Source organism: Sphingomonas sp. GC_Shp_3, from assembly GCF_026540945.1.
GTDB lineage: Bacteria > Pseudomonadota > Alphaproteobacteria > Sphingomonadales > Sphingomonadaceae > Sphingomonas.
Genome location: NZ_JALNUT010000004.1, coordinates 171,366 through 229,036, shown reverse-complemented (window position 1 = coordinate 229,036; position 57,671 = coordinate 171,366). Strand labels below are relative to the sequence as shown.

Below are 57,671 nucleotides of genomic sequence, written 5' to 3'. Positions count from 1 at the left end.
GACGTCACCGCGACGCGCACGTTCGGCACCGACTGGATCGTCACCGGCGGCCTGAAGCCCGGCGACAAGGTGATCGTCCAGGGCGTCGGCAAGACCAAGCCGAACATGAAGGTCAAGGCGGTTCCGGCGAGTGCGCCGCAGAAGATCGAGGTGCCGAAGAAATCCGGCGCGGACGGCGCCAACGGCGCCAAGGGCTGACGCGCCCGTGATCTCCCGCATCTTCATCGACCGGCCGATCTTCGCCTGGGTCATTGCCATCATCATCATGCTGGCGGGTGTCGGCGCGATCTACACGCTGCCGATCGAGCAATATCCCGACGTCGCCCCACCCACCGTCAACATCCGCGCGAGCTACCCCGGCGCGTCAGCCGGTACACTCGAAAACAGCGTGACGCAGGTGATCGAGCAACAGCTCACCGGGCTCGACGGGCTGCTGTATTTCTCGTCCAGCTCCACCTCGCGCGGGCAGGTGACGATCACCGCCACCTTCCAGAAGGGCACCGATCCCGACATCGCGCAGGTGCAGGTGCAGAACAAGGTGCAGCAGTCGGTCTCCCGCCTGCCGCAACAGGTGCAACAGCAGGGCCTGACCGTCACCAAGTCGAACCCCGACTTCCTGATCGTGGCGGCGATCTACGACACATCCAACCGCGTCACCAACGAGGATGTGTCCGATTATCTCGTCTCCAAGATGCAGGAGCCGATCGGCCGGCTGAAGGGCGTCGGCGACACCAACGTGTTCGGCTCGCAATATGCGATGCGGGTGTGGCTCAACCCAGACAAGCTCGCCAGCTTCAGCCTGATGCCGAGTGACGTCATCACCGCGATCCAGGGGCAGAACGCGGAGGTCGCCGCGGGCGAAGTCGGCGGCGCGCCCAATCCGCCGACCCAGGTGCTCGACGCGACCGTCACCGCGCAGTCGCGCCTGCAAACGCCCGAACAGTTCCGCGACATCGTCGTCAAGACGCAGCCGGACGGTTCGGCGGTGCGGATCAGCGACGTCGGCACGGTTCAGCTTGGCGCGGAGAGCTACGGCATCGTCAGCCGCTATAACGGCCATCCCGGCGCCGGCATGGCGGTCAGCCTCGCCCCCGGCGCGGACGCCATGTCCACCGCAGAACTGGTCCGCGCCGAGTTCCAGCGGCAGGCCAAGAGTTTCCCGCACGGCTTCGCCTATTCGTTCCCGCAGGATTCGACCGAGTTCATCAAACTGTCCGTCGACGAAGTGGTCATCACGCTGATCGAGGCGATCATCCTCGTCGTGATCGTCATGTTCGTGTTTCTGCAAAGCTGGCGCGCGACGTTGATCCCGACCATCGCGGTGCCGGTGGTGTTGCTCGGCACGTTCGGCATCTTCGCGATCGCCGGTTTCTCGATCAACACGCTGACGCTGTTCGGGCTGGTGCTGGCGATCGGCCTGCTCGTCGACGATGCGATTGTGGTGGTCGAAAACGTCGAGCGTCTGATGGACGAGGACCCGTCGCTCTCGCCGCGCGACGCGACGATCCGATCGATGGATGAGATCACCGTCGCGCTGGTGGCGATCGCGCTGGTGCTGTCGGCGGTGTTCCTGCCGATGGCGTTCTTCGGGGGCTCGACCGGCGTGATCTACAAGCAATTCTCCGTCACGATCGTGTCGGCGATGGTGCTGTCGGTGATCGTCGCGCTGGTGCTCACCCCCGCCCTCACCGCCACCTTGCTGAAGCGCAAGGACGAGGAGAAGCATGACGGCTGGATCGCGCGGCATACACAGGGCGCGAAGGACTGGTTCAACACCAATTTCGACAAGATGATCGAACGCTACGGCAACGCCGTCACCCGCGTGATCGATCGCAAGTGGCTGTTCCTGCTGATCTATGCGGGCGTAATCGTGATCCTCGCGCTGATGTTCGTGCGCCTGCCGACCGGCTTCCTGCCGACCGAGGATCAGGGGATCGCCTCGCTCCAGTACAATCTCGCCCCAGGTGCGACGATCAACAAGACCCAGGTAGCGCAGCGCGAGATCGAGAAATATTTCCTCACGCAGGAAAAGGCCAACGTCGAAGGCGTGCTGACCGTCGCCGGTGTCGGCGGCAACTCCGGCGGTGGTCAGAACTCCGGACGCGGCTTCGTCGCGTTCAAGGAATGGTCGGACCGCAAAGGCACAGCCAACGCCGCGCCCGCCATCACCCAGCGCGCGACGGCGGCACTCGGCGCGTTGCGCGACGTGGAGTTCTACGCGATCCAGCCGAGCGCGGTGCGTGGTCTCGGCCAGAGCAACGGCTTCACGCTCGAACTGCAGAACTCCAGCGGCATGAGTCGAGTCGACTTCAAGGCGGCACGCGACAAGCTGCTCGCCGCCGCCCGCGCCGACGACCGGCTGGCGGCGGTACGCCCGACCGATCTTGACGACCAGCCGACGCTGAAGGTTGATGTTGATCCGCTCAAGCTCAGCACGCTCGGCCTCAGTCAGGCGCAGGTCAACGCCACCCTGTCGACCGCCTGGGGCGGCAGCTACGTCAACGACTTCAACGATCGCGGCCGCGTGAAGCGGGTCTATGTCCAGGGCGAGGCGGAATACCGTTCGCGTCCCGAGGATATCGCGCGCTGGTACGTGCGCGGTACGAGCGGGGCGATGGCGCCGTTCTCGTCGTTCGCGACGACGAGCTGGAACACCGCGCCGAACTCGCTGGCGCGGTTCCAGGGCATCTCCTCCTACGAGATACAGGGTCAGGCGGCGCCGGGGCAGAGCTCGGGCGATGCGATGAAGGTAATGACCGATCTCGCCGCGAAGATCCCCGGCACCAGTGTGGCATGGAGCGGCCTCTCCTATCAGGAACGGCTGTCGACCGGCCAGGCGCCGTTCCTCTACGGCATTTCGCTGCTGGTGGTGTTCCTGTGCCTTGCCGCCCTGTACGAAAGCTGGACGGTTCCTATCGCGGTGCTGCTGGTCATTCCGCTGGGGCTGGTCGGCGCGATCTTCGCGGTGACGCTGCGTGGGCTGCAGAACGACGTGTATCTCCAGATCGGCCTGCTGACGACGATGGGCCTCGCCTCCAAGAACGCCATTCTGATGATCGAATTCGCCGAACAGGCCGAGAAGGAGGGCAAGCGCGTGATCGAGGCGGCGCTGGAGGCGGCGCGGATCCGTTTGCGGCCGATCCTGATGACCAGCTTCGCGTTCATCTTCGGCGTGCTGCCGCTGGCGATCTCGACCGGCGCGGGCGCGAACAGCCGCGTGGCGATCGGCACGGCGGTGATCGGCGGGATGCTGACCGCGACGATCCTGGCGATCTTCTACATTCCGTTGTTCTTCGTGCTGGTGCGGCGCGGCGCGCGCGACGGATTGAAGGCGGTGCGGAGCCGGCTCCACCATGAACCGCACCCGGAGGAGACGGCATGAACCGCACGGTCGTGAGCGCGTTCGCGCTTGCAGCGCTTGGTGGTTGCTCGCTGGCGCCGAAATACGTTCGCCCGGAGCCGCCGGTGCCGATGTCGTGGCCGACCGGCGACGCGTATCTGCGCACCAGCGAGGCGACGCTGCCAAGCGTCAGCTACCGCGACATCTTTCGCGACGCGCGGCTCCAGAAGATCATCGAACAGGCGCTCATCAACAATCGCGATCTGCGCATCGCGGCGGGGAATATCGCCACAGCGCGCGCGCAATACCATATTCAGCGCGCCGAATTGTTGCCGCAGATCGGCGCGACGGGCGGTTATTCGCGACGTCAGACGAGTTCGGCTGGCGGCAATACCACCACCGGGATCGGCGGGATCGGCACTGGCGGCACCGGCACCGGCACCGGTACGGGCACCGGCGGTACGGGCGCTGGCGGAGTCGGCAACGGCGGCACGGGTACAGGCACCGGAACGGGTGGCACGGGTACGGTCGTCTCCGGCACGTCGAACACGTTCGGCGGGACCACCAGTAGCTTCTCCGCCAATGTCGGCATTACCGCGTTTGAGCTCGATCTGTTCGGGCGCGTCCGTTCGCTGACGCAGGCTGCGCAGAACCGCTATTTCGAAACCGAGGCGACCGCCCGGGCGACCCGCCTCACCTTGATCGGCGACATCGCTACCGGCTGGCTGACCTATGCCTCCGACAAAAGCCTGCTGCGCATCGCCGAACAGACCGCCGCCATCGCGCAGAAGAGCGTCGCGCTGACCACGCAGCGGCTGAACGGCGGGATCGCGCCGCGTACCGATCTCGCGCAGGCGCAGATCACCTTGCAGACCGCGCTGTCCGACCTGGCCGAGCAGAAAACCGCGCTGGCGCAGGACGTGAACGCGTTGCAGTTGCTGGTCGGCGCACCGGTCGATCCGGCGTTGTTGCCGGACGGGATCGAGCAGGCCGGGCAAACCGTCGCCGAACTCCCTGCTGGGCTGGACTCCCGCGTGCTGCTGCGCCGCCCCGATGTCGTGGAGGCGGAGTACGAATTGCGCGCGGCCAATGCCGAGATCGGTGCCGCGCGCGCCGAACTGTTCCCGACCATCTCGCTCACCGCGCTGACCGGCTTTGCGTCGAGCGCCTTATCCAACCTGTTCACCGGCGGCGCGTTCACCTATTCGGTGGCGCCGAGCGTAAACTATTCCATCTTCCGTGCCGGCGCCGGCAAGGCAACCGTCGCACAGTCGCGCGCGCAGCGCGATGTCGCGCTCGCCACCTATGAACGCGCGATCCAGACCGCGTTCCGTGAGGTGTCCGACGCACTGGCGCGACGCGGCACGATCGCGGAGCAGAGCCGCGCGCAACAGGCGCTCACCGCCGCCTCGCGCGAGAATTTCGAATTGTCCAACGCCCGCTATCGCGGCGGCATCGACACGTATCTGCAGAGCCTGACCGCGCAGCAGTCCTTCTATTCGTCGCAGCGGTCGCTGGTCGATACGCAACTGACCGCGGCGGCCAATCTGGTGACGCTGTACCGCACGCTCGGCGGCGATGCGACGCTCGACGTCGCACCGGACGATACACGCCCCGTACCCGCTACAAAGCAGCAGTGATCAACGCCGGATAACCGATCGCGGTCCCGAAGCTTCGCACCAGCCTACGCGCGCTCCGTGACCGCGCCATGCCCCCGCGTGCGGATGAGGCCGCGAAGACTATTCGCTTTTCTCGGGTGAGACCACGTCACGGCCAAATTTCATGATGAGTTCGCCGATCTCGCGCGCCTGCGTCACGGAACGGTTGCTCTGTTCGCGAATGAAGTCGCCCTGGATCTTCATCACCTGCGACAGATCCTTCGCCTCGGCCACCTGACGCATTGCGGCGAACGCCTCACGCGTGTTCGACTCGGCTTGATCGAGCATGCGCAGGCCCAGGTTCGAGCCGCCCTCCACGAACTTCATGCCCGCTTTGCGCGCCGGATCGGCGAACGTCTCGTCAAAGCTTCCCTTGGCCTTGTTAGCGAACTCATTGATATCGACCACCTGACGGCTCCTTCTCTCGATTGCCGGATCGCCCCGGCCGGTTCGGCTCTGCGGCCGGAAAACGCGTGGGCTGGCCCCACGTCGCTCCTCGCGACCGATCATAGGAACGCCCGACCGCACAGGCAACGCCCACCACGTTTTTACCGCCCGCTAACCACGGACGTGCGATGGGTCCGATCGCTCCGATCGGAAACCCTCTCCTTGTCCGCCACACGCATCACGCCCCCTCCTGTCCTGCTCTCGTTCGTTGCGGCGGCGGTGCTGTACGCGCTGCTGGCGCGACCGGACTCGACGATGCTGGTGCCGCTCGTCGGTGCGCTTGCACTGACCGGCGCGGTGTGGCGGTTGCTGCGGACGCTGAACGTGCCGCATGCCGCGCGGTGGGCGGCGGTGACGCTGGCGCTGCCCGCCACGGCGCTCAACGCAGGTCTGCTCGGGCGGAGCGATGCGATGTGGGCCGTGCCCTGCCTGCTGGCGCTCGATGCAGCGATTCAGCGCCGCCACGGTATGATGCTGCTGTGGTGCGGGCTAGGTCTCGTGTGCGGACCGCAGGCGCTGCTGTTCGCGCCGTTCGTGGTGGCGCTGCTCATCAACCGGCGCGTGCCGATCGCGACGTGGCTGCCGGGGCTGGCGTTCACAATGGCGGTTCTGTTGCTTGACCTATCATCGCATGATCTCAAGGTGCTTTGGCGGCAACCATTCCTTCGCACGGGGCACGTCTGGTCCGTTCTCGCTGCGGTGCTTCCGCTCGATCGCGCGCAGCTGGCCGGTCTCGCCATCGTCGGGACGGCCGGCGCAATCGCATGGTATGTTGCGCGCTTCTCCGCGCAACCACCGATCTCGCCGGTGCGGCTGTTGCCGGTGGCGCTGCTTGCCACTCTGGTCACCACCGCGCTTTCGACGGGAGGCTTCGTCCTCGCCGGGGTGATCGCGGCGGCCTGGGCCATCTCCGTGCAGGATCGGCGGGCGTGGCGTGTCGCCGTGTTGATCCAGACGGCATCGGCCCTGTCGATCGCCGGCGACCTTACCGGGCAAAACACGCTTGGCGCGGTCGCTTTCGTGGCGGTCGCGTTGGCGACGTGGCTGATGGTGAAGCCGCTCGCCGGCCCGGCCGCAAACGACAACGCGCCGATGACCGGCGCATGGCGGCGCCGACCGTTGCCACCAATGCCTTCGATATAACCGGCCGCCTCACCTCGCAGCGCTGCAAAGGTGAGGCGGCAGTAGGCTTACTTGACCCGTTCACCGCCCTTGATGACCGCTGCCGGATGCTCCAGCACGCGCACATCGGCGAGCGGATCGCTGTCCACCGCGACGATGTCGCCGTAATGACCCACCGCGATCTGCCCGACGTCGTCGCTCTTGTCGAGCGCCTCGGCCGCGCTCAGCGTGGCGGCGCGGATCGCCTGTAGCGGCGTCATTCCCCATTTCACCATTACCGCGAACTGCCGGGCGTTGTCGCCATGCGGATAGACGCCAGCGTCGGTGCCGAACAGCAACGGCACGCCCGCCTTCACCGCGCGGCTGAACGTCTGGCGCTGTTTGAGGCCGATCGCGCGCTCCTTGTCGAGGCTCTGCTGCTCGGTGCCGTTCTTGGTGCCGGTGGCGAGGATGTAATCATCGTTGTAGATATCCATGTCGAACCAGGTGTGATGCTGGATCGCCAGTTTGATCGCCTCGTCCGAGGCGAGGCTGCAATGCTCGATCGTGTCGATGCCGGCGAGGATCGCCGCCTTGATGCCCTCGTCACCGTGCGCGTGCGCAGCGACGCGGAGGTGGAGCATGTGCGCCTCGTCGGCGATCGCCTTCATCTCCTCGAACGACAACTGCTGCCCGCCGACGCTGTCGCCGAGCGAGAACACGCCGCCGGTCGCGCAGATCTTGATGACGGTCGCACCGTATTTGTGCAGCCAGCGCACCTTGGCGCGCGCTTGCTCCGGCGAGTTGATGACCGAGGGCTGCTGCTTGTCGAGGCTGGGTGGCAGCGCATTGTCGTCACAGTGGCCGCCGGTCGCACCGATCGCGTAGGTTGCGGTGGTCATGCGGGGCCCCGGAATCCAGCCGCCGTCGATCGCCTGCCGCAAGCCGACATCGTCAAAATCCGCCGAGCCGACGTTGCGCACCGAGGTGAAGCCCGCCTCCAGCGTCTTTTTCGCGTTGGCAGTGCCTACCGCCTGCCAGAAACTGTCGGTGTATTTCAGCCCGGTATAGCCGCCGATCTCCGCCAGTGACGTGAGGTGGACGTGCATGTCGATCAGGCCGGGCAGAATGGTCTTGCCGGGCAGGTCGATCCGCGCTGCGCCCGCTGGAATGATCGGCCGCGCGTTCTGGCCGGTCACCACCGATGCGATGCGCCCATCGGTGATGACCACCACCGGATCGTCGAGCGTGCGGCCAGATGCGACGTCGAGCATGTGTGCGGCGGTGACGACGACGCTCTCCGCCATTGCCGGCGTTGCGGCGCACGCGAGCAGCGCCGCCGCAAGAAGTCTGCGAACCATGTAAAGCCCCCTTGGTTTATGTCCCGGGGGTTTGTCGCGCGCCTGTGCCCGCCTGTCCAGCGCGGCCATCCCAGTCGAGCATCGCGGTGTAGCCGGGCGGCGGCGCCGGCAGCACCGTACGAGCAATCAGCCCGGTGGCGACCACCGCCAGCAGTGCCAAGCCGCTCCCACGCGCAAGACGGCGCGGCACGCCTTCGCTGGCGAGCAGGATCGCGGCAAGCGCACTTGCGAGCATTGGCCACAGATGGTAGCGCAGGTCCGAAGCGATGCTAACCACCGCGAAGCTCGCCTCCAGCGCAAGCGCGGAGACGGCGAGCGCCAGCGCAAGATCGCGGATCGTCGTACGCGGCGTCGCACAGGCGATAGACACCACACAGGCCGCAACGACGACCCACGCGATCGGCCAGCCGAGCGGCGTTGCCGTCATCCACGCCGCCGCCACGACAACCGGCGCCACCACCTTGCCGGGCGTGCCGAGCCCGATCGTGTTGACCTCCGACAACGCCGGCGGCACCGCGCTGGTCCAACCCACCGGCACCAGCCAGCGCGTGGTGGAGTTGAGATGCGCAAGCCGGTGCCGCGCATAGCCGAGTGGGTGCCGCAGGATCGCGCCCGCCCAGCCGCGCTGCAGCACGCCAGCCGGCGCTGCCGCGAACCGCTCGGAGATCGCCCCGCAGTGGCCGGCGCTGCCGATCGGATCCCAGAAGAACGGCTGGTAACAGTGTCGCGTTACGATCAGCGCGCGCTCGCCTGGGGTCAGCACGCCGTCATCGCCCGCGAAATGCGCGATGCCGGCCAGATCGAACAGCGGCAGCGTATTGCCGACGCTGGTCGGCTGCGCGTCGAACAGCCGGTGGTTGATGATCGGCGACACCGCCAACACGGCCAGCGTCAGCCCGGCAATGGCGCCTGCCCGCGCGACCCAGCGCCGCCGCCCCGGCACCAGCATGACCACCAGCGGCACCACCGCGAACACCGCATTGGTGCGCACCAGCACAGCATAGCCGAGCAATACGCCAACCGCGATCAGCGCCGGCAGCGACAGCGCCCGCCCGCCCAGCCGCGCGCGCGCGACGATGCCGACCGCCGCCAACATCGCGCCGAGCATCTGCGCGTCCTTTAGAATCACCGACTGCCATGCCACGAACAGCGGCAGCGTCCCCACGACGATCACCGCCCAGCCGCTACGTACGCTGCCGTCCCGCGCTAGCGCCGCCGCGATCAGGCCAAGTCCGAGCCAATACGTCGCCGCCTGGCCTGCGAACATCGCCGCGCCACCCGCCCCGAGTGGGTGCAGCACCGCCCACAGCCGCGCCATGATCGGCGGGTGCCAGTCGTCATACGCACCGCTCAGCACCTGCGCATATTGACCGATCGTGTCGAACATCGCGACGCCCGGCCACCACAGGCCAAGCTGAAGCAGCAAAAGCACCGCCGCCGCAAACGCGATGCTACGCGTGGCCGTCATCGGCATGCGGAGGCCGGGCGCGGCACGAAGCTTTCGCGCGGGGTGCCATCCACCGTGTACAGCCGCTCAGCCGGGAACTTGACGACGAGCCCGCTCGACGGCAGCGGGAAATCGTAGACCGCACCGCGCAAGCCCGCCATGCGCGTGCCGCACACCGGCTTGCCGAACGCGGCGAAACCGATCGCCAGCCCCTCGCCCATGCTACCCGTCCAGCGGCCGACCAGCACCCTCACCGGACCAGGATGATATTTGCCCGAACGCGGCAGGACCTGTTCGATCCACTGGCGCGCTATGCCGGTTTCGCGCTCCTCGGCGGGAAGATTGTGGATCTGGTAGGCGCTCGGCCTGGTCACGAACCAGCCCATCAACGCGCGCGCGACGCTGGTGTTGCCGCCGCTCGGCGTGTCGGTCAGGTCGAGCGTTACGGGCGCGTCGGCGGGTAGTCCTGCCATTGCTGAGTCGAACGCCGCAATCGTCGCGGAGTCTCCGAGCGAGTTGTTGAAGCGGATCGTCGTGCCGGTGACCGTCAGCGGCGGCTGACCGGGTTGCGCGTCGTACAGGCTCAGCAAGGTGACCGTCCGCGCGACACCGCCATGCGACACCGTCAGCACGCGCGGCCGGTCGCGCCGCCCAGCCGCCAGCACGCGCGCGGCATAAGCGCTGCGTTCGCCCGCGGCGTCTAGCGCGAGCGGCGACCAGAACCCCGCCACCGCCTCAGCGATCGGCACGCCGCCGACCGCAACCAGACGGTCGCCCGCCACGATGCCCGCCCGCGAGGCCGGCGTGTCATGGCGAACGGCATCGACGAAGTAACCGCTTCCCGCCGCCACGATCCAGATATCGGCATAGCTCGGCACGACCGCCCAATCGTCCTTGAATGACGCACCGGTGATCGCATGATGGTCGGCCAGCGCGGTCAGCGCATCCTCGGCGTAACGAAGCAGGCTGTCGCCGTCATGCACAGCGTCCCGCTCGGCGGCGAGCTTCGCCGATGCCGGTGCCGCGCCACCGGGGAAGCGATCGAGATAGGCGTAATTGGCGACGATCAGCGCATCGAGCGCCTTGGCATCGCCCGCATAATCCACCGGCGCAGGTGCGGCCGCGCCAAGCAGGGCCGGCGCGGCGACCAGCACAAGAGCCGCCGCGCCACGTCGCATCAGATGTGGATCGCGCGGCCGTAGGCGCCGAGCACGCTCTCGTGCATCATTTCCGAGAGGGTCGGGTGCGCGAACACCGTCTCCATCAGCTCGGCCTCGGTGGTTTCGAGCTGACGGGCGATGACATAGCCCTGGATCAGCTCGGTCACTTCCGCGCCGACCATGTGCGCGCCGAGCAGCTCGCCGGTCTTAGCGTCAAACACCGTCTTGACGAAGCCCTCCGCCTCGCCGAGCGCGATCGCCTTGCCGTTGCCGATGAACGGGAACTTGCCGACCTTGACCTCGTGGCCGGCGTCCTTGGCCTTGGCCTCGGTCAGCCCCACGCTCGCGACTTGCGGGCGCGAATAGGTGCAGCCCGGGATGTTCCACGTCTCGAACGCGTGCGGCTTCAACCCCGCGATCGCCTCGACACAGACGATGCCTTCATGGCTCGCCTTGTGCGCCAGCCACGGCGGGCCGGTCACGTCGCCAATCGCGTACACGCCCTCGACATTGGTGCGCGCATAGCCGTCGACCTTGATGTGGCCGCGATCGGTTTCGATGCCAAGCGCTTCCAGACCGATGTTCTCGGTGTTGGGCACGATGCCGATCGCGACGATGACGTGGCTGAACTCGGCCGAGGTGACCTGCCCGTCCTTGCCCTTGATCTTGGCTGTCACACCGCTGTCGGTCACGTCGAGCGCGTCCAGGCCGGTGTTGGTGAGCAGCTTGATGCCCTGCTTGGTTAGCGCCTTGTCCATGAACGCGGAGACTTCCTCGTCCTCGACCGGCAGGATGCGCGGCAGCATCTCGACGATGGTCACGTCCGCGCCCATGTCGTTGTAGAAGCTGGCGAATTCGACGCCGATCGCGCCCGATCCGATCACCAGCAGCTTGGTCGGCATCTCGGGCGGCACCATCGCGTGGCGGTACGTCCAGATGCGCTTGCCGTCGGCCTTGGCGAACGGCAGGTCTCTCGCGCGCGCGCCGGTGGCGACGATGATGTGCTTGGCCTTCAGTTCGGTCTTCTGGTCACCCTGCGTGACGACGATCGTATCCTTGGCGGTAAGCGCACCGAGGCCCTCGACCACGGTGACCTTGTTCTTCTTCATCAGGCCTTTGACGCCGGCGTTCAATTGCCCCGCCACCTTGCGGCTGCGCTGCGTTACCGCCTCGAGGTCAAAGCCGATGTTGTCCGCCTTCAGCCCGTAATCCTTGGCGTGGCTCATGTAGTGATAGATTTCGGAGGTGCGCAGCAGCGCCTTGGTCGGGATGCAACCCCAGTTGAGGCAGATGCCGCCAAGCCGCTCGCGCTCGACGATGGCGGTCTTGAGGCCGAGCTGGGCCGCGCGGATCGCCGCGACATAGCCGCCGGGGCCGGAACCGAGGATGACGAGATCGTAGGTGTCAGACACTTGGGTTTCCTTCAAGAAGCGGCTTGATATCGGAAGTTTGAACGTCGCTGTTAAGGGCCTTGGGGCCGTCCTCGGCCATCGCCACCAGCACGAAGCGCCCCTGCGCGGCGCGCTCGGTATGCTCGCCGTGGCGGTCGCGCCGGACGATCTCGACCGCCACCGTCATCGAGGTGCGCCCGGTGGCGACGATCGCGGCATGGACCGACACCTCGTCCCCCACCTGCACGGGCGCGGTGAAGGTGAAGCCGTCCGCCGCCACCACCGGCGCGCGCGCGCCGCTGTGTCGCGAGGCGACCGAGCCGGCGGCGAGCGCCATTTGCCCCATCAGCCAGCCGACGAAGATCGTGCCGTACGGATTGGCGTCCGCCGCCATCGCGGTGAGGCGCAGCACCGGTTCGCCTGCAGGCATGAGGCGCTCAGCCGTCGCCATGCGGCACCCCCTGCCGGGCGGCGCGGTCGCGTACCCAGGCGCGGCGGATCGGCATGATTCGCAGCAGCACGTCGATCGCCATGACGACATAGGCGATCATCCAGATCGTGCGGCCGATCCCCGGCACCGCCCAGGACGCCAGCGACGCGATAAGCGCCGCCACGCCCAGGCCGATGGCCAGAAAGATCAGTTCGACGATCGTCCGGCGCATCGCGTGGTTACGCGAGCATCGCCAGCGGCGATTCGACCAGCGTCTTGAACGCCGCCATCAACTGCGCGCCGTCCGCCCCGTCGATCGCACGGTGATCGAAGCTGCCGGTCGCCGACATGACGGTGGCAATGCCGAGCTGACCGTCGATCACGTACGGGCGCTGGTCGCCCGCGCCGATCGCCATGATCATGCCCTGCGGCGGATTGATGACCGCCTCGAAATGCTTGATGCCCATCATGCCCATGTTCGACAGCGATGCGGTGCCGCCCTGGAACTCCTCGGGCTTGAGCTTGCCTTCCTTTGCGCGGCCGGCGAGATCCTTCATCTCGGTCGAGATCGCCGCTACGCCCTTGGTGTCGGCTCCCTTGATGATCGGCGTGATGAGGCCGGCCGGCACGCTCACCGCCACCGACACGTCGGCGCGGCTGAAGCTGATGAGCTGGTCGGGCGTGTACATCACGTTGCACTTGGGCACCTGCATCAGGCTGACGCCGAGCGCCTTGATGAGCAGATCGTTGACCGACAGCTTGACGCCGCGCGCGGCGAGCCCGGCGTTGAGTTCGCCACGCAGCTTGAGCAGCGCGTCGAGCCGGATGTCCACCGTCAGGTAGATGTGCGGCACCTGCTGCTTCGATTCGGTCAGGCGGCGCGCGATCACCTTGCGCACGTTCGACAGCTTGTCGGCGGTGTGCGGAATGTCGGGCACGCCGTAGACCGGCGCGGCGGGAGCCGATGCCGGCGCGGCGCTCGGTGTCGGTGCGGCTGCGGCCTGCGGTGCGGCCTTGGCGGCGGCAGTACCCGATTTGGCACCGTCGAGATCGGCCTTGACGATGCGACCACGCGGTCCGCTGCCGGTCACGCCGGCAAGGTCGATGTTCTTCTCGGCGGCGAGACGGCGCGCGAGCGGGCTGGCGCGCAGGCGATCGCCCTCGGCCTTGGGTGCGGGCGCGGCGGGCGTCGGCGCGGGTGCAGGCGCAGCCTCGGCCTTCGGCGCGGCGGCGGCAGGCGCTTCGGCCTTGGGCGCGGCGGGGGCAGCGCTGGCATCCTCGCCGTCGCTGGCCATCACCGCGATCACGGTGCCGACCTTCACGCCTTCGGTGCCTTCGGCGACGGTGAGCTTGCCGATCGTGCCTTCGTCGACCGCCTCGAACTCCATCGTCGCCTTGTCGGTCTCGATCTCGGCGAGCAGATCGCCCGACTTTACGGTGTCGCCTTCCTTGACCAGCCACTTTGCGAGCGTGCCCTCCTCCATCGTCGGGGAGAGAGCGGGCATCTTGATCTCGATCGGCATGAAGTCGTCCTTGAAATCGAATCCTGGGGCTGACGTGTCTCTCGCGCCCGATCCGCGCCCGGTCAAGACCATGATCGACACGGGCATCCGCGCACACGCACTTGCACGCAGCGGCCGCGAGGGGCAATCAACGGTGTATTCAGCGCCGTTCGGGGGCAAACATGCGCATCTATCTGGTTGTGATCGACAATAATCCCGAAAGCGGGATCGCGTTGCGCTTCGCGGCGCGCCGCGCGGTGAAGACCGGCGGCGGCGTCGAGATCCTCGCGCTGATCGAGCCGCAAGAGTTCATTCCCTTCGGCGGCGTGCAGGCGACGATCGAGGAGGAGGCGCGCCTTCACGCCGAGGGGCTGGTGGCGGGTGCGGCCGGTACGCTGCTGGAGGAATCCGGCCTGCGTCCGTCGATCACGGTGCGGCAGGGCGATGGCCCGAAGATCATCCGCGAGATGATCGCGGACAGCCCCGACATCGCCGCCCTCGTGCTGGGTGCCGCCGCGCACGGTGCGCCCGGCCCACTGATCGCGCACTTCTCCAGCGATTCGGGTTCGCTGCCGGTTCCGCTGATGATCGTTCCGGGCTCGCTGACCCGCGAGGCGATCGACCGCCTGAGTTGATCGCGCCTGCTTGACCCTCATCCTGTTCAACAAGCCGTATGACGTGCTCAGCCAGTTCACTGATCGTGGCAGCGAGGCGACACGTGCGACGCTGTCCACGTTCATCGACGTGCCCGGCGTGTATCCGGCCGGTCGGCTCGACCGCGACAGCGAGGGGCTGTTGCTGCTCACCGACGATGGTCGCTTGCAGGCACGTATTGCCGATCCGAAGTTCAAGCTGCCCAAGACGTATCTGGTGCAGGTCGAGGGCGAACCCGATGAGGCCGCGCTGAACGCCTTGCGCACCGGGGTTCGCCTCAAGGACGGGATGACGCGCCCTGCGGAGACCGAACGCATCGATCCGCCCGCGCTGTGGCCGCGCGATCCGCCGATCCGCTACCGTGCGAGCGTGCCGGATCGCTGGCTGCGCCTCACCATCCGCGAAGGCCGCAACCGGCAGGTGCGGCGGATGACGGCGGCGGTCGGCCACCCCACGCTGCGGCTGGTGCGGTGGAGCATCGGTGACTGGACGGTGGGAGATCTTGAGCCGGGGGCGTGGCGCACGGCTTGAAGCGCCGCGCGGATCGCGGCACGATGCCGCTTATGCGCTACCTTTCCCCCCTCGTTACCTCGGCCTCCGCCCTGCTCCTCGTCACCCCCGCCTTCGCGGCGGACGAAGCGCCCGACCCCGCCCGGCTGAGGGCGACGGTCGACAAGCTCGTCAGTTTCGGCACGCGCCACACGCTGTCCTCGCCCGACGACCCGAAGCGCGGCATCGGCGCGGCGCGAGCATGGGTCGGCGCGGAGTTCAGCCACCTTGCCGATGCGTGCGGCGGCTGCATCACCGTCGCCAATATCGCGCGCACCTTCACCGGCCCGCGCGCGCCGCAGGGCGTGCAGATCGTCGACGTGCTCGGCTTCCAGCAGGGCACCGATCCCAAGCGCGTCATCATCGTCGGCGCGCATATCGACAGCCGCGTGAGCGACGTGATGAACGCCACCGCCGATGCGCCCGGCGCGAACGACGACGGCTCGGGCGTGGCGCTGGTGCTGGAGGCGGCGCGCATCCTGTCGAAGCAGAAGTTCCGCGCGACCATCGTCTACGCGGTGTTCTCGGGCGAGGAACAGGGGCTGTGGGGCGGGCAGTTGCTCGCCGACACCGCCAAGGAAAAGGGCTGGACCGTCTCGGCGATGTTCAACAACGATATCGTCGGCAACACGGTCGGAACCGATGGCACCCGTGTCGCGGACCGCGTGCGCGTGTTCTCCGAAGGGATCCGCGCCGCCGACGATCTGCCAGCGCAACTCGCCCGCCGCGCCAATGGCGGCGAGGATGATTCGCCCTCCCGCTCGCTCGCCAAGCTGGTGGACGGTGTCGCCGGCACCCTGCCCGGCGGGCTCGACGTGCTGGTCGATCGCCGGCCCGACCGGTTCGGGCGCGGCGGCGATCACGAGCCTTTCCTGAAGCTCGGCTATCCGGCGGTGCGCTTCAGCGTCGGCGTGGAGAATTACAACGCGCAGCATCAGGACCTGCGCACCGAAAACGGCAAGGCATATGGCGACACCGCCGATAAGATGGACTTCGCCTATCTCGCCAAGGTCACCGCGATCAACGTCGCCGCGATCCGCCGCCTCGCCGCTGCGCCGGCCGCGCCATCGGGTGTGACGGTGGCGGGCGCGCTCGGCAGCGATACGCGCGTGGCGTGGGTGCCGGTCGCGGGCGCGAGTGGCTACCGCCTCCACTGGCGCCGCAACGACGCGCAGGACTGGCAACAGACGCGCGACGTCGGCGCCGGCGAAACCGCGCAGGTGCTGAAGGGCGTGGTGATCGACGACACGTTCGTCGGCGTCGGCGCGCTGGCGGCGGATGGTTCGGAAAGCCTCGTCACGTTCGCGGGGCCGGTGCCACGCTGAGCATTTAGGAGGACGATATGGCGGTAACCGGGATCGGCGGCTTCTTTTTTCGCGCCCACGACCCCGAGGCGCTGCGGGGCTGGTATCGCACCCATCTCGGTGTCGGCGGCGAAGCCTACGACCCGTGGCGGCAGGCCGCCGGCCCGACCATGTTTCTGCCGTTCGGCAGCAGCACCGACTATTGGCCGGCGGACAAACCGTGGCTGCTCAACCTGCGGGTGGACAATCTCGACGCCGTCTTGGCGCGCCTGAACGCGGCAGGCATCGCAGTGGAGACCGATCCGGCGTGGGACTCGCCGGATGCGGGCCGCTTCGCCCGCATCCATGATCCCGAAAGCAATCCGATCGAACTATGGGAGCCTGCCGGTGACGGCCAACCCACCTGACGTCGCTATCGGAAAGCACGAAAAGCACATGTTTTTTGGGGTGGCCGCACCCCGGTGCGCACCATAGTCGAGAGGAGGTATGAACACGCCGGCAAGACACGGAATTTGCGCACTCTCCGAGAAGGAGAAGCAGACGCTGCGCCTGATCGTTCGCGGCCACGATGCGAAGTCCGTAGCCCGCAGCCTTGGCCTGTCGGTACACACCATCAACGAGCGGCTGCGTAATGCGCGGCAGAAGCTGGCGGTGTCGAGCAGTCGTGAGGCCGCGCGAGTGCTGCTGGAAGCCGAAGGCGGTTCGGTAACGCCCCCCACCCCCAATTTTGCTGTGGACGAGATAATCGGGGCAGACCCGTCCCGTCCACCCGCCGATCAAGGCGCCGCGCCGACCGATGGCGCGGGGCGGACACATCACCGTCCCTGGTTGATCCTTGGAGGCTCCGTCATGACGTTTGCTCTTAGTTTGTTGATCTTCGCCGCGATGCCCCAGGGCAATCCCGCACCGCCAGCGCCAGCCGGCACCACGCTTGCCACCCCCGACGCGGAGGTGGTGGAAACCGCACGGCAATGGCTGGCGCTGCTGGATCAATCCCGCTGGGAGGAAAGCTACCGGGCGACCGGAGCCGTGTTCCGCAAGCTCAATACCGTGCAGGTCTGGGCTGCGGCGTCGGAACAGGCGCGGGCGCCGCTCGGTGGCATGATCTCCCGCACGTTCGTCAGTCAGGCCGACGTGCCAGCACCGCCTGCGGGCTATCAGATGGCGAAGTTCCGTACGCGTTTCGCCAACAAATCCGAGGCGATCGAAACCGTTACGCTCAACCGCGAGGACGGTGGCTGGCATGTGGTGGGTGTGACGATCGGTTAGCGACCATAGGCCGGCCGCGCCACCACGTCGGCCGCACCTCAGTCTGTCGAAACGCGCCCTCGCCCCGCCTTGATGACACTCCGCCCCTTCTTGGCCTCGACGCGCCGCGCCTTGGCGGCCTTGCTTGGCTTGGTCTTGACCCGCCGTGCTTGGCGTTCGTGCGCCTGCGCGAGCATCTCGCCCACGCGTTCGCGTGCATCGGCGCGGTTGGCGTCCTGAGTGCGGTAGCGGCGCGCGGTGATGAGCAGTTCGCCGGCCGATGTCATCCGACTGCCGGCGATCGTCTTCAACTGCTGGTACGCCCAGGGTGCAAGACCCAGCTTGAACACGTCGACGCGCAACTGCACCGCCGTCGCCACCTTGTTGACATTCTGTCCGCCCGGCCCGGTCGCGGCGAGGAAGCGTTCCTCGATCGCATCCTCGGGCAGGTCGTAATCAGCCACCGAACCCTGCCTTCAAGAAGCGCTCGGGCAGCGGCGCCTCGGCGATGATCGGCTCCTTGCCCTCGCGCGGGATCGTGAGCGCGGCGGCGTGGAGCAAGGTTTCACCGCCACCGCTTCCGTAGATCGGGTCGCCCACCACCGGTGCGCCCAGCGCCTCGGCCGCGTGGACGCGGATCTGATGCGTGCGGCCGGTCTCGGGCGTGAACTCGACGAAGGCGCGGCCGTCCTGCACCGCCAGCACGCGCCAGCCGGTGCGCGATGCCTTGCCGGCGGAATCGCCCTGCATCCGCCAGCCGGTCTCGGCCGTGCTGACCTTGAGCAGCGGCAGGTCGATTAGCCCGCTCTCACCCTCCGGCACGCCCTCCAGCACGGCGAGATAGCGTTTCTGCACCCGCCCCTGTTCGAACGCCTGTTGCAGCCGCGCGTGCGCCTTTGGATTGCGCGACAACAGCAGGCAACCCGACGTGTCGCGGTCGAGACGGTGGACCGGGTGCGGCCAGCGTTTGAAGCCGAACGTCAGCCCGTCCATATGGTTTTCAAGGCTGATCGAGCCGTCACGCGGACGATCGACCGGAAGGCCGGCGGGTTTGTCGATGACGAGCGCCTCGCCGTCGAGAAAGAGAACATGATTTGCAAGCATGAAGCCGTCTTGCCACCGCAAGCGCCCGCATGCCAGAGCAGTCGCACATGCGGTGGTTTACGAAACGTACGAAGACGCTGCTGGCCTGGGCGACACTCGCCACGCCGGCGCTCGCAATGGCAGCGACGCCCGAACAGCTTTGCTCCGGCCAATGGGTTACGCCCGGCGCGGACGGGCGCGTGCTCGGCCATATCCCGTACCGCGAGGCGCCGATAAGCGATCTGGTGTCCGCGCCCGCCGGCTTCGCGCTGGGCCAACCGTGCCACATACAACGCGATGCCGCGCCGGATCTGGCGCGGATGCTGACCGCGGCCGCCACCGCGCCAGGCGTGGGCAACGTGCTTCGCGGCGTGTCGTGCTATCGCACGATCGCCTACCAGCACGGCGTGTTCTGCAGCCAGATCGGGCCGCGCAAGGCATGCAAGGACGCCGCCGAGCGCGCGCGTTCAGTCGCGCCGCCGGGGCACAGCGAACATGCCACCGGCTATGCGATCGACTTCGGCCTGCGCCCGAGCGGCGGGTGTCGCGACGTCAACCCGTGCTTCGCGCGCACTGCGGCGGGCCTGTGGCTGCTCGCGCACGCGCCCGAATACGGCTTCGAGCTGTCATTCCCCGCCGGCAACACGCAGGGCGTGACGTGGGAGCCGTGGCACTGGCGCTGGGTCGGCGCATCGATCAACACGCCCGGCGCGGCCCGCGCGCGGCTGCTGTTTGCCCGCGCGCGCGGCGACTTTCCCGGCAATCCGCAGATCCGCGACGTGGCGGACGGCTGGATCGGCGTGATCCAGCCAGTGGTGCCTGCCCCCGCGCCGGTCTTGCCGCCACCGGGCTCGGCCTATCTGAACGGAATGCCGCAGAGCTACTTCGTCCAGCCGCTGCCGACACCCACGCCGACTCCGCTGGTGCGGCGCCGCCGCCGGTAAGCGGACAAAAAAGGCGCGGCACTTTCGCGCCGCGCCTTTACCAGTCTCGGGTATCGGATCAGCCGGCGAGCTTCGCCGCGGCTTCCGCGATGCGCTTGCCCTGATGACGCGCACCGCCGAGATCGACGTCGCTCGGCTGGCGGCTGCCATCACCGTCGGCGAGCGTGCTGGCACCGTACGGCGTGCCGCCGTGGACTTCCTTGACGCCCATCTGGCCCTGATAGCCATAGTCCAGCCCGACAATGGTCATGCCGAAGTGCAGCAGGTTGGTCAGGATCGAAAACAGGGTCGTCTCCTGCCCGCCATGCTGGCTGGCGGTCGAAGTGAACGCACCGCCGACCTTGCCGACCAGCGCACCACTGTACCACAGGCCGCCAGCCTGATCGAGGAACGAGGCCATCTGGCTCGGCATCCGGCCGAAGCGGGTCGGCGCACCGATCACGATCGCGTCATATTCGGCCAGCTTGTCGACGCTCTCGATCTCGGCATGCGCAGTATCGGTCTTGAAGTGCGCCGCCTCCACCACCGCCTGCGGTGCTGTTTCGGGCACGCGGCGAATGTCGACCTCGGCACCGGCCGAGCGCGCGCCCTCGGCGACGGCATCCGCCATCTTCTCGATATGGCCGTAGGACGAATAATAGAGGACGAGGACTTTAGCCATGGAACGCTCCTTCGTTGTAAAGACGTGAAAACTTACTCGGAATCGACCAGCACCAGCTCGGCGTCTTCGATTGCGGTGATCGCGACCGTCTCGGCAGCACCGCCGCCGATGGCGATACCGTCACGGGCGTTGTAGCGCTGTCCGGCGATCTCGACCGAGCCGGTGGCGGGCACCAGATAGACGTGGCGACCGGCGGCGACGGTGTGGGTGATCGTTTCGCCCGCCTTCACGCTGGCGGCGAGCAGGCGCGCGTCAGCACGGATCGGCAGTGCGCCGGTATCCTCCGCGAAGCCGCTGGCGAGCGTGACGAACTGGCCGCTGCGATCGTCCTTCGGGAACGGCTTGGCGCCCCAGCTTGGTGATCCGCCCTTGCGCTTGGGTTCGATCCAGATCTGGAACAGCGTGGTCTTCTCGCCCTCCAAATTATATTCGGCGTGGCGCACGCCGGTACCCGCGCTCATCACCTGCACGTCGCCCGCGCCGGTGCGGCCCTGATTGCCCATCGAATCCTGGTGCGTGATCGCCCCTGAACGGACATAGGTGATGATCTCCATGTCGCGGTGCGGGTGCGGCGGAAAACCGCTGTTGGCGGCGATCTCGTCGTCGTTCCACACACGGATCGCGCCCCAGCCCATCCGGGCGGGATCGTAATAGTCGGCGAAGGAAAAATGGTGGCGTGCGTTGAGCCAGCCGTGATCGGCATGGCCAAGGCTCTCGAACGATCGTTTCTCGATCATGACGGCGTTCCTCTTGAGGATCTCTGTTGCGACCAAGATAGGCGTTCCTATCGCGCCGTAAATGGAAACGCTGGAAACCGATCGTTTCGGCAGCTAAGCAAAGCAAGGAAGGAGTTTTAGCCATGCGCCTGCCCGATCTCGAAGCCTGGGCGATTTTCGCAAGCGTGGTCGAACACCGCTCGTTCAGCGCGGCGGCGGATGCGATCGGCACCTCCAAAGCGACCGTCTCCAAGGCGATCAGCCGGCTGGAGGCGCGGCTCGGCCAGTCGCTGTTCCACCGCACCTCGCGCAAGCTGACGCTGACCGAAAGCGGCACCGGCCTCGCCGAACACGCACGTCGCATCCTCGCCGACGCCGAGGCCGCCGAGGAAGCCGCGCGCGATGCCGCCACCGCGCCCGCCGGGCTGATCCGCATGACCGCGCCGATGACACTCGGCATGGTGCAACTGGCGCCGATGCTGGCCGACTTCCTCGCCGAGCATCCCGGCATCGAGATCGATCTCAACCTGTCGGACTCGCGTGTCGATATCGTGGCGGAGGGCATCGATGTCGCCTTGCGCATCGCCAATCTGCCAGACTCCTCCCTGCGCGCGCGCAGACTGGGGCCGATCCGCACCTATGTCGTCGCAGCCCCCACCTATCTAGAACGACACGGCCGGCCGACACATCCCGCGCAACTCGGCGAACACGCCTGTCTCGGCTATACCAACGTGTCCGGCCCGTGGCGCTTCACCGGCCCGAACGGCGAGGAGGCGGCGGTGCGGCCGAGCGGGCCGATGCGCTCCAACAGCGGCGACGCGATGTTGCCCGCGCTGCGCGCCGGCGTCGGTATCGCGCTGCTGCCCGATTTCATCGTCGGCGGCGATCTTGCCGCCGGTACGGTCGAGGCGATCCTGACCGAATGGTCGCTCCCGCCGATCGCGCTCCACCTGATGACCCCGCCCAGCAACCTGCGGCCCGCGCGCGTCGAGACGCTGATCGCCTTCCTGACGGAGCGGTTCCGCAACCTCTGCGTTACGCCGACACCATGAACCGCCTCCGCCCGGACGCCGACGACACACGGTTCATCCGCCGCGTCGTGATCCTTATCCTCATCGCCGCCATGGTCGTGGCGCTGTGGAAGGCAGGCGATCTGCTGATCCTCGCGTTCGGTTCGATCCTCGGCGCGATCGTGATCCATGCCTTTGCCGACCTTTATACGAGGCGGCTGAAACTGTCGCAGCGTGCCGGGCTCGGCCTTGCCTTCGCGACCGTGCTGGCGGCGGCAGCGTTTCTGGTGTGGCTGTTCGGCGTGCAGTTCGGGCAGCAGGTCAACGCGCTGGTGCTGCGGCTGCCTTCGCTGCTCCAGCAGCTCGGCGCGTACATGTCGCAGACGCCGGTCGGCGCCAAGATCGTCGATGCGGTGCAGGCGGCGTTCGCGGGCTCGCGCGTGGCGCGCGACATCGGCGGGCTGGTGACCGGCGGCGGCGAGTTGATCCTCAACTGCCTGTTGCTGATGGTCGGCGCGTTGTTCTTCGCCGCCGAACCCAAGGTCTACGTCCACGGCCTGCTGCTGATGGTGCCGAAGACGATCCGCCCGGCGATCTCCGACGCGCTATCGGACGTCGAGCACAATCTGCGGCTGTGGTTGCGCGCGCAGTTGATCCTGATGACGACGATGGGGCTGCTGGTCGGGCTCGGCCTGTGGATATCGGGTGTGCCATCCTGGGCGGCGCTCGGCCTGCTCGCCGCGCTCAGCGAATTCGTGCCGTATATCGGGCCAACCGCGGCGATGTTACCCGCTTTGGGCCTGGGTGCTGCGGTCGGCACCGGCCCGCTGGTCGGCGCGCTCGTCACCTATGCGGTGGTGCGGCTGGTGCAGACCAACTTCATCACGCCGTATGTGCAGAACCGTGTGATCGCCATTCCGCCCGCCGTAACCTTGTTTGTTATCATAGCGATCGGCATGGTTTTTGGCCTGTTCGGCCTGTTCTTTTCTGCCGCCCTTTTGGTGGTGATCTTTACGCTTGTCCGCAGCCTCTACCTTCGCGAGGTGATCGGCGAGGATGTAGAAATCCCTAAGGGATAACCGCGACTCGGCTAAAAAGCTCGGTTATCGGTTCATTAACCTTTTGCGTTCATCTATAGAGCAGTTAACAAGTATGTAGTGAGTGCGCCGAGCCGAGGGGGGCGTCCGGGGCCGCCGAACGACAGGGAAACTGCCAGATGCGCGTGCTTTTGATTGAAGACGAGCCGACGACTGCAAAAGCTATCGAGCTTATGCTCTCGGCCGAGGGGTTCAACGTCTATACCACCGATCTCGGCGAGGAAGGCCTCGATCTGGCCAAGCTGTATGATTACGACATCATCCTGCTCGACCTCAACCTGCCCGACATGCATGGTTACGACGTGCTGAAGCGGGTCCGGGTCGCCCGCGTGCAAACGCCGGTGCTGATCCTGTCGGGCATCAACGAGATGGACTCCAAGGTGCGCAGCTTCGGCTTCGGCGCCGACGATTACGTCACCAAGCCATTCCACCGCGAAGAGCTGACCGCGCGGATCCACGCCGTCGTCCGCCGCTCGAAGGGCCACAGCCAGTCGGTGATCCGCACCGGCAAGCTCGCGGTCAACCTCGATGCCAAGACGGTCGAAGTCGATGGCAGCCGCGTCCACCTGACCGGCAAGGAATATGCGATGCTGGAGCTGCTGTCGCTCCGGAAGGGCACCACGCTGACCAAGGAAATGTTCCTCAACCACCTGTACGGCGGCATGGACGAGCCGGAACTCAAGATCATCGACGTGTTCATCTGCAAGCTGCGCAAGAAGCTCAGCCTCGCCTGCGACGGCGACAATTATATCGAAACGGTGTGGGGCCGCGGTTACGTGCTGCGCGAATCCGACGAGGTGGAGGCGACTGCCGTAGCCTGAGCGCCGGCTTCGCACATCGTAATCGGCTACCGGGAGGCGGCCGCGACGTCGGGGGGCGTCGCGGCCGCTTTGCTGTCTGGCGCCCCGCACCAGCAATGTTTCGTGACAGTCGTGCAACAGATCGGTCATGAGCGAGTCACGCACCGCCCCTAACCGGACGCGATCGGCCACACGGCACGTGGTCTGGTTCGACGAAGAGGGGCACAATCCATGACCATGCGCGCGGCACTGATCGCACTGAGTTCGACAAGCCTGATGCTCGCCGGGTGCGGCAGCGACAACGCCACCCCCACGCCGACCCCATCCGCGACGCCGACGCCGACCGCGCAAGCCGCGACGCGCACCATCGTGATGGTCTGGGACGGCCTGCGGCCCGACGACGTCAACGCCACCGACACGCCCAACCTGTTCGCGCTCCAGCAGGCGGGCGTACAGTTCGCCGACAACCATTCGACCTACCCGACGTTCACGATGATGAACGCCTCGTCCTTCGCAACCGGCTCTTTCCCGAAAACGTCGGGCTTCTACGGCAACACCTTCTGGACGCCGCCGCAGGGCGGCGCGAACACCATCCCCGTCGGCAAGGGCGCAAGCGGCGCGGCGCAGGATTACGTCGATCCGGTCTTCACCGAAGATTATGCCGTGCTCAGCACGCTCAACGACTATTACGGCGGCCAGCTGCTGCTGGTGAAGAGCCTGTTCGCCACCGCGCAGGCTGCCGGCATCACTACCGCCGCGATCGGCAAGTCGGGTGCCGCGTACATTCAGGATCTCGGCAAGGGCGGCATGTTCCTCGACGAGAACACCGTGCAGCCACGCAGCCTCGTCACCGAACTGCAAGGCGCGAACATCCCGCTGCCCGCCAACGTGGTGAACAACTACTCGGGCGGCGACGCCGTCACGCTCACATCCGGCAACGGCAACCCCACCGCGCGCGCGGGCTATGTCACCTTCAACACCACCGCTTATGATCCGGGCGGCACGCTCACCGTCGCCGCGCGCGACTCTGCCGACACGACGCAGGGCGCGCCGGAAGACGCCGCCAACAAATACATGATGAACGTGTTCACCTCGTACATCCTGCCCAAGAAGAACCCGATGCTCTCGCTCATCTGGTTCCGCACGCCGGATAACGTCGAACATGGCTACGGCCCCGGCACCGCCAACGTGAAGGCCGGTCTCAAGTCGCAGGACGCACGGCTCGGCGAGCTGATGGCGGCGCTGAAGGCGCAAGGGTTGGACACCACCACCAACATCGTCGTCGTGTCGGATCACGCGCACTCCACCGTGTCCGGCCCGCTCGCGCTATATCCCTTGCGCGGCATCAACGCGGCGAGCGGCATGCCGAACGGCGGCACCGTCAACGGCGCGACCAACGGCACCAGCAACGCCTCGCTCGGCGGCGCGAACCCGAACGGCTTCTCCTTCTCAGGGGACGTGCGCTCGGCCGATCTGCTCACCTATCGCGGCTTCAAGGCGTATGACGGCGCGGGTTGCTCGACCAGCGCGATGTACGGCCTCGCCGCCAATGGCACGCCAACCATTCCGCTCAAGAACGACGCCACCGGCGCGCTGTGCGGTGCCGCCAACACGAAATATCAGGCGATCAGCGCCGGCCTTGCCGCGCCCGTAGCCAGCTTCAAGGTGCCCGCGCCCGGCAGCCTCCCCGCCAACGGCATCGTCGTCGCGGCGAACGGCGGCTCGGATTACTTCTACGTTCCCGGCCATGACGCGACCACGGTCCGCAACCTCGTCCGTTTCCTGCAGGCGCGTGAGGAATATGGCGCGATCTTCGTAGACAGCCGCTACGGCAGCATCGCCGGCACGCTGAAGATGAGCCAGGTCAACCTCGAGAACACCAACCGCCGCGACAACGGCCAGCCCGACGTGGTGGTGTCGTTCACCTCGGACGATACCGTCACCGTGCAGGGCAAGACCGGCATCGAGTTCGAGAGCGTCGGCGGCCAGCGCGGCATGCACGGCAGCTTCGGCAGCACCGACGTGCACAACACGCTGATCGCGAGCGGCCCGTCGTTCCTCAAGAACGCCAAGGTGACCTTCCCAACCGGCAACGTCGATGTCGCGCCGACCGTCGCGTATTTGCTCAAGCTATCGATGCCAGCCGCCGATGGCCGCATCATCAACGAGGCGCTCGCCGCCCCGGCGAGCAGCACGGCACCGTCGATCACCCCGTCGAGCATCTCGCCAGACGCGGGCGCGGCGACCGGCCTGATGTTCGAAACGCCGACCGATCCCAGCGGCAACACCAAGGACACGTCGCTGTCCAAGGGCAGTTACACGATCCAGTTGCAGGTCAAGGATCTCACCGTCGACGGCAAGACCTACCGTTACTTCGATTATGCCAAGGCGGTACGCCAGTGATGCTCGCGCGGTTTGGACTCCTGGCGGCACTCACGCTGTTAGCCGCCGCACCTTCGGACGCGGCGGCGCGTGCGCCCGGCTCGCTCGATTTCGATACGGTGTTCAGCGCGAAGGGTGAGCCGCCCTTCCTGCAGTACGGCGTGATGTTCGTCTCCCACGGCGCGGTGCACCGCATGGGAGTCTGGCGCGACCATGATCGTCTGCTGAAACGCGATACCGACGGGGCGATCACCACCTTCGCCGTGCACACGCCGGGCGACCCGGCCTACCAGATGGTCGCGCTCGACCGGCACCGTCGGATCAGCACGAAGATCAGCCGGGAGAGCCTGTACCGCATCGGATCGTTCACCGACTGGTACGATCTGACGCACGGCCTGCGCCATCCCAAGACCGCCTATACGCTGACCACCGGGACCGCCCCGGCGGCGATGCCGCGCGTGCCGGCGCCGTGCGCGTGGTACGATCTCGCACAGGCTGGCCGTGTCACGCATATCTGCTGGGATGCGACAGCGAAGGTCCCGGAACTGATCGTGTCGGGCGGCCATCTGGTGTGGCGGGTCGTATCGATGGATCGCAAGCCGATCGCGGCATCGGTGTTCGTGGTGGACGATCAGGGTTACGTCCACGACAACGCCGATCACGACATCGAAGCGGACTGATGTACCCGCAGGCGCGGCGGCGGGAGCCACCGCGCCTCCCGGTCATTTGCGCACCCAGACCTTCTCGCCACCGATCCAGGTCTGCAACACCACCGTCTCCCGCAACTCCGTGGGCGAGGCGAGCAGCGGGTCCCGGTCGACGATGATGAAATCCGCACGCTGCCCGGGTGCGAGCCGCCCGAATTTGGTTTCGGCGAAGCCGGCATAGGCCGCATCCATCGTATAGGCTTTCCACGCCTGTTCGCGGGTGATCGCCTCCTGCGGTTGCCAGCCGCCATAAGGCTGGCCATCCGCGCCTTGCCGGGTGAACGCCGCCGCCCAGCCGGGAAACGGATTGGGGCTTTCGACCGGGTAATCGGTGCCGAACGCCAGCCCCGCGCCATTCGCCAGCATCGATTTCCACGCATACGCGCCCGCCAGCCGCTGCGGCCCCAATCGTGCCTCCGCCATCTTGTAGTCGCTGGTCTCGTGGACCGGCTGCATGGACGCGATCGTGCCGTATTTGCCGAAGCGCGGCAGGTCGGCCGGATCGACGATCTGGGCATGTTCGATCCGCCAGCGCCGGTCACCCTTATAGGTTTGCGCCATCTGATCGATCGCGTCGAGCACCTGCGCGTTGGCCTTGTCGCCGATTGCGTGGACGGCGACCTGATAATTGTCCATCGCCGCGCGGCTCATCAGGTTCTGGATGACATCGTCGCTCATGAAGCCGGCACCCGACTGGCCGGCGGCGTCGCTGTACGGCGCCTTCAACCACGCCCCGCGTGAGCCGAGCGCGCCGTCGGCATACAGTTTCACGCCGCCCATATGCAGCTTGTCGGCGTACAGCCACGGCGTCGGCCCGCCGCCGCCGATCCGCACCGCCGTATCGACACCCATCGCATAGCTCATGATGCGGACGCGGAGCGACCCGACATCGCCGATCCGCCGGTACGATAGCCAGTCGTCCAGCGTCGTACCCATGTCCGACGTGGCAGTGACGCCGTAGCTCAGCAACGTCTCCTGCGCGCGCAGGAACGCGAGATCCCGCTCCTTCGGCAGCGGTTGCGGCACGACCTTGTTGACCAGTTCCTGCGCGGCATCGACGAACACGCCGTTCGGGGCGGCGCCGGTCTTCTCGATCCGCCCGCCCGGCGGCGACACGCTCTTGTTGGTGATCCCCGCCGCCTTCAGCGCGGCGGTGTTGCCCCAGCTCGCATGACCATCGATCCGCGACAGCCACACCGGACGGTCCGACACCACGCTGTCGAGATCGGCCGCCGTCGGGAAACGGCCCAGCCCCCACGTCTCCTGATTCCAGCCGCCGCCGACGATCCACTTGCGCTCCGGATTGGCGGCGGCATAGGCGGCGATCCGCGCCTTGGCCTCGTCCAGCGAATGCGCCTGCGACAGGTCCAGCTCCATCGATCGGAAGCCGAGTTCCATGACATGCCCGTGGGCATCGACGAAGCCCGGCAGCAGCACCTTGCCCTTTTCGTCCGCGCGCCAGTCGAGCCGCTCGGGCCGTTTGTCCTTGGCCTGGAGCAGCCTGACCACCTTGCCGTCCGGGCTGATGAGCAGTGCGTTGAAACGCACCACCCGCCCATCCTTGTCGAGCGTCATGCCGTTGACGTTGTCGACCAGCGCATCGGCGAACGCAGGAGAGCTTGCAAGGAGCGCGACGAGCGCGACGGAGCGGAGGAACATGGCCATGGCGCACGCGATACGGTGTGTTCCCTCGCTGCGCCAGATGGTCTAGGGCGCGCGCTTGGCCCGAAGCGGCGAAACGGAAGCGCAACGATGGCAACGCAGATGAAATCGGCCCCCGACACCCTGCCCGTGACGATCGACGACGTTCGCATGGCGCACGCGCGCATCGCCGACGCCATCGTCCGCACGCCGACCTTCATCAGCCGCACGCTGTCGAAGATGACCGGCGCGACCGTGTACCTGAAGTTCGAGAACCTCCAGTTCACCGCCGCCTACAAGGAACGCGGCGCGCTGAACACCTTGTTGCAGCTCGACCATAACGAGATGGGCGTGATCGCCGCCTCGGCGGGCAATCATGCGCAGGGCCTCGCCTATCACGCCAACCGGCTCGGCATCCCCGCCACCATCGTCATGCCGACGACGACGCCGACCGTGAAGGTGATGCAGACCGAAAGCCACGGCGCGCAGGTCGTGCTGTTCGGCCAGACCTTCGACGCCGCCTACGCCCACGCGCGCGAACTGGAGGCGGAGCGCGGCTACACCTTCGTCCACCCGTTCGACGATGCGCGCGTGATCGCCGGGCAAGGCACCGTCGCGATCGAGATGCTGGCCGATGCGCCATCGATCGACACGCTGATCGTGCCGATCGGCGGCGGCGGCCTGATCTCCGGCATGTCCACCACCGCGCGCGCGATCAGCGCGGAGCGCGGCGGCGCGCCGATCGAGGTGATCGGCGTGCAGGCCGAACTGTTCCCCTCGATGTACAACCGCATCAACGGCACCGACATGGCCTGCGCGGGCGACACGCTGGCGGAAGGCATCGCGGTCAAGGAGCCGGGCGCGATCACCTCCGGCATCGTACGCGCGCTGGTCGACGACATCGTGCTGGTCAGCGAACGCAGTCTTGAAGAGGCGGTCAGCCTGCTGCTTCAGATCGAGAAGACCGTGGTCGAGGGGGCCGGCGCCGCCGGCCTCGCCGCGCTCCTCCAGCATCCCGAGCGGTTCCGGGGCAAAACGGTGGGCATCATCCTGTGCGGCGGCAATATCGACACGCGGCTGCTCGCCAACGTGCTGCTCCGCGATCTTGCCCGGTCTGGCCGGCTCGCCCGGTTGCGCATCGTGCTGCGTGACCAGCCCGGCGCGCTGTACGGCGTGGCGCGCATCTTCGAGCAGGAGCGCGTCAACATCCTCGAACTGGCGCATCAGCGTATCTTCACCAACCTGCCGGCGAAGGGCCTGAGCCTCGACGTAGAATGCGAAACGCGTGATCTCGCGCACCTCGAACGGCTGAAGGCGGCGCTGCATGCCGAAGGATATGAGGTCAGTCCGGTCGAGCTCGGCTGACGAAACGACTCGCGCGTGCGGCAGGCTGCGCATCGCGCGGCTTTGCCGTACGCGCCGCGATCTTTATGGTGCGTAGCGTCTGCCCAGGCAGCCGGTTTGCTACCCATTTGGGTGCAATATGCTGCAATTCCGCCGCGACAGAAAAGCTAACACGCGTTAACCTTCATTGATGGTAAAGCGGCTTTTCAGAACGACCGGAGCGATTCATAAGACGATCAGGCCCTGCATCGGCAGCGGCCATGAAAGGACCAACCGGCGGTGAGTGCGCCCTTCCGTTTTCCCCGCTTCTTCGTCACCAGCCCCTCGCCGTGCCCCTATTTGCCCGGCCGCCAGGAACGTAAGGTTTTCACGGAGTTGCGCGGGCCACATGCCGGCGATCTCAACGATGCGCTCGGCCGGATAGGCTTCCGCCGCAGCCAGTCGGTCGCCTATCGGCCAAGCTGCGCGGGTTGCTCGGCGTGCGTGTCGGTGCGCGTCGTCGCATCGGACTTCGCCGCCAATACCACCCAGCGCAAGCAGATGCGCCGCAACGCCGATCTCGACGTGTCCGCCTGCCGCCCATGGGCGACCGATGAGCAGTTCCAGTTGCTGCGCCGCTACCTTGGCGAGCGTCATCCCGGTGGCGGCATGGCGGAGATGGACGAGCAGGATTATGCCGACATGGTCGAGCATTCGCCGGTCAATTCCTTCGTCATCGAATATCGCGAACCCGCGGTGGACGGCGCGCGCGGCAAGCTGATCGGTGCGTGCCTGACCGACCAGCAGGCGGACGGCCTGTCGATGATCTACAGCTTCTTCGACGCCGACGCCGACGCACGGCCGGGTTTCGGCAACATGATCATCATGGATCACATCACCCGCGCCCGGGCAATGGGGCTGCCCTACGTCTATCTGGGCTATTGGGTGAAGGGTTCGGCGCGGATGGCGTACAAGACGCGTTACCGCCCGATCGAGGTGCTTGGCCCCAAGGGCTGGACGCCGCTCACAGACGAGGACGCGACCTACCAGCCGCCCGCGCAGCATTATGCGGTGCTGGCGGACGAGATCGCTTGAAATAACGGCGCATGGAGCGAGCGGAGGATTGTGCCGCTTGCATGTGCATGTCGGCAGTTGATGCTTAGCGGGTCGGCTTCGCTATGATCGACATAACTTCGGTGTCACGAACAACCGTCGCGCGTTTCGAAGATCACCGCCAGATGCTATACCATCGTTATGGACCGCAAGACACGTTCCGATGACAGCGAAGTCGAGGCGCCTAACATGATCGCCTATGTCATCTTTATCCTGTTGGTTGCAGGCTCTGTCGCAGCGATCCGGCTGATGTGGGTGGGTTCTTACCGCTTTTGGTGAGGGCACGCAGCTCAGTTCGGTGCTTGCTCGATCACGCACCGCACAGCGGTACATCCCACGCGATGTCACCGGTGCAAAACGAGCGGCGGCGCTAGTTCGTCCTCGATAGTGTAACGGGCGAAAACCGACACTGCTGAAGGTTCGGACTGAACAACGTGGAAGCAGATCCCGCAAACAGCCCGCCTCGCTTTTACCCGAACTTGAACTGCCCCGCGATGGCATGGTGCAGGGCGTCGTTGTCGGCGAGGAACTGCTCGAGATACTGGTGCAACCCGGCCGCGATCACGTCCTTGGACCGCGTCTTGAGCATGTGCGCCTGCCGATCGCGCGCCATCTGATCCGCCTCGCCGTGCATGCCGGTGCGCTTGGCGAGCAAGGTGAGGAACTCGACCGTCTCCTCCGCCGAGGCCGCAAGGCTGCGCGGCAGTTCCGCGCGCGAGATGAGCAGGTCGATGACGTTGGACGGCAGCAATCCGTCCGAATAGAGCCAGCGATAAGCCGTCACGGCGGAAACGGTCTGCAGGATCGTCGTCCACTGGTCGCGATCGACCACGCCGCCGACCGGCTCGCCCGCCGGCAAGAGGATGTGGTATTTCACGTCGAGCAATCGCGCGGTATTGTCCGCCCGCTCGATCGCCTGTCCGAGCCGGATGAACCACGTCGTCTGGTTGCGCAGCATCCGGTGGATCGCACCTTCGAAGCCGCGTGTCGCCGCCTTGACCGATTCGGCCAGCGCCAGCGTCGCCGCCGCGCCGCCGGGCATCGCGCGGTTCTGGAACAGCAGCCACGCCTGGTTGATGCCGGTCCACGCCTCGCGCGTCAGCGACGTGCGCACTGCGCGGGCGTTGTTGCGCGCGCGATCGAGCGAGTGGACCAGCGACCCCGGATGCGTGGTGTCCAGCGTCAGGAACCGCGCGACCGCATCCTGACCGGCCTCGGCCCCGGTTCGTGCGAAGGCGGCGGTAGTATCGGTGACGGCAAGCGCGCTTTCCCACGCGATCTGCCCGGCCGGGCGCGGCGACAGCGCATCGAGCCGGATCGTCGCCTCGACCAGACGTGCGATGAAATCGGCCCGCTCGACATAGCGGCCCAGCCAATAGAGCGACGATGCGGTGCGCGAGAGCATCAGTTGCCGCCCATGCGCTGGCTCATGCCGCCCATCGACTGCGCCATGCCGCCAGGCCCCTGCGACTGCCGCATGGTTCCGTCATCCATCAGCACGAAACTGTCCTTGGTGCCGCCGCCTTGCGACGAATTGACCACCAGCGAGCCTTCTTTCAGCGCGACCCGCGTCAACCCGCCCGGCACCACCTGCACGCCGCGCGATCCGGTCAGCACGAAGGGTCGGAAATCGACATGGCGCGGCGCCAGCCCCGCGTCCGCCAGCGTCGGCACGGTCGACAACGCCAGCGTGGGCTGCGCGATGTAGCGGTGCGGCTCCGCGATCAGCGCGGCACGAAACGTCTCGATTTCGTCACGCGAGGCGGTCGGCCCGACCAGCATGCCATAGCCACCGGAACCATCGACCAGCTTGACCACCACCTTGTCGAGATTGTCGAGCGTGTACTGCAATGCGCCCGCCTCGCGGCAACGCCACGTCTCGACATTGGGCAGCTTCGCCTCGCCGCCTGAATAATATTTTACGATCTCCGGCATATAGCTGTAGATCGCTTTGTCGTCGGCGATGCCGTTGCCCGGCGCGTTGATGAGCGCGACGTTCCCGGCCGCATAGGCGCGGATCAGCCCCGGCACCCCCAGCATCGAATCGGCGCGGAACACCTCGGGATCGAGAAAATCGTCATCGATGCGGCGGTAGATCACGTCGATCTTCACCAGACCGGCGATCGTCCGCATCCAGACGAAATCATCCTCGACGACGAGATCCGCCGCCTCGACCAGTTCGATCCCCATCGAATCGGCGAGGAAGCTGTGTTCGTAATAGGCCGAATTGTAATGCCCCGGCGTCAGCACCACGCATACCGGCGCGGCCACCGCGCCCGGCGCGACCGATCGCATCGTCTCCAGCAGCCGATCGGGATATGAATCCACCGCCGCCACGCGGAAATGGCCGAACAGTTCCGGGCAGAGCCGCAGCATCGCCTCGCGGTTTTCCAGCATATAACTGACCCCGGACGGCGTACGGGCGTTATCCTCCAGCACGAAGAACTCGTCCGGGCCGGTACGGACCAGATCGATCCCGCAGATATGTGCCCAGATGCCGTGCGGCGGCCGCATACCGGCAATCTCGGAGCGGAACTGCGGGTTGCCGAGTACGAGGTCCGCCGGCAACACGCCGTCTTTCAGGATCTTCTGCGCGCCGTAGATGTCATCGAGAAACGCGTTGATCGCCTCGACACGCTGTACCAGACCCTCGGAAAGCCGCGCCCATTCGCTGGCGAGGAAGATGCGCGGCACGATGTCGAACGGGATGATCCGCTCGCTCGCGTCGCTGTCGCCGTACACCGCGAAGGTGATGCCGAGCTGGCGGAACGTCGCCTCGGCCGACTGCTGGCGGCGGCGCAGTTCGGCGGCGGGCGTCCCCTCGATCCAGGTGCCGAGCGCGGCGAGTTCCGACCGGCACACCGTCGATCCCGATTGCCCCATAATCTCGTCGAACGCTTGTATTCCCATCGACCCGAAAACGCCCTTCTATGTCGCCAGCCCATGCTGCGACGGATTGTTGCGCCGCACAAGGCGCTTTCTTGACGGGAAAACGGGCGGTCGGTTTAAGGGTGGAAGTCGCTGCGCGCCTCGGCGACGATTTTCGGGAGCGCCTTGCGGTCGATGAAGGCCGCGCCGCCGCCGCGCGCCTCATGCTCCAGCACATCGGCAAACTCCGGGTGCATCGGCAGCACGATGTCGGCGGGCATCGCCCCTATTCGCGCGAAGCTCTTGCGGTAATCCGCGACGATATTGGGGTAGGCGCGATTGCCCTTCAGCACGTTGCCCGCAACCGTCAGGCTGCACGGAAACACCACGTGCAGCTTGCCCACCGGCATCGACCAGGTGGTGCAGCCCGGCGTATGTCCCGGCGTCAGCGTGGCGGTGATGCCGACATTTCCCAGCCGCACCGTCTCGCCATCGCGCACCACGCGATCGACCGGCACCGCGGGGAAGCGGGTGTGGCCGTTCTCGTTATCCGCCTCGTGCCGCCCGGCGCCCAACGCGCCCGCGTCGGCGGCGGAGGATACCAGCCGCGCGCCGGTATCGCGGCGCAGTTGCGCAAAGGCGGCGGCATGGTCGAAATGCGCGTGCGAATTGAGCATCAGCTTCAACTGCCCCGGCCCGACGCCGATCGCGCGCAGGTTGCGTTCGATCAACCCGGCACTCTGCGCGAGGCCGCTGCTGACGAGGATCGCGCCGGCGTCGGTCTTGATCGCATAGACCGCCAACCCCTCGGTTCCTACGTACCAGATCGGCCCGGCGATATGGAAAGGCTTGATCGGCTTCGACCAGCTCGCCGGGCTTTCGGCAAGCGCGGGCATGGCGGTCAGTGCGGCGGCGGTGAGGAGCAGGCGTTTCATCATAGCGCCGCCAGCATCCCCGGAGTGAGCACCTGTGGCAAGACCTGCGGTTCGGCCGCGCCCGGCGCGTAATACAGATACAGCGGCACCCCGGCGCGATTATGCGCCTCGATAAAGCGGCCGAGCGTGGCGTCGCCGTTGGTCCAGTCCCCCACCAGCACCGCGACGTTCTTTTTCGCGAAGGCGGCGCGGGTCGCGTCGGTCTCGATCGCGGCCTTTTCATTGACCTTGCAGGTCAGGCACCAGTCGGCGGTGAAGTATGCAAATACCGGTCGGTTGGCGGCACGCAGACTCGCCAGCTTGGCCTCGCTGAACGCTTCCTCGCCGACGCTTGCTGTCGCTACGCCCGGTTTGGGCAACCGCGCGATCGATCCGCTGGCGAACGCCGCCACCACGACGATGCCGATCAGCGCAACCGTGCCGAACGCCTTGCCCTTGCGCTGTCGCAGGCCACCCCACCACAGCAGCAGCGCGACCGCCAGCGCGGCGACCATGCCGGCGGCGATGCCATCGGTGCCGACCTGCCGCCCCAGCACCCACGCCAGCGCGATCGCGGTCAGCCACATCGGGATCGACAGGATGCGGCGGAACGTCTCCATCCACATGCCCGGCTTGGGCAGCAGCTTCCGCAAACGCGGCACGAAGCCAAGCGCGAGGAACGGCAAGGCGAGCCCGATGCCCAGCCCGGCGAACACCGCCAGCGCGGCATACCACGGCAACACCAGCGCCGCGCCGAGTGCCGCGCCCATGAACGGACCCGTACACGGCGTCGCGATGAACGCTGCCAGTGCGCCGGTCGCGAACGCGCCGCCCGCGCCGCCCGCACGGTTGACGAATTGCGGCGTCGGGATCTCGAACAGCCCGCCGAGGTTGAGCGACAGCGCCACGCTCAGCAGCAACAGCACCACGATCGCGCGCGGGTCCTGCAGCTGGAACGCCCAGCCGACCGCGCTGCCGCCCGCCCGCAGGCCGAGGATGATCGCCCCCAGCCCGACGCACACCGCCACCACGCCCGCCGTATAGGCGAGCGCCTCGGCCCGCGCCGACCGTTCGTCGAGATGCCCGCGCGCCAGGCTCAGCGCCTTGAGGCTGAGGATCGGGAACACGCACGGCATGATGTTGAGGATCAACCCGCCCAGCACCGCGCCCGCCAGCGCGATCAGCGTCGCGGTCAGCGCGCCGCTTGGCGGTGCCTCGGCCGGCACGTTACCCGCGGGCGCGACCGTGCCGGGTCTGGCCTCGACGACCAGCCCCCGTTGGCCATTGGGGCCGGCGCCGATCGCCAGCACGCCGCTCAACGAGCCGGTTCCCCCGGCCCCCGGCTTGGTCGCGATGACGACACGATCGCCGTCGCGCGTGACGCTCTGCTTGGCGGCATAATCGACGATGCCGGTGGAGGTCGGATAGAAGTAGGCGTCGGCCAGCGGCGCGCCGGCCGGATACGGCACACCGATCCTAAGCGTGCCGTCCGCCACCTGGAATGTCGCCGCGCCGCCGAGCGGCTTGGGGAGCGCCTGCCGCCACGCATCAAAACGCGCGCGGTTCTCCGGCGTCACCGCCCCGTCGCCGACGGTCAGGTCGACCGCGAGATCGGCTGATTCGGGCACGCACACGCTCGACGTGCAGACGAGGTAATCCGCGTGCAACTTGATCGGCAGCTTCGTGCCCGCCGCCAGCCCCGCCGGAACATGCAGCGTCACCAGCGGCGCATACGGCTTCTCAAACACATAGTTCATCAGCCCGGCGACGAGCAGCCGCTGCGGTACCGGATAGACCGGCGCGGCGGCAGTCACGCCCTTCGGCAGCGTCCAGTTCAGCTTGGCCGGGAAACCCGCATCGCCCGGGTTCTGCCAATAGCCGTGCCAGCCCGGCTCCGGGCGCGTGTCGAGCGCAAGCGTCACGTCGCGCCCCGCCGCCGGCGTCGCGCTCTCCGCCACCAGCCGAATCGCGAGGTGCGGCCCATCGCCAAGCGCACCGGGCGCGTCGGCCCAGGCAGCATTTGCGGCGAACAGCGCCAGGAACGTCACGAACAGGTAATGAAGCGCACGCATCGGGCAATCCTTGTCGGCAAACCGCGTCTCGGCCATAGCCGCCGGCGGGAGTGCTTCGGATCGCCGCGAAAGGAAAGTCATGAATCGTTTTACCTCCCTGTTAGCTCTTTCGTTCGCGCTTGTAGCCACCCCGTTGGCCGCGCAGTCGGCACCGCCGGCACCCGTAGCCGTCTCGCCGGAGACGCCCCCGAAGCTGATCGTGGCGATCTCGGTCGACCAATTCTCGGCCGACCTGTTCGCGGAGTATCGCAACCACTTTACCGGCGGCTTCGCCCGACTGCTCACCGGGGACGTGTTCCCCTCGGGCTATCAGAGCCACGCCGCGACCGAGACGTGCCCCGGCCACTCCACCATCCTCACCGGCTTCCGCCCGGCGAAGACCGGCATCGTCGCCAACACCTGGTACAACCTCAAATCGCCGCTGGCCGACAAGCAGATCTATTGCGCCGAGGACGAGACGATTCCCGGCAGCACGCACGAGAAATACACCGTCACCGACACGCATCTGCTCGTGCCGACGCTCGGCGAGCGCATGAAGATCGCCAACCCCCAAGTCCGCACCGTTTCGGTGTCGGGCAAGGATCGCTCGGCGGTGATGATGGGCGGCCACAAGGCGACGCTCGACGAGATCTGGTGGTGGGACGGCAAGGCGTTCGTCAGCTACGCCGGCCGCAAAACGCCCGATATCGTCACCCGCACCAACGCCGCCGTGTCCGCGCGCATCGCCGAGGCGCAGCCGGGCTTCGAGGTGCCGGACTTCTGCCGCAGCCGTGATCGCGCCATCCCGCTCGGCGGCGGCAAGACCGTCGGCGCCGGCCATTTCGAGCGTGACGCCGGCAACCGCACCAAGTTCCGCGCCTCGCCCGAGTTCGACAACGCCATCCTCGCGCTCGCCGCCGGCATGGTGCGCGACATGAAGCTCGGCACCGGACCCGCCACCGACATCATCGACATCGGCGCCTCGGCGACCGATTACGTCGGCCACACCTATGGCACCGAGGGTGCCGAAATGTGCATCAACCTCGCCAATCTCGACCATTCGCTCGGAGAACTGTTCGACCAGCTCGATGCTACGGGCGTGGATTACCTCGTCGTCCTGACCGCCGATCACGGCGGCCACGACATTCCCGAGCGCAACCGCGAACATGCCATGCCGGGCGCGGTGCGCACCGATGCCACCTTCTCGACCAAGGCGATCAACGCGACCGTCACCGGCCGCCTTAACCTGCCGGGCCAAGTCCTGTTCGGCGACTCCGGTTCGGGCGATATCTGGATCGACCCGAAATTGACCGCGAAGCAGCACGCCGCCGTCCTTGCCGAAGCGCTCAAGGTCTATCGCGCCAGCCCATTCGTCGCCGCCGCCTTCTCGGGTGCCGAGATCGCCGCCTCTCCCGAGCCGAAGGGGCCGCCGGAGACATGGCCGCTCATCATGCGCGCCAAGGCGTCGTACAATCCTGCGGTGTCGGGCGATATCGTGGTGGCGCTGAAGCCACGCGTGATGCCGATCCCCGATCCCAGCAAAGGCTATGTCGCCACGCATGGCAGCTTCTGGGACTATGATCGCCGCGTGCCGATCCTGTTCTGGCGCAAAGGCATGGTTGGCTTCGAACAGCCGCTGTCGGTGGAGACGGTGGACATCATGCCGACGCTCGCGGCCGCGATCCACCTACCGGTGACCGCGCCACTTCCGGACGGACGCTGTCTCGATCTTGATGGCGGTGCCGCCTCCACTTGCCCGAACTGACCGGGCGCTTCCACGAGCGTACCGACTCGCGTCGCGGCCTCGTGGGATAGATTACTCGTACAAAACCGGCGCTAATCCCCGGAAAAGCGAGGTTTCGTGCGAGTGCGTCGCAAGAGCCGTGATCCCGGCGCCTTGCCGTGCCGCAACCTTTGCGCATCGCGTCCACGGTTGCTAAGGCCCCTTGCGACTCACGCTTTCGCCCTAGCCGGGGCGCGCTCGTGCGGCGCCTTCCGCCGCTTTCCCGCGCTCCCGTCACGGGGCATCCTATGGGAAGGACCCGCATGACCGCCATCGGCCAGGATACGCTCGGCACCCGCGCCACGCTCGACGTGAACGGGATCGAATATGATTATTACTCGCTGGCGGCAGCGGCGGAAAAGCTCGGCGATATCAGCCGCCTGCCCTTCTCGATGAAGGTGCTGCTTGAAAACCTGCTGCGCTTCGAGGACGGCGTGACCGTCACCGAAGCCGACATCCAGGCGATCATCGACTGGCAGCAGAACCCCAACGCGCCCGACCGCGAGATCCAGTATCGCCCGGCGCGCGTGCTGATGCAGGATTTCACCGGCGTGCCTTGCGTGGTCGATCTCGCGGCGATGCGCGACGCGATCACCAAGCTTGGCGGCGATGCTGCCAAGATCAACCCGCTCGTCCCCGTCCACCTCGTCATCGATCACTCGGTAATGGTCGACGAGTTCGGCACGCCCAAGGCGTTCGAGGATAACGTCGAGCTCGAATACCAGCGCAACAACGAGCGGTACGAGTTCCTGAAGTGGGGCAGCAAGGCGCTCGATAACTTCAAGGTCGTACCCCCCGGCACCGGCATCTGCCACCAGGTCAACCTCGAGAACATCGCGCAGGCGGTGTGGTCCTCGACAGCGCCCGACGGCAAGAAGATCGCCTATCCGGACACCTGCGTCGGCACCGACAGCCACACCACGATGGTCAACGGCCTGTCCGTACTCGGCTGGGGCGTCGGCGGGATCGAGGCGGAAGCAGCGATGCTTGGCCAGCCCGTATCGATGCTGATCCCCGAAGTGGTCGGCTTCAAGCTGACCGGCGAGTTGGCCGAGGGCATCACCGCCACCGATCTCGTGCTCACCGTCACGCAGATGCTGCGCGCCAAGGGCGTGGTCGGCCGCTTCGTGGAGTTCTACGGCCCCGGCCTCGACGTGCTGACCCTCGCCGACCGCGCGACCATCGCCAACATGGCGCCGGAATATGGCGCGACCTGCGGCTTCTTCCCGGTGGATGACGCGACGCTCGATTACATGCGTCTGACCGGCCGCGACGAGGACCAGATCGCGCTGACCGAAGCCTATGCCAAGGCGCAGGGCTTCTGGCGTGAGGCGAACGCCGCCGATCCGGTGTTCACCGACACGCTGTCGCTCGACATGGCGAACGTGGTGCCGTCGCTCGCCGGCCCGAAGCGCCCGCAGGACAAGGTGATCCTCACCGAAGTCGACGACACGTTCAACGCCGATCTCGTCAAGATCTACAACCACGCCAGCGCCAAGCGTGTCGCGGTGGACGATCGCGATCATGACATCGGTGACGGCGACGTGGTGATCGCCGCGATCACGAGCTGCACCAACACCTCGAATCCGTCGGTGCTGGTCGCCGCCGGTTTGGTAGCGCGCAAGGCCAACGCCCTCGGCCTGAAGCCCAAGCCGTGGGTCAAGACCTCGCTCGCACCGGGTTCGCAGGTCGTCACCGATTATCTCAACAAGTCGGGTCTGTCGGCGGATCTCGACGCAGTCGGCTTCAATCTCGTCGGCTATGGCTGCACCACCTGCATCGGCAACTCGGGTCCGCTCGCGGAGCCGATCTCGAAGGCGATCAACGGCAACGATATCGTCGCCGCGTCGGTGCTGTCGGGCAACCGCAACTTCGAGGGCCGCGTCTCGCCGGACGTGCGCGCGAACTTCCTCGCCTCGCCGCCGCTGGTCGTCGCCTATGCGCTGAAGGGCACCGTGGTCGAGGACTTCACCACCACCCCGATCGGCCAGTCGACCGATGGGACCGACGTCTACCTCAAGGACATCTGGCCATCGAACGCCGAAGTCCGCGAACTGATGGACGCGAACATCGACCGCGCGATGTTCCAGTCGCGCTATGCCAGCGTGTTCTCGGGCGACGAACGCTGGCAGGCGATCGAGGTGACCGGTTCGGACACCTACGCATGGCGCGCCGGTTCGACCTATGTCGCCAACCCGCCGTATTTCGAGGGCATGACGATGACCCCGGTGCCGACCGAGGACATCATCGAGGCGCGCCCGCTCGCGATCTTCGCCGATTCGATCACCACCGACCACATCTCGCCGGCCGGCTCGATCAAGGCGGACAGCCCGGCGGGCAAGTTCCTGCTCGACCATCAGGTGACCAAGGCGGACTTCAACAGCTACGGCGCGCGTCGCGGCAACCATGACGTGATGATGCGCGGCACCTTCGCGAACATCCGCATCAAGAACGAGATGACGCCGGGCATCGAAGGCGGCGTGACCAAGTACGTGCCGACCGGCGAAGTCATGCCGATCTACGACGCGGCAATGCGCTACAAGGCGGATCACACCCCGCTCGTCGTCGTCGCCGGCAAGGAGTATGGCACCGGCTCGTCGCGCGACTGGGCGGCAAAGGGCACCAACCTGCTCGGCGTGCGCGCGGTCATCACCGAGAGCTTCGAGCGTATCCATCGCTCGAACCTGGTCGGCATGGGCGTGCTGCCGCTCCAGTTCGCGGACGGCGTGACGCGTCAGACGCTCAAGCTCGACGGCACCGAGACCTTTACGATCATGAAGGTTGCCGAGATCCGCCCGCGTCAGGACGTCGACGTCACGCTCACCCGCGCCGACGGCACGGTCGAGACGTTTAAGACGCGCTGCCGCATCGATACGGTCAACGAGCTGGAATACTTCCTCAACGGCGGCATCCTCCAGTACGTGCTGCGCAAGCTCGCGGCGTAATCCGCATCGCCCGCGCTCCTGACGGGGCGCGGGTTTGCAACCGCGTGCAAGACCCGTTCGCGGCAAGCGAGCGGGTTTTGTGCGTCTGGAGACCATGGCGCGACGGGCGACGCGCCGCTACGACGACGGCAACGAAAGGATCGCCCGTATGGAAGCCGAACGCCCGCCGCTGCCGCCCTTCGCGACGCCCGAGGACGCCGCGCGCAAAGTGCGCATGGCCGAGGACGCATGGAACACGCGCGATCCCGAACGCGTGTCGCTTGCCTACACGCCAGACAGCCGCTGGCGGAACCGCACCGATTTCGTGCAGGGGCGCGAGGCGATCGTCGCCTTTCTGACCCGCAAATGGGCGCGCGAACTTGAGTACCGGCTCATCAAGGAACTGTGGGATTTCCGCGAGAACCGCATCGCGGTGCGCTTCGCCTACGAATGGCATGATCACGGCGGCAGCTGGTTCCGATCCTACGGCAACGAACTCTGGGAGTTCGACGCGCGTGGGCTGATGCGGCGTCGTGTCGCCAGCATCAACGACATGCCGATCCGCGAGGACGAGCGGCTATACCACTGGCCGCAAGGTCGCCGCCCCGACGATCACCCCGGTCTCAGCGACCTCGGACTCTGAGCCACACGCCTACGCCGAAAGCGCTCACGCTTCGCGCTTGCGCAGCGCGATCTTGCGGTCGATCCCCCAGGCATAGCCTGCCATCGACCCGTCGGCGCGTTGCGCGCGGTGGCACGGCGTGACGATCGACACCGGGTTGGCGCCGCACGCCGTGCCTGCCGCGCGTACTGCGCGCGGGTTGCCGGCGGCAGCGGCTAGCTCGCGGTAGCTGCGTGTCTCACCCGGCGGGATATCGCGCAGCGCCTGCCACACCGCCTCCTGAAATGCGGTACCCTGCACGTCGAGCGGCAGATCGAGGTCGCGGCCCGGGGTTTCGACCAGCGCCACCACCTGCTCGGCAAGTTCGACCAGCGCCGCGTCACCGGCGACGATCTCGGCCTGTGGAAAGCGTGCGCGCAAATCGGCCTCACCTTCCTCGAAAGTGACGCGGCACAGGCCCTTGTCGGTCGCGGCGATCAGCATCGGCCCGAGGGTGGTAGTCGCGATCGTCCAGCGGATTACCGCGCCCGCACCGCCCTTGCGCCAGACGCTCGGGCTCATGCCGAGCCGCTTGGCATCCTGTTCGTAGAACCGGCTCGGCGCGGAATAACCGGCCTCGTAAATGGCGTGGGTCACGCTATCCTCCTGGCTAAGCGCCTGTGTCGCGCGCCCGGCCCGCAACCCGCGTGCATAGGCAGCGGGGGTCACGCCGGTCGCGCGTTTGAACAGGCGGTGGAAATGGTGCGGCGCGTAGCCGACCTCGGCGGCAAGCGCGTCGAGGCCGGGCGCATCCTCGCCCGCCAGCAGCGCCACCGCGCGCACCACGGCGATCTGGTCACGCGCGGCATCATCGGGCTTGCAGCGCAGGCATGCACGGTAGCCTGCCACCCGTGCGGCCGCGCCATCGTGATAGAAGGCGACGTTCTCGCGCTTGGGTCGCCGCGCCGGGCAACTCGGCTTGCAATAAATGCCGGTGGTGTGGACCGCGACCACGAAGCGTCCGTCACGGCGGCGGTCGCGTGTATCAAAGGCGTCCCATGCGGCGTCGGCGTCGATCGGATCGGTATCGCTCATGGCACGGCTATAGCGGGAACGCGTGCGCGCCACATCCCGAGACTTGCGTCCAAACGCGCCCATGCGCCAGCCCGAAGGACGAGACTTTCGCCGCCGCCGCATCCCCGCTACCCAACCGACATGCTCCCGCCCCCGCCCCCGCCAATCGTCGCCCCCGCATGGCCGGACACGCCCGTCGCGCGTCTGGAGGCGCTGGCGATGCTGCAGTCGCTCGAACTCGCCCTCGTCACGCAGGACAGCGCGACGCTGGTGCTCGACGATTGGTGCGCGCGCCACCATCTCGCCCCGCCCGGCACCAAGATTGTCGCCGACCGTCAATTCGGCGCCAACCACGACGCCCCAGCCGATGTCCGCGCAAGCCTGCACGTATCCGCCGACACGCCGCTCAACTACCGCCTCGTCCACCTGCGCTGCGGCGAGCGCGTGATGTCGATTGCGGAGAACTGGTACGTTCCCGCGCGCCTCACCGCCGAGATGAACCGCGCACTCGACAACACCGACACGTCGTTCGGGCGAGTCGTACGGCCGCTCGGGTTCCGCCGCACCACGCTCGCCTCACGACTGCTGTGGTCGCCGCTTGGCGAGGACTGGAGCACTATAGGTGATGGGACCGCTAACAGAACGCAGGTCGCGCAAAACCTCACCATCCCGTCCCGGGTGATCGAGAACCGGGCGGTGCTGGTGCTGCCCGACGGCGCGCCGTTCGCTTATGTAATCGAGAACTACACCGCCGCCGTGCTGGCCGCGCCACCACCGGCGCTCGGCCGCTGAGTTCATCGGCCCGCGCACCGCAACCCTGGTTGATCGCCCCGTGACTGTCGCCACAACTTGAACACCCCGCGCGGCTTGCGCATTGCCGAACCCGATGCTAACCGCCCGCAACCCATATGAAGGCGCGGTGAACACCCTGTTCGGGCATGGGGCCAATTTCTGTACGCCCAATTCGAGGAACCTGATCGCGTGGAGACATCCGGCGGTATTCAAGCCAGCTTAAGCGGACGCTATGCGACCGCTTTGTTCGCGCTGGCCCGCGAAACCAAGTCGATCGACACGGTCGAGGCGAGCCTCGCGACCGTGCGTGCGACGCTCGACCAGTCGGACGATTTCCGCCGCCTGACGCAGAGCCCGCTGGTGTCGCGCAAGCAAGCCGCCGCCGCGGTAGCCGCCACCGCCGACGTGATGGGCGTGGATGCGACGACCAAGAACTTCCTCGGCGTGCTGGCCGAAAACCGCCGCCTGTCGCAGCTTCCCGCCGTCATGCGCGCGTTCCGCGACCTCGCCGCCAACTTCCGTGGCGAGACCACGGCAGAAGTCACCTCCGCGCACCCGCTCGACGCCGAGCAGGTCGACGCTCTCAAGCAGCAGCTTCGCACCCGTATCGGGCGCGAGGTTGCCGTCGACCTTTCGGTCGATCCCTCGCTCCTTGGCGGGCTGGTCGTTAAGATCGGCAGCCAGATGATCGATTCGTCGATCAAGACCCGACTGAACTCACTCGCGCACGCGATGAAAGGCTGACAATGGATATCCGCGCCGCAGAAATCTCGAAGGTCATCAAAGACCAGATCTCCAGCTTCGGTACCGAGGCCGAAGTCTCCGAAACGGGCCAGGTGCTGTCGGTCGGCGACGGCATCGCGCGCATCCACGGGCTCGACAACGTCCAGGCCGGCGAGATGGTGGAATTCTCGAACGGCGTGCAGGGCATGGCGCTCAACCTCGAGGCCGACAACGTCGGCGTCGTGATCTTTGGCTCGGACGCCGAGATCAAGGAAGGCGATGTCGTCAAGCGCACCGGCACGATCGTCGACGTGCCGATCGGCAAGGGCCTGCTCGGCCGCGTCGTCGACGGCCTCGGCAACCCGATCGACGGCAAAGGGCCGATCGTTTCGGACCAGCGCAGCCGCGTCGAGGTCAAGGCGCCCGGCATCATCCCGCGCACCTCGGTGCACGAGCCGGTGCAGACCGGCCTAAAGGCGATCGACGCACTCGTCCCGGTCGGCCGTGGCCAGCGCGAGCTCATCATCGGCGACCGTCAGACCGGCAAGTCCGCCGTCGCGATCGACACGTTCATCAACCAGAAGACCGCCAACGCCGGTGATGACGAGAGCAAGAAGCTGTATTGCATCTACGTCGCGATCGGCCAGAAGCGCTCGACCGTCGCGCAGCTCGTCCGCACGCTGACCGAGAATGGCGCGATGGGTTATTCCATCGTGGTCGCAGCGACCGCGTCGGACCCCGCCCCGCTTCAGTTCCTCGCGCCGTACACCGGCACTGCGATGGGCGAGTATTTCCGTGACAACGGCATGCACGCGCTGATCGTGTTCGACGATCTTTCCAAGCAGGCCGTCGCCTACCGTCAGATGTCGCTGCTGCTGCGCCGCCCGCCGGGCCGCGAAGCCTATCCCGGCGACGTGTTCTATCTCCACAGCCGCCTGCTCGAGCGCGCCGCGAAGATGAACAAGGACAACGGCTCGGGCTCGCTCACCGCGCTGCCGATCATCGAGACGCAGGCGGGCGACGTGTCGGCCTACATCCCGACCAACGTGATCTCGATCACCGACGGCCAGATCTTCCTCGAAACCGATCTGTTCTTCGCCGGCATCCGCCCGGCGATCAACGTTGGCCTGTCGGTCAGCCGCGTCGGCTCGGCCGCGCAGACCAAGGCGATGAAGAAAGTGTCGGGCTCGATCAAGCTGGAGCTCGCGCAGTACCGCGAGATGGCGGCGTTCGCGCAGTTCGGCTCGGATCTCGACGCATCGACGCAGAAGCTGCTCAACCGTGGCGCGCGCCTGACCGAGCTGCTCAAGCAGCCGCAGTTCTCGCCGCTGCCGTTCGAGGAGCAGACCGCGTCGATCTTCGCCGGCACGCAGGGCTTCCTCGACACGGTGCCGGTTGGCGACGTGGTCCGCTACGAAGCGGCGATGCTCGCCGATCTGCGTGCCAACCACGCGGATGTGCTGACCAAGATCCGCGACACCAAGGATCTCGGCGACGAAGCCAAGGCCGGGCTGAAGTCCGCGCTCGAAGCGTTCGCCAAGACCTTTGCGTAATTGATATGTGCCCCCGCCCGCGCGGGGGTACAAAGGGAACGAGATGGCGAGCTTAAAGGCCCTCAAGATCCGCATCGGCTCGGTGAAGTCGACGCAGAAGATCACCAAGGCGATGAAGATGGTCGCCGCCGCCAAACTGCGCCGCGCGCAGGAAGCGGCGATCGCCGCACGTCCGTATGCCAGCCGCCTGGAAAAGGTGATGGCAAGCCTCGCCTCCAAGGTGACGGCGGGCGAGAGCGGCCCCAAGCTGCTCGCCGGTACCGGTAGCGATCAGGTTCACCTGCTGATCGTGGCGACCTCCGAGCGCGGTCTTGCCGGTGCGTTCAATTCGAACATCGTCCGCGCCGCACGGCGTAAGGCCGAGGAGCTGGAGAAGGCGGGCAAGACCGTCAAGATCTACGTCGCCGGCAAGAAAGGCCGCGTCATCAAGCGGTTCTACCCGACGCAGATCGTGGTCGATCACGAGATGAGCCACATCAAGACGGTCGCCTTCGCCGATGCGAAGACGATCGCCGAGGACGTGATCGCTCGTTACGAGGCTGGCGAATTCGACGTCGCGCACCTGTTCTACGCCCGCTTCCAGTCGGCGCTGGTGCAGGATCCGATCGGCCGCCAGATCATCCCGGTGGCGCTTCCCGCCAACGATACGGCCGCGCCGGACGACGGCGGTGCCGCGGTCGAGTACGAGCCCGATGAGGAATCGATCCTCGCCGATCTGCTGCCGCGCAACATCGCGATTCAGATCTTCGGCGCGCTGCTGGAGAATGCCGCGTCCGAACAGGGCAGCCGCATGACCGCGATGGAAAATGCCACGCGCAATGCCGGCGACATGATAAAGCGGCTTAGCATCCAGTATAATCGCGCCCGACAGGCCGCGATCACGACCGAACTGGTCGAAATCATTTCCGGCGCGGAAGCGCTGTAAGAATCGCAAGAAGGTAGGACGAGCAATGGCAACCGCCCCCGACACGATCGCTCCGGTAGCGACCACCAACAACGTAGGCCGCATCAGCCAAGTGATCGGCGCGGTCGTCGACGTGACGTTCGACGAAGGCAATCTGCCCGCGATCCTGAACGCGCTGGAGACGAGCAACAACGGCAACCGGCTGGTGCTGGAAGTCGCGCAGCATCTCGGCGAAAACACCGTCCGCACGATCGCGATGGACGCGACCGAGGGCCTGATGCGCGGCCAGACCGTGACCGACACCGGCGCGCAGATCCGCATGCCGGTCGGTCCCAAGACGCTCGGCCGCATCATGAACGTCATCGGCGAGCCGATCGACGAGCGCGGGCCCATTGGTAACACCGAGACCGCCCCGATCCACGCCAAGGCGCCGCTGTTCGTCGATCAGTCGACCGAGAGCGCGATCCTCGTCACCGGCATCAAGGTGATCGATCTGCTCGCGCCGTATGCGAAGGGCGGCAAGATCGGCCTGTTCGGCGGCGCCGGCGTCGGCAAGACCGTGCTGATCCAGGAACTCATCAACAACATCGCCAAGGGCCATGGCGGCACCTCAGTGTTCGCCGGTGTTGGTGAGCGTACCCGCGAGGGCAACGATCTCTATCACGAGTTTCTCGACGCCAACGTGATCGCCAAGGACGCCGACGGCAACGCCACCTCGGAAGGCTCCAAGGTCGCGCTGGTGTACGGCCAGATGAACGAGCCGCCCGGCGCGCGCGCCCGCGTCGCGCTATCGGGCCTGACCATCGCCGAATATTTCCGCGATGTCGAAGGCCAGGACGTTTTGTTCTTCGTCGACAACATCTTCCGCTTCACGCAGGCGGGCGCGGAAGTGTCGGCGCTGCTCGGCCGCATTCCGTCGGCAGTGGGCTATCAGCCGACGCTGTCGACTGACATGGGCGCGCTCCAGGAGCGCATCACCTCGACCAACAAGGGGTCGATCACCTCGGTGCAGGCGGTGTACGTTCCGGCCGACGATTTGACCGATCCGGCACCGGCGACGTCGTTCGCGCACTTGGATGCGACCACCGTGCTCAACCGCGCGATCTCGGAACTGGGCATCTACCCGGCGGTCGATCCGCTCGACTCCACGTCGCGCGTGCTCGAACCGCGCGTCGTCGGCCAGGAGCATTACGAGACCGCGCGTGCGGTGCAGTCCACGCTTCAGAAGTACAAGTCGCTTCAGGACATCATCGCCATCCTCGGCATGGACGAGCTGTCCGAAGAGGATAAGCTGACCGTGTCGCGTGCGCGGAAGATCCAGCGTTTCCTGAGCCAGCCGTTCCACGTCGCGGAGGTCTTCACCGGCATCCCCGGCAAGTTCGTGGCGATCGAGGACACGGTGAAGTCGTTTAAGGCCGTGGTCGAGGGCGAATACGATCACCTGCCCGAGAGCGCCTTCTACATGGTCGGCGGCATCGACGAAGCGATCGCCAAGGCCGAGAAGATGGCACAAGAGGCGTAAGCCTCTGATCGCCTCGCCCGTTCCGGGCGAGGTTTGGTGGGGCGACGGGCGCGAGACACGCCCCGCCCCGCCCCCTCCTGGACACGGAGGGGCTAAAGGAACCGAAACATGCTGCACTTCGAACTCGTCACGCCTGAGAAGCTCGTCCGCTCGGAGGAGGTCTATATGGTCGTCGTGCCTGGCACCGAGGGCGACTTCGGTGTGCTCGAAGGCCATGCGCCGGTGATGTCGACGATCCGTGACGGTGCGTTGCAAATCTACCGCACGGGTAGCGGCGAGCCAGAGACTCTGCCGATCCTTGGCGGTTTCGCCGAGGTGAACGCGAGCGGACTGATCGTCCTCGTCGAACAGGTCGGCTGAGCCAAGGCGGGCGCCCAGCCCGCCGCCGCCAATCGCGTTGGCGATGTGGCAGCGCGAACCGCACAGAATCCTTTCGCGGCAATTAGGTAAATCTCAAAACTTCTCCGCTACGCAGTCTCGTCGAGATGAAGGACAGCGTAGAATGAGTGCATTTGGCCGTCGCCCCGGTGCCACTGGACCCGGCAACCGCCCCGCCTTCGGCGTTGCGCGGCCGATGCAGGGTGGTAGCGCCCGCCCCGCCACGGACGCCGATGTCGCGTCCGAGCAGTTCCCGCCGCTGAACGACCTGCCGATGCCCGGTGAAATCGAAGGCATGCTCGGTGGCATGCCGGACGGCCCGCAGGACGCGATGACCCGCCTCGCCGAGCGGCAGGCGGCGTCGGGAGAGGCTGGCAACAGCCGCGTCGAGGGGTTCGAGGCATCGATCCACAGGATTAAGGAACAGGTGTTGCCGCGCCTGCTCGAACGCGTCGATCCGGAAGCGGCGGCCACGCTCAACAAGGACGAGCTTGCCGAGGAATTTCGTCCGATCATCGGCGAAGTGCTCGCCGAGCTGAAGTTCACCCTCAACCGCCGCGAGCAGTTCGCGCTCGAGAAGGTGCTGGTCGACGAGCTGCTCGGCCTCGGGCCGCTCGAGGAACTGCTCAGCGATCCGAACATCACCGACATCATGGTCAATGGCCCCAACCAGACCTTTGTCGAGCGCAAGGGCAAGCTCGAACTTGCGCAGATCCAGTTCCGCGACGAGGAGCATCTGTTCCAGATTGCGCAGCGGATCTGCAACTCGGTCGGCCGCCGAGTCGACCAGACCACGCCGCTCGCCGACGCCCGCCTCAAGGACGGTTCGCGCGTCAACGTGATCGTGCCGCCGCTGTCGCTGCGCGGTACCGCGATCTCGATTCGTAAGTTCTCCGACAAGCCGATCACGCTCGACATGATGGCGGGCTTCGGCTCGATGAGCGTCAAGATGGCGACGGCGCTGAAGATCGCCGGGGCGTGCCGCTTCAACGTCGTCATTTCGGGCGGTACCGGTTCGGGCAAGACGACGATGCTCAACGCGCTGTCGAAGATGATCGACCCGGGCGAGCGCGTGCTGACCATTGAGGACGCCGCCGAACTTCGCCTGCAACAGCCGCACTGGCTGCCGCTCGAAACCCGTCCCGCCAATTTGGAAGGTCAGGGCGAGATCAGCATTCGCGACCTCGTCAAAAACTCACTGCGTATGCGCCCGGATCGCATCATCCTCGGCGAAATTCGTGGCAGCGAGTGTTTCGATCTGCTCGCCGCGATGAACACCGGCCACGACGGCTCGATGTGTACGCTCCACTCCAACTCGCCGCGCGAGTGCCTTGGGCGTATGGAGAACATGGTGATGATGGGCGACATCAAGATGCCAAAGGAGGCAATCAGCCGTCAGATCGCCGATTCGGTCGACATGATCGTCCAGGTCAAGCGTCTGCGCGACGGATCACGCCGCGTGACCAACATCACCGAAGTGATCGGCATGGAAGGCCCGGTAATCGTCACGCAGGAACTGTTCAAGTTCGAGTATCTCGACGAGAGCGCCGAGGGCAAGATCATCGGCGAATATCGCTCGATGGGGTTGCGGCCGTACACGCTGGAGAAGGCGCGGCAGTTCGGCTTCGATCAGGCGTATCTGGAGGCGTGCCTGTAAAAGTACGCCTGTTCCCGCACCTGACCCCTTCGCCACACATGCGGCGTGAGAGCGGGCGGACGTGTTACCATCCGCCCTGCGATAATCAGCTCTGAAGCTGCGGCAGCGGCACCTTGCCCGCGCGGTTCTGTCGATCGAACAGCTGCGGCATGAGCTGCAACGAGAACAGGTGCGCGTGCAGCAGCGGCAGCATGCCGTTCTTCTGGATCTTGCGCAGTTGGTCGCCGCGCAGTTCGTTGAGCTTTTCCTCATTGACCATCTGGAAGCCGCGATAGACGAACGGCTGCGGCGCGCCCTCGGGTTGGATCGAGATTTCGCCCTCCATCAGCAGGCCCATCTCACGCACTTCCCGCATGAAGTTCTGCGTACGGGCGCCGGCTTCCTCGAACATCTCGTTGAACTGGAGGATGTTCTGCACGATCGGCGCGGGCTTGCCGTCCTCGAACAGCGCGTCACCCTCATCGAACGCGCCGATCACGTCGGCGGTGGGGTCGAAGCAGAGCGACAGTTCCTGTGCGTCCGGCGTCAGCCGCGCGAGCATGAACGGATAACGGCGTACGTACGCGGGCACGTAGACCGACGCGTCGTCGAGCTTGCCCTCGTCGTCGATGAAGACGTTGACGCCTTCGTTCAGGCCCATCAGCGCGATCGGCACCGCGTCGTCGCCGGCGGTGAAGACGATCGGCATCGACCGCTGGACGTGAACGAACTCGTCGACCGTGACCGGAATGGCATGCTGGTTGACGAGGAACGGCGCGCGATCAAGCTGGCGCAGCTTGAAGGCGGCATGCGCCCCGCTCGAAAGCGGCTCGAGCGCGTTGTAGAACAGGGGAAGCGAGGCTTGTTGCGGCGCGCTGGCCATAATCATCTCCAAGAAAGCCGGCCGTCCGGACGCGCCGATTGGCGTTCGGCTCTATGGCGCGCGCGGGGCGGACGCAAGCGCGACGAGCTTGCCGGGGTTCATAATGCCCGATGGATCGAGTGCGCCCTTGATCGCGCGCTGCGCGGCGAGCCGGGCGGGCGGCGACAAACGTTCCAGTTCACGCAGCTTCATCTGGCCGATGCCATGCTCCGCCGAAATCGAGCCGCCTGCCGCGACGACGAGATCGTGGACGAAGCGGGTCACCACCGGCGCATCCTCGGCATACCAGCGCGCGGGATCGCTGCCGGCCGGCGCGCGGACGTGGAAATGCACGTTCCCGTCACCGAGGTGTCCGAAGGCGGTGGCGTGCGAGCCCGGAAAACGCGCCTCGGCAGCAGCCGCGCCATCGACCATGAAGCGCGGCATCCCTGCCACCGGCACCGAAATGTCGTGCTGCACCGCCGGCCCGCCCGCCCGCTCCGCTTCGGACAGCGAGTCGCGAATACGCCAGAACGCGTCGGCTTGCGCCTCGTTCGCGGCGATCACCGCGTCCGCCACGTCTCCCGCCGCGATTGCATGCGCGAGCAGTCGTTCCAGCAGCGCGGCGGGTGCTTCCGCGCGCGCATCAGCTACGGTCGCCTCGATCAGGACGTGCCACGGATGCTGACCGGCAAGCGGCGATCGCGTCGCGGGGATATGCTCCAGCACGCGCGCCAGCGAATCCCCGGAGATGATCTCGAACCCCTCGATCGTGTCGGTCTGCGCCTCCAGCCGCCGCAACAGCGCGAGTGCCGCTTCCGGGTCCGTCACGCCGACCCACGCCACCGCCCGGTCCGCCGCCGCCGGCACCAGCCGCAGCGTGACGGCGGTGATGATGCCGAGCGTCCCCTCCGCGCCGATCAGCAGCTGGTTGAGATCGTAACCGCGATTGTCCTTCTTCAGTGCGACCAGCCCGTCATGTACGGTGCCATCGGGCAGCACCGCCTCGACGCCCGCGATCAGCCCGCGCATGGTGCCGAAGCGCAGCACCTGCGTCCCGCCTGCGTTGGTCGACGCGAGTCCGCCGATCGTCGCGCTGCCGCGCGCGCCGAGCGTCAGCGGAAAGCGGCGCCCGACCCGTGCCGCCGCATCGTGGAGATCGGCGAGGATCACACCCGCTTCCGCCACCGCGAGATTGTCCTGCGCGGACAGCGAGCGGATCCGGTTGAGCCGCCGCAACGACAGGATCAGCGCGGAACCGTCGGCGGGCGGGGTCGCGCCGCCGACCATCGAGGTATTGCCCCCCTGCGGCACCAGCGGAACACCATGCGCGTTCGCGAGCGCCAGCACCGCCGCGACGCCGGCGGTATCGCGTGGGGCGAGCATGGCGGGCGCGTGCCCATGATAACGACCGCGCCAGTCGTTTTCCCACGGCGCGATGTCGTCGCGGTTGGTGATGACGGCCTTTTCGCCAAGCGTGGCGCGAACCGCCTCGACGAGCGCGGACTGTGCTGTATTCATGGGTTGTGTGCCTACCATGCACGCCTTCCGCTCCGCAACGTGCGGGTCCGGCGGCACGGATCAGGCGAGTTCATCGTCCGTTCAAGCGCCATTGGTAACCCATATCAGGTTGATGTCGAATTCGGTCGTTTCCCTTCTCGCCGTGCTTGCGCTGGCGCCCGCCACGGCGGTTGACCAGCCGCGCCCGCCTGCGTTCGACCGGGCCGAGCTGGCGCAATATACGTTTCACTCGCGCATCGTCATCCGCATCCCGCGCATGTTACCCGAGCGACACGAACGCGCCGAGCGGCCGGCCAAACTGGAAGAGAAGAAGGGGCCGAAATGCGTGCCGCTCACCATGCTTGAGCGCGCGGTGATCACCGGCCCTGGCAGCATCGACCTGCTGCTGGAAACAGGCGAGCGGATCCGTGCGCATCTTGACGACGATTGCCCGGCGCTCGATTTCTACCCGGATCTGTACCTGCGCCTGCCCGATGACGGCATGATGTGTGCGGCGCGCGACGCGATTCGCTCGCGTTCCGGGGGTGTTTGCGCGATCAAGACGTTCAAACGGATCGTCGAGAAGCGATAACCCGCGTTTTTCTTGACATTCGCGCGCTAATCCGCAAGCCCTAACGGTACTTGCGAGTGCCCGCGCGGTCTTGCGCCAAGAATCCGGAATCTACATGACCTTTGCCGATCTCGGCCTTTCCGACGAACTTCTCTCCGCGGTGACCGAGTCCGGTTATACCGAGCCGACTCCGATCCAGGCGAGCGCGATCCCCAGCGTCCTGATGGGCAAGGATCTCGTCGCGATCGCGCAGACCGGCACCGGCAAGACCGCCGCCTTCGTGCTGCCGATGATCGACATCCTTGGCGAAGGTCGCAGCCGTGCACGCATGCCGCGCTCGCTGATCCTCGAACCGACGCGCGAACTCGCCGCGCAGGTCGCCGAGAATTTCGAGAAATACGGCAAGAACCACAAGCTTTCGATGGCGCTGCTGATCGGTGGCGTATCGATGGGCGACCAGCTCGCCGCGCTGGAAAAGGGCGTCGACGTGCTGATCGCCACGCCGGGCCGGTTGATGGACCTGTTCGGGCGCGGCAAGATCATGCTCAACGGCTGTTCGCTGCTGGTGATCGACGAGGCCGACCGGATGCTCGACATGGGGTTCATCCCCGATATCGAGGAAATCTGCACCAAGCTGCCGCCCGCGCGCCAGACACTGCTGTTCTCGGCGACGATGCCGCCGGTCATCAAGAAGCTCGCCGACAAGTTCCTCGACAATCCCAAGACAATCGAGGTCGCGCGCCCCGCCACCGCCAATATCAACATCCGCCAGTGGCTGGTGCCGGTATCGTCTTCAAAAAAGCGCGAAAAGCTGATCGAGCTGTTGGAGATGGAAGAGGTCGCCACCGCGATGATCTTTTCCAACCGCAAGACGACCGTGCGTGAACTCAACAAGTCGCTGCAGCGCGCCGGCTTCAAATCGTCGGAGATCCACGGCGACATGGAGCAGCCGCAGCGGCTCGCCGAACTGGAGCGTTTCAAGAAGGGTGAGGTCACGATCCTCGTCGCCTCCGACGTCGCCGCGCGCGGGCTCGATATCAAGGGTGTCAGCCACGTGTTCAACTATGACGCGCCGTGGCATCCGGACGATTATGTCCACCGCATCGGCCGCACCGGCCGCGGCGGTGCGACCGGCGTCGCCTTTACCTTCGCGACCGCCGAAGACGCCGAGAACATCGACAATATCGAGAAACTCACCGGCCTGAAGATCGAGCGCTACGAAGGTGCCGCCGACGAAGCGCCGGCTGAAGGTGCCACGCGCAAGCGGACGCGCGGCAAACCTTTGAAAAAGGCCGAAGCGAAGCCGGCGGCGAAGCCCGAAACCGCGCCGGACGCACCGCGTGCGGAACGCCAGCCGCGGGCGGAGCGCGACAAGCAACCCGCGCGTGAAGAGCGTCCTGCGCGCGCTGAACGTCCTGCGCGTGAGGAGCGGCCGGCCAGCGATGCCCGTCCCGCACGCGAAGAGCGCGCGTCTCGCGACACGCGGCCGCCGCGTGATGATCGCAGCGCCCCCCATCGTGATCGACGCGAGCCGAACGACGGGCCAGATGAGGGCTGGAACGGTCCGCTGCCGGACTTCCTGAACGCGCGCATCTCGCTCTGAAGGCGGCGGCATTGAGCCGCTGCCGCGCGGAGTTGTTTCCCGCTACGGTGCTAGGCGCGCACTAGACAAACGATCTGACGTCGCGCCGCTGCGCAAACTGCGCAAAATTAGCGCTGTTTCGGTGGCATTGCGTTCTGCGCCATGCCCTTCTGTGAAATACCCGCATTGTTCGGGGCCGAAGATCTCCGGACTTAGCGGGAACGGGTTCGACTTCACAACGGCGCGCAGGCACCAGCTGCGACCCGGGGTCGTCGGTAGGCGGGGGCCTTCCGACGACCTTCGCCGATCGTTGAAGAACGGACTCCCCACGATCGAAGGGGGACAGCGTGAAACAGTATCGGACCGACATCGACGGCCTGCGCGCGCTCGCCGTCACTCCCGTGGTGCTGTTTCACATCGGGTTCGCGGGGCTGTCCGGCGGCTATGTCGGTGTCGACATCTTCTTCGTCATATCCGGCTTCCTCATCACGATGAGCCTGGACGAAGACATCCGCGCCGGCAGCTACAGCATTTCGCAATTCTACGTGCGCCGTATCCGCCGCATCTTCCCGGCCTATTTCGTGCTGATCTGCATCGTCTCGCTGTTCGCGGCCGCGCTGCAACTACCCGCCGACCTCAAGGATTACGGTTCGAGCATGGCCGCGACCAGCGTCTATGTGTCGAACATCAGCTTCTGGCTCGGCAGTGGCGATTACTTCGGCCTGAAAAGCGAATTTCAGCCGCTGCTCCACACCTGGTCGCTGTCGGTCGAGGAGCAATTCTACATCGTCTTTCCGCTGCTGCTGATCGTGGCGTCGCGGGCCGGCAGCCGCACGTGGATGAAGCTTGCCGTCGCGCTGTGCTTCGCCGCATCGCTGGCGCTCAGCATCCGTGGCACGCAGGCGACGCCAGTCGCGGCCTTCTATCTGCTGCCGACCCGCGCGTGGGAATTACTGGCCGGCTCGCTGCTCGCGCTCGGCGTCGCGGGCGTACCGCGCAGGGCGACGACGGCGGAGGTCGCCGCGCTGGCCGGGCTACTGCTGATCGTTGCGCCGATCGTTCTTTATACGGCGCAAACGCCGTTCCCCGGCCTCGGCGCGATTCCGCCGGTACTCGGCGCGGTGTTGATCCTGTACGCGGGCATGGGGGATCAGCAAACGACAGTAGGGCGGCTGTTGTCGCATCCCGCACCGCGTTTCATCGGGCTGATCAGCTATTCGCTGTATCTGTGGCACTGGCCGATCATTGTGTTCGCCCGCTACGTCTTCCTCGATCTCGACCTATCGCTCAAGCTGGCGATTCTGCCGCTGGCGATCGTCATGGCAACCCTGTCATGGCGCTTTGTCGAGCGGCCGTTTCGTCGCCCGATCGCGCCGGTCGCGCCGCGATGGCTGTTCGCCACCACCGCCGCGCTTACCTGCGGGATCGCCGCGATCGGGCTGCTGTTCGCGCGCGACGGCCTGCCGTGGCGGATCTCGCCCGTGATCGTCGCAATGGCTGACAAGGCTACCTATCAGGGCCCGCCCCGCACCTGCGGCGGCGCCTATCAGAAGCGCCGCACGCTGGCGACGCTGTGCGTACGCGGCACGCCCGGCGTTACGCCTGATCTGCTGGTGATCGGCGACAGCCATGCCGACGCGCTCGCGCAAAGCGTGTTCGAGGCGGCAGACGAGGCGGGCCATGCCGGCTACCAGATCAGCGACACCGGCTATCGGCCACTGCTCGGCTACGCCAAAGTTGGGGAGGAGGCAAAGTACCGTTATCTTAACCGCCTCGCCGTCGCGCTGCTCGACAGCCATCCGGCGGTGCGCACGATCGTCATTCCGGCCTATTGGCATCAGGCGGTGAGCATCGACAGCTACGTCGGTCCTGCTGACACCCGGGTTGCCGGCGCGGTGGGGGTGGAGGCAGGGTTCGTGGCCCTGCTGAAGCGATATCCCAACCGCCGCTTCCTGTTCTTGTTGCCCGCCGCACATTCGCTGACCTTCGGTGGCGACGCCGCCGCACGCGCCACCTTGTTCGGTCGCGCCCCTTTCCACCCGGCCGTGCCGCGCGCCCTTTTCGACGCGGAGCAGGCGGAGTACGCGCCCATCCTCGCCCGCCTGAAGACGGACCCGCGCGTACACGTACTGCGCATGAGCGACACTTTATGCGATGCCACGCTCTGCCATGGTGATCTGGCCGGCGCGCTTGCCTATTCGGACGACAATCACCCGTCCTACGCCGCCGCCGAACGGGTCAAGCCTGCGCTAACCCGCTATTTCCGGCACGGTACGCAGGCGATGCAGGTCGCGGCCGTGCGTTTCACCCTGCCGCCGTTGCTTCTGCCGCCGCTATAAGCGCGTCGTCGAGCGCCGACGCACG

51 protein-coding genes (2 of these 51 cut by a window edge) are annotated in these 57,671 nt (G+C 66.5%); 30 read left to right on the top strand and 21 right to left on the bottom strand.

Features of this window, described 5'->3' with window-relative positions; genetic code table 11:
* The 3 genes in view from OXR00_RS11645 to OXR00_RS11635 are tightly spaced (at most 7 nt apart) and all read left to right on the top strand, a layout consistent with a single transcriptional unit that may run on beyond the window.
* Positions 1-198, top strand: partial view of an efflux RND transporter periplasmic adaptor subunit gene (locus OXR00_RS11645; RefSeq protein WP_267388379.1) — the 3' portion only. 1,038 nt of this gene lie to the left of the window's left edge; only the last 198 of its 1,236 coding nucleotides appear in the window; the start codon falls outside the window, past its left edge; the stop codon is at positions 196-198.
* 7 nt (positions 199-205) lie between these two features.
* On the top strand, positions 206-3,382 hold the full coding sequence (locus OXR00_RS11640) for an efflux RND transporter permease subunit (RefSeq protein ID WP_346731998.1): 3,177 nt from the start codon (positions 206-208) through the stop codon (positions 3,380-3,382).
* A complete protein-coding gene (locus tag OXR00_RS11635; protein WP_267388378.1) occupies positions 3,379-4,980 on the top strand; it encodes an efflux transporter outer membrane subunit in 1,602 nt (533 codons plus the stop codon). Before OXR00_RS11640 ends, OXR00_RS11635 begins: the two co-directional genes overlap by 4 nt.
* 99 nt (positions 4,981-5,079) lie before the next feature.
* Here OXR00_RS11635 and OXR00_RS11630 read toward each other — a convergent pair whose 3' ends face one another.
* Positions 5,080-5,508: a phasin family protein gene (locus OXR00_RS11630; protein WP_267388377.1), complete on the bottom strand. Its 429-nt coding sequence runs from the start codon at positions 5,506-5,508 to the stop codon at positions 5,080-5,082.
* 99 nt (positions 5,509-5,607) lie between these two features.
* On the opposite strand from OXR00_RS11630, the gene OXR00_RS11625 reads away from it, so the two are divergent.
* A complete protein-coding gene (locus OXR00_RS11625) occupies positions 5,608-6,588 on the top strand; it encodes a hypothetical protein (RefSeq protein WP_267388376.1) in 981 nt (326 codons plus the stop codon).
* A gap of 47 nt (positions 6,589-6,635) precedes the next feature.
* Here the strand turns inward: OXR00_RS11625 and OXR00_RS11620 are convergent, their stop codons facing one another.
* From OXR00_RS11620 to OXR00_RS11590, 7 genes are read right to left on the bottom strand one after another with little or no spacing between them, the layout of a single operon-like run.
* Positions 6,636-7,907, bottom strand: coding sequence for an amidohydrolase family protein (locus OXR00_RS11620; RefSeq protein ID WP_276593041.1), 1,272 nt, complete (start codon positions 7,905-7,907; stop codon positions 6,636-6,638).
* Between the two features lie 16 nt (positions 7,908-7,923).
* On the bottom strand, positions 7,924-9,381 hold the full coding sequence (locus OXR00_RS11615) for a hypothetical protein (RefSeq protein ID WP_267388375.1): 1,458 nt from the start codon (positions 9,379-9,381) through the stop codon (positions 7,924-7,926).
* A complete protein-coding gene (locus tag OXR00_RS11610; RefSeq protein ID WP_267388374.1) occupies positions 9,372-10,532 on the bottom strand; it encodes a PDZ domain-containing protein in 1,161 nt (386 codons plus the stop codon). Before OXR00_RS11610 ends, OXR00_RS11615 begins: the two co-directional genes overlap by 10 nt.
* On the bottom strand, positions 10,532-11,926 hold the full coding sequence (gene lpdA / locus OXR00_RS11605; RefSeq protein WP_267388373.1) for a dihydrolipoyl dehydrogenase: 1,395 nt from the start codon (positions 11,924-11,926) through the stop codon (positions 10,532-10,534). Before lpdA ends, OXR00_RS11610 begins: the two co-directional genes overlap by 1 nt.
* Complete coding sequence (locus tag OXR00_RS11600; RefSeq protein WP_267388372.1) at positions 11,919-12,356, bottom strand: hotdog domain-containing protein; 438 nt, start codon at positions 12,354-12,356, stop codon at positions 11,919-11,921. The genes lpdA and OXR00_RS11600 overlap by 8 nt, the downstream gene beginning before the upstream one ends.
* A complete protein-coding gene (locus OXR00_RS11595) occupies positions 12,343-12,567 on the bottom strand; it encodes a hypothetical protein (RefSeq protein ID WP_267388371.1) in 225 nt (74 codons plus the stop codon). Before OXR00_RS11595 ends, OXR00_RS11600 begins: the two co-directional genes overlap by 14 nt.
* A 7-nt stretch (positions 12,568-12,574) precedes the next feature.
* Entirely contained in the window at positions 12,575-13,858 is a 1,284-nt protein-coding gene (locus tag OXR00_RS11590) for a pyruvate dehydrogenase complex dihydrolipoamide acetyltransferase (RefSeq protein ID WP_267388370.1), read from the bottom strand.
* Between the two features lie 161 nt (positions 13,859-14,019).
* On the opposite strand from OXR00_RS11590, the gene OXR00_RS11585 reads away from it, so the two are divergent.
* From OXR00_RS11585 to OXR00_RS11565, 5 genes are all read left to right on the top strand, one after another.
* Positions 14,020-14,472, top strand: coding sequence for a universal stress protein (locus OXR00_RS11585; protein WP_267388369.1), 453 nt, complete (start codon positions 14,020-14,022; stop codon positions 14,470-14,472).
* Between the two features lie 10 nt (positions 14,473-14,482).
* On the top strand, positions 14,483-15,022 hold the full coding sequence (locus tag OXR00_RS11580; protein WP_267388368.1) for a pseudouridine synthase: 540 nt from the start codon (positions 14,483-14,485) through the stop codon (positions 15,020-15,022).
* Between the two features lie 32 nt (positions 15,023-15,054).
* Positions 15,055-16,365 carry a M20/M25/M40 family metallo-hydrolase gene (locus OXR00_RS11575; protein ID WP_267388391.1) on the top strand — a complete coding sequence of 437 codons (1,311 nt, stop codon included), beginning with the start codon at positions 15,055-15,057 and terminating at the stop codon, positions 16,363-16,365.
* Positions 16,366-16,382: 17 nt separating this feature from the next.
* On the top strand, positions 16,383-16,751 hold the full coding sequence (locus tag OXR00_RS11570; RefSeq protein ID WP_267388367.1) for a VOC family protein: 369 nt from the start codon (positions 16,383-16,385) through the stop codon (positions 16,749-16,751).
* 79 nt (positions 16,752-16,830) lie between these two features.
* Entirely contained in the window at positions 16,831-17,613 is a 783-nt protein-coding gene (locus OXR00_RS11565) for a DUF4019 domain-containing protein (RefSeq protein WP_267388366.1), read from the top strand.
* Between the two features lie 38 nt (positions 17,614-17,651).
* Here the strand turns inward: OXR00_RS11565 and arfB are convergent, their stop codons facing one another.
* Positions 17,652-18,056, bottom strand: a complete 405-nt coding sequence (gene arfB / locus OXR00_RS11560) for an alternative ribosome rescue aminoacyl-tRNA hydrolase ArfB (RefSeq protein ID WP_267388365.1) — start codon at positions 18,054-18,056, stop codon at positions 17,652-17,654.
* Entirely contained in the window at positions 18,049-18,696 is a 648-nt protein-coding gene (locus OXR00_RS11555; RefSeq protein WP_267388364.1) for an RNA pseudouridine synthase, read from the bottom strand. Before OXR00_RS11555 ends, arfB begins: the two co-directional genes overlap by 8 nt.
* Before the next feature lie 47 nt (positions 18,697-18,743).
* On the opposite strand from OXR00_RS11555, the gene OXR00_RS11550 reads away from it, so the two are divergent.
* Positions 18,744-19,619, top strand: coding sequence for a M15 family metallopeptidase (locus OXR00_RS11550; protein WP_267388363.1), 876 nt, complete (start codon positions 18,744-18,746; stop codon positions 19,617-19,619).
* A gap of 58 nt (positions 19,620-19,677) precedes the next feature.
* On the opposite strand, the gene wrbA is transcribed toward OXR00_RS11550, so the two are convergent.
* Together wrbA and OXR00_RS11540 are read right to left on the bottom strand one after the other, a co-directional pair.
* Positions 19,678-20,280 (bottom strand): NAD(P)H:quinone oxidoreductase, encoded by a 603-nt coding sequence (gene wrbA / locus OXR00_RS11545; protein WP_267388362.1) that lies wholly within the window; start codon positions 20,278-20,280, stop codon positions 19,678-19,680.
* 32 nt (positions 20,281-20,312) lie between these two features.
* Entirely contained in the window at positions 20,313-21,017 is a 705-nt protein-coding gene (locus tag OXR00_RS11540) for a pirin family protein (RefSeq protein ID WP_267388361.1), read from the bottom strand.
* A 122-nt stretch (positions 21,018-21,139) separates the two neighbouring features.
* Between OXR00_RS11540 and OXR00_RS11535 the strand changes: the two genes are divergently transcribed.
* From OXR00_RS11535 to OXR00_RS11515, 5 genes are all read left to right on the top strand, one after another.
* The gene (locus tag OXR00_RS11535; RefSeq protein WP_267388360.1) at positions 21,140-22,048 is read left to right on the top strand and encodes a LysR family transcriptional regulator; all 909 of its coding nucleotides are present in this window, start codon (positions 21,140-21,142) and stop codon (positions 22,046-22,048) included.
* A complete protein-coding gene (locus OXR00_RS11530; RefSeq protein WP_267388359.1) occupies positions 22,045-23,085 on the top strand; it encodes an AI-2E family transporter in 1,041 nt (346 codons plus the stop codon). Before OXR00_RS11535 ends, OXR00_RS11530 begins: the two co-directional genes overlap by 4 nt.
* A gap of 137 nt (positions 23,086-23,222) precedes the next feature.
* Entirely contained in the window at positions 23,223-23,924 is a 702-nt protein-coding gene (locus OXR00_RS11525) for a response regulator transcription factor (RefSeq protein WP_242150681.1), read from the top strand.
* A gap of 210 nt (positions 23,925-24,134) precedes the next feature.
* Complete coding sequence (locus tag OXR00_RS11520) at positions 24,135-26,306, top strand: alkaline phosphatase family protein (RefSeq protein WP_267388358.1); 2,172 nt, start codon at positions 24,135-24,137, stop codon at positions 26,304-26,306.
* On the top strand, positions 26,306-26,965 hold the full coding sequence (locus tag OXR00_RS11515) for a hypothetical protein (protein WP_267388390.1): 660 nt from the start codon (positions 26,306-26,308) through the stop codon (positions 26,963-26,965). Before OXR00_RS11520 ends, OXR00_RS11515 begins: the two co-directional genes overlap by 1 nt.
* Before the next feature lie 42 nt (positions 26,966-27,007).
* On the opposite strand, the gene OXR00_RS11510 is transcribed toward OXR00_RS11515, so the two are convergent.
* Positions 27,008-28,657, bottom strand: a complete 1,650-nt coding sequence (locus tag OXR00_RS11510) for an amidohydrolase (RefSeq protein WP_267388357.1) — start codon at positions 28,655-28,657, stop codon at positions 27,008-27,010.
* An 87-nt stretch (positions 28,658-28,744) separates the two neighbouring features.
* Here OXR00_RS11510 and OXR00_RS11505 point away from each other — a divergent pair, with 87 nt between their 5' ends.
* Positions 28,745-29,998, top strand: coding sequence for a threonine ammonia-lyase (locus OXR00_RS11505; protein ID WP_267388356.1), 1,254 nt, complete (start codon positions 28,745-28,747; stop codon positions 29,996-29,998).
* Positions 29,999-30,256: 258 nt separating this feature from the next.
* Positions 30,257-31,051 (top strand): arginyltransferase, encoded by a 795-nt coding sequence (locus OXR00_RS11500; RefSeq protein WP_267388355.1) that lies wholly within the window; start codon positions 30,257-30,259, stop codon positions 31,049-31,051.
* Between the two features lie 487 nt (positions 31,052-31,538).
* Here OXR00_RS11500 and OXR00_RS11495 read toward each other — a convergent pair whose 3' ends face one another.
* The 4 genes from OXR00_RS11495 to OXR00_RS11480 form a co-directional block, all read right to left on the bottom strand.
* A complete protein-coding gene (locus tag OXR00_RS11495) occupies positions 31,539-32,474 on the bottom strand; it encodes an alpha-E domain-containing protein (RefSeq protein WP_242150660.1) in 936 nt (311 codons plus the stop codon).
* Entirely contained in the window at positions 32,474-33,979 is a 1,506-nt protein-coding gene (locus OXR00_RS11490) for a circularly permuted type 2 ATP-grasp protein (RefSeq protein ID WP_267388354.1), read from the bottom strand. The genes OXR00_RS11495 and OXR00_RS11490 overlap by 1 nt, the downstream gene beginning before the upstream one ends.
* Positions 33,980-34,074: 95 nt before the next feature.
* A complete protein-coding gene (gene bla, locus OXR00_RS11485) occupies positions 34,075-34,872 on the bottom strand; it encodes a subclass B3 metallo-beta-lactamase (RefSeq protein WP_267388353.1) in 798 nt (265 codons plus the stop codon).
* Complete coding sequence (locus OXR00_RS11480) at positions 34,872-36,923, bottom strand: protein-disulfide reductase DsbD domain-containing protein (RefSeq protein ID WP_267388389.1); 2,052 nt, start codon at positions 36,921-36,923, stop codon at positions 34,872-34,874. Before OXR00_RS11480 ends, bla begins: the two co-directional genes overlap by 1 nt.
* A gap of 79 nt (positions 36,924-37,002) precedes the next feature.
* On the opposite strand from OXR00_RS11480, the gene OXR00_RS11475 reads away from it, so the two are divergent.
* From OXR00_RS11475 to OXR00_RS11465, 3 genes are all read left to right on the top strand, one after another.
* Positions 37,003-38,667 (top strand): alkaline phosphatase family protein, encoded by a 1,665-nt coding sequence (locus tag OXR00_RS11475; protein ID WP_267388352.1) that lies wholly within the window; start codon positions 37,003-37,005, stop codon positions 38,665-38,667.
* 281 nt (positions 38,668-38,948) lie between these two features.
* Positions 38,949-41,630 carry an aconitate hydratase AcnA gene (acnA, locus tag OXR00_RS11470; protein ID WP_267388351.1) on the top strand — a complete coding sequence of 894 codons (2,682 nt, stop codon included), beginning with the start codon at positions 38,949-38,951 and terminating at the stop codon, positions 41,628-41,630.
* Positions 41,631-41,778: 148 nt separating this feature from the next.
* Positions 41,779-42,252 (top strand): nuclear transport factor 2 family protein, encoded by a 474-nt coding sequence (locus OXR00_RS11465; protein WP_267388388.1) that lies wholly within the window; start codon positions 41,779-41,781, stop codon positions 42,250-42,252.
* Between the two features lie 24 nt (positions 42,253-42,276).
* Here OXR00_RS11465 and ada read toward each other — a convergent pair whose 3' ends face one another.
* A complete protein-coding gene (gene ada / locus OXR00_RS11460; RefSeq protein ID WP_267388350.1) occupies positions 42,277-43,305 on the bottom strand; it encodes a bifunctional DNA-binding transcriptional regulator/O6-methylguanine-DNA methyltransferase Ada in 1,029 nt (342 codons plus the stop codon).
* Between the two features lie 120 nt (positions 43,306-43,425).
* On the opposite strand from ada, the gene OXR00_RS11455 reads away from it, so the two are divergent.
* From OXR00_RS11455 to OXR00_RS11425, 7 genes are all read left to right on the top strand, one after another.
* The gene (locus OXR00_RS11455; protein WP_267388349.1) at positions 43,426-44,076 is read left to right on the top strand and encodes a hypothetical protein; all 651 of its coding nucleotides are present in this window, start codon (positions 43,426-43,428) and stop codon (positions 44,074-44,076) included.
* 189 nt (positions 44,077-44,265) lie between these two features.
* Positions 44,266-44,820, top strand: a complete 555-nt coding sequence (locus tag OXR00_RS11450) for a F0F1 ATP synthase subunit delta (protein ID WP_267388348.1) — start codon at positions 44,266-44,268, stop codon at positions 44,818-44,820.
* A 2-nt stretch (positions 44,821-44,822) separates the two neighbouring features.
* The gene (gene atpA / locus OXR00_RS11445; protein ID WP_267388347.1) at positions 44,823-46,352 is read left to right on the top strand and encodes a F0F1 ATP synthase subunit alpha; all 1,530 of its coding nucleotides are present in this window, start codon (positions 44,823-44,825) and stop codon (positions 46,350-46,352) included.
* A 43-nt stretch (positions 46,353-46,395) separates the two neighbouring features.
* Entirely contained in the window at positions 46,396-47,277 is an 882-nt protein-coding gene (locus OXR00_RS11440; RefSeq protein WP_242150631.1) for a F0F1 ATP synthase subunit gamma, read from the top strand.
* A 46-nt stretch (positions 47,278-47,323) separates the two neighbouring features.
* Positions 47,324-48,778: a F0F1 ATP synthase subunit beta gene (gene atpD / locus OXR00_RS11435; protein WP_242151195.1), complete on the top strand. Its 1,455-nt coding sequence runs from the start codon at positions 47,324-47,326 to the stop codon at positions 48,776-48,778.
* A 108-nt stretch (positions 48,779-48,886) separates the two neighbouring features.
* Positions 48,887-49,138: an ATP synthase F1 subunit epsilon gene (locus OXR00_RS11430; protein WP_267388346.1), complete on the top strand. Its 252-nt coding sequence runs from the start codon at positions 48,887-48,889 to the stop codon at positions 49,136-49,138.
* Between the two features lie 142 nt (positions 49,139-49,280).
* Positions 49,281-50,813 (top strand): CpaF family protein, encoded by a 1,533-nt coding sequence (locus OXR00_RS11425; RefSeq protein WP_267388345.1) that lies wholly within the window; start codon positions 49,281-49,283, stop codon positions 50,811-50,813.
* A gap of 85 nt (positions 50,814-50,898) precedes the next feature.
* Here OXR00_RS11425 and OXR00_RS11420 read toward each other — a convergent pair whose 3' ends face one another.
* Together OXR00_RS11420 and OXR00_RS11415 are read right to left on the bottom strand one after the other, a co-directional pair.
* Positions 50,899-51,675: a SapC family protein gene (locus OXR00_RS11420; RefSeq protein ID WP_267388344.1), complete on the bottom strand. Its 777-nt coding sequence runs from the start codon at positions 51,673-51,675 to the stop codon at positions 50,899-50,901.
* A gap of 51 nt (positions 51,676-51,726) precedes the next feature.
* The gene (locus tag OXR00_RS11415) at positions 51,727-53,175 is read right to left on the bottom strand and encodes an FAD-binding oxidoreductase (protein WP_267388343.1); all 1,449 of its coding nucleotides are present in this window, start codon (positions 53,173-53,175) and stop codon (positions 51,727-51,729) included.
* Here OXR00_RS11415 and OXR00_RS11410 point away from each other — a divergent pair.
* The 3 genes from OXR00_RS11410 to OXR00_RS19795 all read left to right on the top strand — a co-directional run bounded on the left by OXR00_RS11410 (position 53,132) and on the right by OXR00_RS19795 (position 57,646).
* Entirely contained in the window at positions 53,132-53,746 is a 615-nt protein-coding gene (locus tag OXR00_RS11410; protein ID WP_267388342.1) for a hypothetical protein, read from the top strand. The two genes, OXR00_RS11415 and OXR00_RS11410, sit on opposite strands and share 44 nt — an antisense overlap.
* Before the next feature lie 94 nt (positions 53,747-53,840).
* On the top strand, positions 53,841-55,328 hold the full coding sequence (locus OXR00_RS11405; RefSeq protein WP_267388341.1) for a DEAD/DEAH box helicase: 1,488 nt from the start codon (positions 53,841-53,843) through the stop codon (positions 55,326-55,328).
* Between the two features lie 326 nt (positions 55,329-55,654).
* Complete coding sequence (locus OXR00_RS19795) at positions 55,655-57,646, top strand: acyltransferase family protein (protein ID WP_267388340.1); 1,992 nt, start codon at positions 55,655-55,657, stop codon at positions 57,644-57,646.
* On the opposite strand, the gene OXR00_RS11395 is transcribed toward OXR00_RS19795, so the two are convergent.
* Positions 57,612-57,671: the final stretch of a glutathione S-transferase family protein gene (locus OXR00_RS11395; protein ID WP_267388339.1), read on the bottom strand. It continues 576 nt past the right edge of the window; the window shows 60 of its 636 coding nt (coding positions 577-636); its start codon lies off the right edge, out of view; the stop codon is at positions 57,612-57,614. The genes OXR00_RS19795 and OXR00_RS11395 overlap by 35 nt on opposite strands.

Bases quoted from the DNA above. Each gene is read 5' to 3' on its own strand.
- OXR00_RS11505 (WP_267388356.1), top strand. From the start codon at position 28,745: ATGGCAACGCAGATGAAATCGGCCCCCGACACCCTGCCCGTGACGATC.
- OXR00_RS11615 (WP_267388375.1), bottom strand. From the start codon at position 9,381: ATGCCGATGACGGCCACGCGTAGCATCGCGTTTGCGGCGGCGGTGCTT.
- OXR00_RS11635 (WP_267388378.1), top strand. From the start codon at position 3,379: ATGAACCGCACGGTCGTGAGCGCGTTCGCGCTTGCAGCGCTTGGTGGT.
- OXR00_RS11525 (WP_242150681.1), top strand. From the start codon at position 23,223: ATGCGCGTGCTTTTGATTGAAGACGAGCCGACGACTGCAAAAGCTATC.
- atpA (WP_267388347.1), top strand. From the start codon at position 44,823: ATGGATATCCGCGCCGCAGAAATCTCGAAGGTCATCAAAGACCAGATC.
- OXR00_RS11420 (WP_267388344.1), bottom strand. From the start codon at position 51,675: ATGGCCAGCGCGCCGCAACAAGCCTCGCTTCCCCTGTTCTACAACGCG.
- OXR00_RS11630 (WP_267388377.1), bottom strand. From the start codon at position 5,508: ATGATCGGTCGCGAGGAGCGACGTGGGGCCAGCCCACGCGTTTTCCGG.
- OXR00_RS11565 (WP_267388366.1), top strand. From the start codon at position 16,831: ATGAACACGCCGGCAAGACACGGAATTTGCGCACTCTCCGAGAAGGAG.
- OXR00_RS11550 (WP_267388363.1), top strand. From the start codon at position 18,744: ATGCGGTGGTTTACGAAACGTACGAAGACGCTGCTGGCCTGGGCGACA.
- acnA (WP_267388351.1), top strand. From the start codon at position 38,949: ATGACCGCCATCGGCCAGGATACGCTCGGCACCCGCGCCACGCTCGAC.
- OXR00_RS11585 (WP_267388369.1), top strand. From the start codon at position 14,020: ATGCGCATCTATCTGGTTGTGATCGACAATAATCCCGAAAGCGGGATC.
- OXR00_RS11575 (WP_267388391.1), top strand. From the start codon at position 15,055: ATGCGCTACCTTTCCCCCCTCGTTACCTCGGCCTCCGCCCTGCTCCTC.
- OXR00_RS11535 (WP_267388360.1), top strand. From the start codon at position 21,140: ATGCGCCTGCCCGATCTCGAAGCCTGGGCGATTTTCGCAAGCGTGGTC.
- OXR00_RS11515 (WP_267388390.1), top strand. From the start codon at position 26,306: ATGCTCGCGCGGTTTGGACTCCTGGCGGCACTCACGCTGTTAGCCGCC.
- OXR00_RS11440 (WP_242150631.1), top strand. From the start codon at position 46,396: ATGGCGAGCTTAAAGGCCCTCAAGATCCGCATCGGCTCGGTGAAGTCG.
- ada (WP_267388350.1), bottom strand. From the start codon at position 43,305: ATGAGCGATACCGATCCGATCGACGCCGACGCCGCATGGGACGCCTTT.
- OXR00_RS11530 (WP_267388359.1), top strand. From the start codon at position 22,045: ATGAACCGCCTCCGCCCGGACGCCGACGACACACGGTTCATCCGCCGC.
- OXR00_RS11600 (WP_267388372.1), bottom strand. From the start codon at position 12,356: ATGGCGACGGCTGAGCGCCTCATGCCTGCAGGCGAACCGGTGCTGCGC.
- OXR00_RS11480 (WP_267388389.1), bottom strand. From the start codon at position 36,923: ATGCGTGCGCTTCATTACCTGTTCGTGACGTTCCTGGCGCTGTTCGCC.
- OXR00_RS11570 (WP_267388367.1), top strand. From the start codon at position 16,383: ATGGCGGTAACCGGGATCGGCGGCTTCTTTTTTCGCGCCCACGACCCC.
- OXR00_RS11620 (WP_276593041.1), bottom strand. From the start codon at position 7,907: ATGGTTCGCAGACTTCTTGCGGCGGCGCTGCTCGCGTGCGCCGCAACG.
- OXR00_RS11520 (WP_267388358.1), top strand. From the start codon at position 24,135: ATGACCATGCGCGCGGCACTGATCGCACTGAGTTCGACAAGCCTGATG.
- OXR00_RS11490 (WP_267388354.1), bottom strand. From the start codon at position 33,979: ATGGGAATACAAGCGTTCGACGAGATTATGGGGCAATCGGGATCGACG.
- OXR00_RS11555 (WP_267388364.1), bottom strand. From the start codon at position 18,696: ATGCTTGCAAATCATGTTCTCTTTCTCGACGGCGAGGCGCTCGTCATC.
- OXR00_RS11415 (WP_267388343.1), bottom strand. From the start codon at position 53,175: ATGAATACAGCACAGTCCGCGCTCGTCGAGGCGGTTCGCGCCACGCTT.
- OXR00_RS11465 (WP_267388388.1), top strand. From the start codon at position 41,779: ATGGAAGCCGAACGCCCGCCGCTGCCGCCCTTCGCGACGCCCGAGGAC.
- OXR00_RS11495 (WP_242150660.1), bottom strand. From the start codon at position 32,474: ATGCTCTCGCGCACCGCATCGTCGCTCTATTGGCTGGGCCGCTATGTC.
- wrbA (WP_267388362.1), bottom strand. From the start codon at position 20,280: ATGGCTAAAGTCCTCGTCCTCTATTATTCGTCCTACGGCCATATCGAG.
- OXR00_RS11540 (WP_267388361.1), bottom strand. From the start codon at position 21,017: ATGATCGAGAAACGATCGTTCGAGAGCCTTGGCCATGCCGATCACGGC.
- OXR00_RS11610 (WP_267388374.1), bottom strand. From the start codon at position 10,532: ATGCGACGTGGCGCGGCGGCTCTTGTGCTGGTCGCCGCGCCGGCCCTG.
- OXR00_RS11425 (WP_267388345.1), top strand. From the start codon at position 49,281: ATGAGTGCATTTGGCCGTCGCCCCGGTGCCACTGGACCCGGCAACCGC.
- OXR00_RS11455 (WP_267388349.1), top strand. From the start codon at position 43,426: ATGCTCCCGCCCCCGCCCCCGCCAATCGTCGCCCCCGCATGGCCGGAC.
- OXR00_RS11475 (WP_267388352.1), top strand. From the start codon at position 37,003: ATGAATCGTTTTACCTCCCTGTTAGCTCTTTCGTTCGCGCTTGTAGCC.
- OXR00_RS11595 (WP_267388371.1), bottom strand. From the start codon at position 12,567: ATGCGCCGGACGATCGTCGAACTGATCTTTCTGGCCATCGGCCTGGGC.
- OXR00_RS11590 (WP_267388370.1), bottom strand. From the start codon at position 13,858: ATGCCGATCGAGATCAAGATGCCCGCTCTCTCCCCGACGATGGAGGAG.
- OXR00_RS11430 (WP_267388346.1), top strand. From the start codon at position 48,887: ATGCTGCACTTCGAACTCGTCACGCCTGAGAAGCTCGTCCGCTCGGAG.
- OXR00_RS11405 (WP_267388341.1), top strand. From the start codon at position 53,841: ATGACCTTTGCCGATCTCGGCCTTTCCGACGAACTTCTCTCCGCGGTG.
- OXR00_RS11510 (WP_267388357.1), bottom strand. From the start codon at position 28,657: ATGGCCATGTTCCTCCGCTCCGTCGCGCTCGTCGCGCTCCTTGCAAGC.
- bla (WP_267388353.1), bottom strand. From the start codon at position 34,872: ATGAAACGCCTGCTCCTCACCGCCGCCGCACTGACCGCCATGCCCGCG.